Source organism: Blastococcus sp. SYSU DS0539 (assembly GCF_054050855.1).
In genome coordinates this window covers 1-56,328 of sequence record NZ_JBJHAF010000013.1, presented here as the reverse complement: position 1 = coordinate 56,328, position 56,328 = coordinate 1, and the positions used below count along the sequence as shown (strand labels likewise).

The following is a 56,328-nucleotide window of genomic DNA, read 5'->3' as shown; positions in this document are numbered from 1 at the left end:
CTCGGCGACCTGGTCCACGGTGTCTGCGGACGCGACCTGCACGTAGACGTCGGTCACCTGGTCGTCGAGACCAGCCAATCCCTGGGCCATGTCGAGCGGCAGGTAGACATCGGAGAGCGTGCCGGCGAAACTGTCCGACGTCAGCACCCCGACGATCTCCACCTCGGTTCCCGAGATCGTCAGCGCGTCACCGACCGCGAGCGCCTCGCTGTCGGCGTAGGCCTGCGAGACGAGTGCCACGGCCTGCCCCCGGTCGTCGGTGGCGAATCCTCGCCCGTCGGCCACCTCGGCGGACGACAGCGGCCCGAGCGCGGCGGCACCGGGCTCCACCCCTTCGATGGAGAACGTGCTGACCCCGAAGTTGCCGCCACGGAATCCCCCGGCGCCCGGCGGGCCGCCGGCCGGCGGCTCGGCGGGTTGCGCGCTCTCGTCGGGGAGCTCTCCCGTGAGGGACGTGCTCGTCAGGGAGAGGGTCGCCACCGCGGCGTCCACGCCGCCGAGGTCCTCGATCGTGCCGAGTACGGTCGCGTCCATCGCCGCCGTGCCCGCCGCGACCCGGAGGTTCTGCTGCTCGATGCGTGTGGTGTCGCCCCCGTCGGCGCCGTCCTCGGCGCCGAACTGGAACCCTTGACGGCCGCCCTGCCCCGGTTCCGCGGCCTGCGTCACGGTGACGTCCGTGCCGACACCGTAGATCGACTCCAGCACCCCAGATTGTGCGTCGCGCACCCCGGTGGACGCGGAGTTGACCACCAGCACCAGCGCCACTGCGAGGGCGAGTCCCGCGGCCACGATGATCGTCTGGCGTCGACGCCGAGTCAGTTCACGTCGGGCGTACCTCAGCAGCATCGTCATCCTTCTGTTCAGGCCCTCTTCCAGGGCGCGCCGAGGAAGACTGGCGGCCCCGACTGTGGATGCGGATGCATGACACCTGTGAATCCCCTGGCAGCAGTGGTGATGGCGTCGGGCCGCCGCTGCCTGTGCTGCTGGTGCGGTGGCAGTTCGCCGTCCCGCTGCTGCTCGTGCTGATCGTCGCCCAGAACCGCGGCTGGGTGTTCGCCATGAACGTGCTGCTCGGCAGCGACGTGGTCGGTTCAGCCCGTCGGAGAATGGCGATTGGTTTCAACGAAGCACTATCCGGTTGAACGAAGCACTATCCGGTTGTACGAGACGCACGGACGTTCATCGACCCCCGCCCGACATGGCCTTGCATCCCGAGGCCTCGTGGCGACGGACGAAGTGTCCGGGCCGTGTCACGTTCGTGTCAGTAAGCAGCGCCCAACCGTGCAGTCTCTTGCCAGTCACGGCCATCAGAGCAGGTCGATGGCGCAGGCTGCATGCTGATGGCGAGTCCTCCATCGGTTTCCTGAGCCGTGTGTCGCAGGTTCGAATCCTGCCGGGGGCACTCAGGCATCCGCTGGTCACGACGGCGGCCGCCGTGTGCTGCAGCCCGTGCGCGGCCGGCATGCGGAGCGACGAGCGCGGGCGGTCACCCGAGCAGGGCGGCGGTGACCTGGACGAGGATGCCGCCGGCGACGACGAGCACCAGGTAGGCGAACCAGCGGCGCAGTCGTGCGGTGTCCAGCCGGGTGGCGAGCCGGCCGGCGGCCAGCGCGGTGACCACGGCGGCCGCGGTGAACCCGACGGTGACCGGCACGTCCAGGGGCGCCTCGCCGGCGTGTGCGGCGAACCCGGCGGCGGAGTTGACCGCGACGACCAGCAGGGAGGTGCCGATCGCGACCTCCATCGACAGGCCCAGGACGACGACCAGCACCGGGATGATCAGGAAGCCGCCGCCGACGCCCAGCAAGCCGGTGAGGAAACCGACGACGAGCCCGCCGGCCAGGGTGCGCGGCAGGCAGCGGCGCCAGTTGACGCGGCCGCCGTCGGCGGCGCAGGCGGCGCCGGTGCTGGGTCTCCCCGACAGCATCCGCACCCCGGCGCCGATCATCAGGACGGCGAACAGGCCGAGGACGACCTCGGGTGGGAGCAGCCGGTTGACCGCGGCGCCGGCGAACGCGGTGGCGATGCCGGCCGCGCCGAACAGCACCGCGATCCGCCAGGCGATCTGACCCTTGCCGAGCCGCGGGAGCAGCGCCACCACCGCGGTGATGCCGACGACGAGCAGCGACGTCGCGACCGCCTGCGGCAGGTCCTGCCCGGCGGCGTAGACCAGCGCGGGGACGGCGAGGATCGACCCGCCGCCACCGAGCAGGCCGACCAGCGCCCCGATGACCAGACCGAGGACGATCGCGAGAGTCATGACGCGGTGCTGCCGGCCGTCCGGAGCGCGTGCACCGCGTCGCGCAGGGACACCGCGCGGCCGCCGCGGCTGTAGGGCAGCCGGGACAGCGCCGCGCTCATCGCGCAGGTGTCGGTGACCGCGGCGGTGACCAGCCCGGCGCCGACGCCTCCGGCGAGGAAGCGGGCCCTGGGGAAGCGGAGGCTGGTCAGGATGCTGGCCGCGACCAGGCCGCCGGCGACGAGGCGGACCTGGCGTTCCACTGCCCAGCGGGCCCGGCCGCGGCGCACCTGCTGTCCGGTGGCGGTGTGGGCGGTGACGCCGCCGTCCAGCACCGACAGCTGCTCGGCGCCGGCCGCGGCCAGTGCGGTGTGGGCGGTCCGGGCGCGGGTGCCGGCCTGGCAGACCAGCACCACCGGGCCGTCGAGCTCGGCGGCCAGCGCGGTGGCGTGCTCGGTCACCAGCGGCAGCGGGATGTTGATCGAGCCGGGGATGTGCGCGGTCTCGTACTCGGCCGGGGTGCGCACGTCGACCACGGTGGGTGCGGCGTCGCCGGGAAGCCGGCCGGTCAGCTCGGCCGGGGTGATCAGGGCGGTGGTGCGGGAGTTCACGGGGGACGTCGTCCTCGGGATCGGCGGTGCGGGGTTGCGGGCAGGGGGGAGCCGGCGGCCACCGGGGACGTGGTCTCCCGGTGGCCACCGGGTCTGGGTGGGCCGGTCAGCCGGCGGCGGGCCGGGCGTGCAGGCCGGCGGCGGCCGCGCCGGTGTCCGGGTCGCCGTAGCCGCCGTCGACCAGCACCGGGCGGCGGCCGGCTCGGGCGAGCATCGAGGCGGCGATGGAGGCGCGGTAGCCCGAGCCGCAGTAGACCCACACGTCGCCGGCGGGGACCTCGTCGAGGCGGCCGGGGAGGTCGTGGATCGGGACGTGCAGCGAGCCGCACACCCCGCCTCCGGAGCGCTCGTCGTCGCGGCGGGCGTCGAGCACCACCAGGTCGGGGTCGGCGGCCATCGCCGCGGCGAGGCCGGTGAAGTCGCTGACCGGGTAGGCGTCGAGCTCCCGGCCGGCGGCGAGTGCCTCCGGGCTGCCGACGGCGGCGCCGGCGAGCCGGTCGATGCCGATGCGGACCAGCTCGCGGCGGGCATCGGCCACCTGCTCCTCGGTCTCGCCGATCAGGGTGAGCGGCGCGCCCCACGGGACCAGCCAGCCGACGTAGGTGACGAAGTTGGCGATGGCCAGCTCGAAGTTGAGCGCGCCGGGCAGGTGGCCGGCGGCGAACGCGGTGCGGCTGCGCAGGTCGATCACCCACTCACCGGCGGCCAGCCGGCCGGCCAGCTCCTCGGGGTCGACCAGGCGCGGCATCGACAGGTCCACCGGCGCCGGGCCGGCGGCGTTGGCCGGGCCCATGTGCGCGTACCAGGCCGGGATCGCGGTGAGGCCGGCGATCAGCTGGTCGACGAAGGTCTGCTCGTCCTGGGTCAGGGCCGGGTTCACCCGCGCCTGCTCGCCGACGGTGGACGAGTCGCCGCTGGTCGGCGTCGCCGCGCAGAACGAGCCGAACCCGTGGCTCGGGAACACCGGGGTGCCGGCCGGCAGCTCGGCGACCAGCCGGCGCACCGAGTGGTACTGGGCGTGGGTGAGCTCGTCGGTGTGCTCGGGGCCGACCAGGTCGGTGCGACCGGTGGCGCCGTAGAGCATGGACCCGCCGGTGAACACCGCCTGCACCGTGCCGTCGGCGTCGGCGAGCACATAGCTGACGTGGTGGTGGGTGTGCCCGGGGGTGTGCAGCACCCGCAACCGCATCGGGCCGGCCTCGAGCACGTCGCCGTCGGCGGCCGGCACCCGCTCGTACCGGACGGTGTCCCCGGCGGGGACGGCGTACTCGGCGCCCACCGTGCGGGCCAGCTCGAGCCCACCGGTCAGGTAGTCGTTGTGGACGTGGCTCTCGGCCACGAGCGCGACGCGGACGCCGCGCTTCTCGGCGAGCGCGAGCACCCGGTCGATGTCGCGCTGCGGGTCGATGACCACGCCGACGCCGTCGGCGCTGATCAGGTAGCTGCGGTCGCCGAGGCCGGTGGTCTCGATGATGTCGATCTGCACGAAGGCTCCTTTATACGGTACGGGGCAGGGGTACCCCGTAGGGAAATGGAAGTCGCTCAGGCGGTCGGGCGGCCCTCGGCGGTCCAGGCGGTCATCCCGCCGGCGAGGTCGGCCACGTCGTAGCCCTGGGCGGCAGGAACTGAGCGGCCTGCGAGCTGCGCCCGCCACTGCGGCAGACGGTGATGACCGGCCGGTTGCGGTCTAGCTCGACGGCGCGGGCGGGCAGCTGACCCAGGGGGATGTGGGTGCTGCCGGCGATGCGGCCCTCGGCGAGCTCGGCGGCCTCGCGGACGTCGAGCAGGACGGCCTCTGTGCGGTCGGCGGCCTGGGCGGGGGTGAGCTGGGGGATCTGCGGGTTCACGGTGTGCTCCGAGCGTCGGGGTCAGGCCAAGGAGAGGAAGAGGCGTTCGAGTTCGCGCAGGTCGACCTCGCGGGTCTCGCCGTCCTCGTTGGTAGAGCAGTGGCGCATCCCGGTGGAGACGACGGCGAACCCGGCCTTGCTCAGCGCCTTCGACGCCGCGGCCAACTGGGTGACCACGGCCGAGCAGTCCCGGCCGTCCTCGATCATCTTCACGATGCCGCCGATCTGGCCCTCGATGCGCTTGAGGCGCTTGACGACGTCGGCGAGCTCGCCCTGGGGGATGTCCACGACTCGAGTATGGATACCCCCTGGGGTATCTGCAACCACGGTGTCGGTGACTGCTCGCACACCCGCCGGTGCGGTCGCCGCCTGCGCCGGACCACCGGGTCCCGGACGTCACGCAGCGGAGCCCGGGGGAGGCCGGTGGGAATCCCGGGAAACTGCTGCTCAAGGACTCGGTTCACCCGGTCGATGGAATGCAGGTCAGGTCGTCACCGAACGTGAGCGGAGCAACCAGCGTGTCCATCTCCAGCACCGGCGTCACCCGAGTCCTCGTCCTCGCGGACGCCCCGGTCCTGCGTCGCGGCCTCGTCGGCATGATCGACGAGACCGCAGGCATGCAGGCCGTCGGTGCTCCCGGGGAGACCCGGCGCGCGGTCCAGCTGGCCGAGTCGGCCCGCCCGGACGCCGTGGTGGTGGAGCTGGGCTCCGGCCGCAGCGCCACGCTGAACGCCGTCCGCGACGTGCGCCGCCGCTTCCCGCGCACGGCCATCGTGGCGGTCGCGACTTCGGAGGACGCCGCCGTGGTCAACGAGGCGCTGGCCGCCGGCATCCGCGGCTACCTGCTGATGAACACCTCCGCGACGCTGCTGGGCTGGGCGATCCTCGCCGCCCGCGCCGGGCGCACCGTCGTCGACCCGCAGATCCGCCGGGTCGAGGGCGGGGCCGCGCCGGTGGGCCGCGAGCTGACCCCCGAGGTGCCGCTGACCCGCCGCGAGTCCGACGTGCTCGACGAGCTGATCCAGGGCCAGTCGAACCGGAAGATCGGCGAGAACCTCTTCATCTCCGAGGACACCGTGAAGTCCCACGTCAAGGCGATCCTGCGCAAGCTCGGCGCCCGCGACCGGGCGCACGCGGTCTCCATGGTCCTGTCGGCCCGCAACGGCTGCACCTGCGGCGCGCACACGCTGACCGCCACCCCCCTCGAGGTCTGACCCGAGGCCCCCACCGATCACACCTGGCGGGGTTACCGTGCTGGGCATGGTCGGCGTCCTGACGGCGGTGCTGCTGCTCCTGCTGCTGGCCGGGATCATCGTCTGGGTCGTCTCGGGGCCGCCGACGCTGCGGCCCGCGGCCGGCCGGCCGCTGCCGGCACGTGAACGGGTGTGGCGGGAGCGGGCGGTCCAGGCCGCCCGCTGGAGCGCCGGGCACGACGAGGTCGGCGGGGTGACCCGGGTGCTGCTGCGCCGCAGCTGCCCCGGGCTCGACGGGCACCCGGAGGTGCTCGAGGAGCGGGTGTTCGACACCTTCCCGTCGGACGACCCGTTGTGGGAGGCGCGCTTCACCGAGGCCATGGCCGGCGCCCGGTTCCGCTGCTCCTACCTCAACACCGAGGAGGGGCAGGCGTGACCGGTCCGACGGCGGGCAGGATGGGTGGCATGGGTCAGGTCGTCGCCACCACCGAACGAGTTCTGCGCGCACCGGCGGACGTCGTCCGTGCCGCGCTCGCCGACTACGCCGTCACCCGGCCGCAGGTGCTCCCCGAGCAGTACAGCGAGTACCGCGTGGACGCCGGCGGGCAGGGCGCCGGCACGAGGGTGCACTGGCGGCTGCAGGCGACGTCCAAGCGGGTGCGCGAGCAGGACGTCGTCGTCACCGAGACGCCGGCCGGGGCCCTCGTGGAGACCGACACCAACTCCAGCATGGTGACCACCTGGACCGTCACCGCCGCCGACGCCGGAGCGAGCACGGTGCGGGCCCGCACCACGTGGACCGGTGCCACCGGCATCGGCGGGTTCTTCGAGCGCACCTTCGCCCCCAAGGGCCTGGTCCGCATCCACGACGCGATGCTGACCCGGCTCGAGCAGGCGGTCACCGCCGGCTGAGCGGCCGCTCCCGACCGGCCGTCAGGACGACGAACTGCCGACGCCCGGCCAGCGGTAGCCGGCCGCCCCGAGCCGCCGGGACAGCTCGCCGCGCAGCTCGGCGACATCCCCGGTCCGGGCGGCGAGCTCCGCCGGGTCGACCTGCAGCCCCGCCCGGCCGATCTCCGCGGGTTCCAGGGTGGGCGCCTCCGGGGCCGACTCGCCCCCGGTCGTGGGGGCGTGCGTGACGTACTGCTGCACCGCGGAGACGATCGACCGGCGCAGCCCGGCCGGGAGCCGGTCGGCCGGGTCGGCCGACGACGACAGCACCAGGGTCGCGTCGAGCAGCACCGCGACCGCCGGGGCGGTGCCGAGCTCCGCCGCCCGCGGGCGGTAGGCGTGCAGCAGGGGATAGGCGCGGTGCTGCTGGGCCAGCGTCGACAGGGTCGAGGACAGCGACGACAGGGCCACCACCGCCGGGACCGCCGTGCCGGGCACGGCCAGGCCGGCCGCCACCTCCGCGCCGGTGCTCCCGAACCCGGTGATCTCCGAGGCGAAGCTCCGCTTGCCGACCACCGCGGAGATCACCGAGGTCAGGTACGAGACGCCGAGGGTGATGAGCAGCATCCCGGTCAGCGCGGCGCCCAGGGTGGCCAGCTGGGACCCCGCACCGGAAGGCTGGTAGCCGCCGTTGCCCAGGGTGACGATGTTGTACCCGGCGAAGTAGAAGCGCTCCCAGACCGTGGCCGAGGCTCCGCTCGAGGCGCCGACCACCGCGTCGTCGCCACCGAGGAAGACCAGCGCCCAGCCCAGCCAGAGCAGGGAGAACCACGCCCCGACGGTCACCGCGATCACGATGACGCCGGGGCCGCCCACGAAGCGCACCGGGGCGGCCTCGGCCACGGCGGGCCGCCGGGCCAGCCGCCACACCGCGTCGGTGATCCGCCGGGTCAGCGGGCCGGGGCCGCTGGCCACCGCCAGCGTCGTCCGCACCTCGTCGACCACCGCGAACACCACGATCGCCAGACCGAGGACGTCCCACCACCACCCGGTCACGCGGTGCCCCGGCGGCGGGCACGATCGCGGTGGTCGGTGGTCCGGGCGGGCGACGTGCGGACGACGGCCTCCTCGATCGGGCCCGGACGTACGGGGCGGACGGATGTCCTCGGCACGGTGACCGGGAAGGCCGCCGGTTACACACGGCCGGCGGCGCATCCGCCGCTCGGCAGGGACCATGGCGGGGTGACCGCAGCGCCATCCACCGTCGAGGGTCTCTCCGAGCTCACCGGCCTGCTCGCCGACGGCGGGGCGGTCGTCCTCTCCGGGGCCGGGCTCTCCACCGACTCCGGCATCCCCGACTACCGGGGCGCCACCGGGTCCCTGCGCCGGCACACCCCGATGACCTACCAGACCTTCACCCGCGACCCCCGCGGCCGGCACCGGTACTGGGCCCGGAGCTTCGTCGGCTGGCGGCAGATCGCCGGGGCCCGGCCGAACGCCGGCCACCGGGCCGTCGCCGCGCTGCAGCAGGCCGGGGCGGTGGCCGAGGTGATCACCCAGAACGTCGACGGGCTGCACCAGGCCGGCGGGGCGCGCGACGTCCTGGAGCTGCACGGCGGGCTGGACCGCACCGTCTGCCTGGCCTGCGGGGACGTCGCCTCGCGCGCCGACCTGGACGTGCGGCTGCGGGCGGCCAACCCGGGGTTCCGGCCCGAGCCGGTCGACGAGGTCAACCCCGACGGTGACGTCGAGCTGCCCGACGAGGAGCTCGACGGGTTCGTCATGGTCGACTGCCTGGCCTGCGGCGGCGGCCCGCTCAAGCCCGACGTCGTCTTCTTCGGGGAGACCGTGCCGCGGGACCGGGTCGATGCCTGCTTCGCGCTGGTCGACGACGCCCGGGCGCTGCTGGTGCTCGGCTCGTCGTTGACCGTGATGAGCGGCTACCGCTTCGTCATCCACGCCGCCAAGCGCGGCATCCCGATCGCGATCGTCAACTCCGGGCCGACCCGCGGCGACGCGAAGGCGCAGCTCCGGGTCGACGCCCCGCTGGGCGTCGTCCTGCCCGAGCTGGCCCGCCGGCTGGCATGACCCGGGAGGTCGGGCGCACCGCCGACGGCCGGTGGATCGTCGTCGACGGCCGCCGGTGGCGGACCGCCGACCCGGCGCTGCCGGACGACGTCCTGGCCAGGCTGCTGCACCACCTCGGGGTGGCCCGCTCCGCCGTCCGCGCGAACCGGGGCGACGACGACGCGGTGGCCGAGGCCCGGGCGCGCGTGCAGCTGGCCAAGACCGGCCTGGGCGAGCGCGGCCCGGCCTGGGGGGACCAGGACGACGCCGCCCGGCGCGCCCGCTGGGAGTCCGCCCTCCGCGCGCTCGAGAGCTGATCCGGCGCAGCCGCCCCTCCTGACCGAGACTGGACCGCGATGCAGACCTTCGTGCCGGTGGCCGACTTCGAGGAGAGCGCGCGGCTGCTCGACTCCCCGCGCCTGGGCAAGCAGCGGGTGGAGACCCTCCAGATCCTCCGGGCGCTGGAGCTGCCCGACTACGGCTGGGCCAGCCACCCCGTCGTCGCGATGTGGCGTGGCCGGACGCCGGCCCTGGTCGCGTACGGGCTCGCCATGGTGCGGATCTGGCGCGAGCGCGGCTTCGCCGACAGCACCGAGACGCTGATCGGCGAGTTCGCGCCCGACGTCGTCGGGGTGCCGCAGGCCGAGTTGGCCGCGGCCGGCCTGCTCCCGTCCTGGATCGGCGACGAGGCGCTGCACCGCTCGCACCGCTCCAACCTGATCGCCAAGGACCCCGAGTTCTACCGCGGTCGGTTCACCGCGCGGTTCGGCCCCGAGCCCGACGACCTGCCCTACATCTGGCCCGGCCCGGACGAGCTGCCGCCGGCGCCCGCGCCCGAGGGCGTGCGGGTGTGGGTGGTGCGGCCCCGCGCGCACAACGAGCTGGGCGCCTGCCTGGCGGCCGGGGTCGTCGGGCTCGGCACCCAGTCGGGCATCGACGTCGACGCGACCGGGCTGGACCCCGCCGAGCTCCGCACGCTGTCCAAGGAGATCTCCGGCCGCCGCCCGGCCAAGGACCTGCGCCAGCTGTCGGCCTTCCTCGACGAGATGAAGCCCGGTGACCCGGTGGGGCTGCCGATCGAGCACGGCGCCGGGCTGCTGGTCGGTGAGGTGGTGGGGGACTACCTGTTCCAGGGCCGGGAGCTGCTGCCGCACCGGCGGCCCGCGCGCTGGGACCGGGTGGTGCCGCGGGCGGCCGCCCGGCCGCCCGCGACCCTCCAGGACCCGCGCGCGCTGTTCCAGGTCGTGCTCGACCCGGCGGTGCTCGGCTAACCCGGCAGCGGGACGTTCTGCAGCCGCACCTGCCCGCGGGCGACGAGCTTTCCGTCCTCGCGGGTGAGCAGCACCTGCCACAGCTGCTGGGTGCGCCCCTGCTGGACCGGCTCGGCGACGACGTCGACTCGGCCGCTGGTGGTGGAGCGGAGGAAGTCGGTGTTGTTGTTGACGCCGACGGCGAACCGGCCGGAGTCCCGCACCGCCGCGCTGGCGCCGATGCTGGCGGCGGACTCGACGACCGAGCAGTAGACGCCGCCGTGCACCACGCCCCACGGCGTGTGCTGGTCCGGGCCCAGGTCCACGTGCCCGGCGACGCGGGCGCCGGTGGCCTCGGTGACGGAGAACTTCATCGCCGCGACGAACGGGCTCGCGACGGTGACGTCGACCGGCGGGCGCTCGCTCACGCGTTCCACACCAGGCAGAACGGGTGGCCCACCGGGTCGGCGTAGACGCGGAAGTCGCCACCGCCACCCGGCAGCGCCCGGGCGCCCAGCGCGAGCACCTTCGGCTCGGCCTCCGCGATGTCGGCGACCCGGATGTCGAGGTGGAACTGCTGGGGCCGCTCGGGGTCCGGCCACGCCGGCGGCTGCAGGTCCGGCGCCTGCTGGAAGGCGATCCGGTACCCGGCGCCGGTGACGACGACCCAGTCGTCGCCGGGGCCGCCCTTGCTCACCTCCATGCCGAGGAGGTCGGCGTAGAAGGTGGCGAGCGCGTGCGGGTCGGGCGCGTCGATCACGACGGAGTGCAGCTGACCGATCATGGGCCCATCCTGGCGGTCCCAGCCGGCGGCGGACAGCCGGAGCCCGGCCGGCCGCCGCCGCGATGCCGCCACCCCGCGCTGCGCCGGTGCACTCCCGTGGCAGAGGATCGACCCGTGCCGTCCCTCTCCGCCGCCCGATGACCGCCCCCGCCCTCGGCTCGCTCCGCTGGCTCCCGGCCGCCGAGCGGACCGACCTGCTGGCCCCGCCGGTCGCCGCCGCACTGCCGGGGCTGCCCGGCGGCGCGTGGGTGGCCGAGATCGCCGAGGACCTGGCCGACACCGCGGCCTTCTCGCAGGCCTACGACGTGCCGCTCGCCGCCTCCGCCAACTGCGTCGTCGTCGCGTCGCGGCGCGCCGGGGAGACCACGCTGGCCGCCTGCCTGGTGCTGGCGACCACCCGCGCCGACGTCAACGGGCTGGTGCGCCGCCACCTGGGTGCGCGGAAGGCGTCGTTCGCCCCGCAGGACGTCGCCGTCGCGGAGAGCGGCATGGCCTACGGCGGCATCACCCCGGTCGGGCTGCCCGCGGCCTGGCCGGTGCTCGTCGACGCCGCGGTCGCCGCGGCGGAGCTGGTGGTCATCGGCTCGGGCACCCGGGGCAGCAAGCTGGCGGTGCCGGGCGCCCTGCTGGCCGCGCTGCCCGGTGCGGTGGTGCTCGACGGGCTCGGCCGGCCCCTGCCCGAGTCCCCGCCGGCCGCGGCGCCGGCTCCCGCGCTGCCGCCGCGCGACCGGGCGCGCGACGACAGCGACGTCGGCTGGGGCGAGCGGCCCGCGGACCTCTCCGACGACGACCGGCGCTACCTGGAGGACCGGCCGCCGCACTGGGGGAGCGACTGAGCTCGGCGCCGGGCGGCTGCTGGACCCCGCTCAGAGCTGCCCGGGGAGCGACGTGGTGCCGGGGCCGGACGGATCGGCTAGCGGGCGCCGCCCCTGCTGCGCGCGGAGCAGGTCGCGGATCTCCACGAGAAGCTCGACCTGGGTCGGTGCGACCGGGCCGGGCTCCTCGCCCCTCGCGCGCCGCTCCGTGAGCTTCTTCATCGGGGTGACGATCGCGAAGTAGACGACCGCCGCGGTCAGCACGAAGGTGATCAGCGCGTTGACGAAGCTGCCCCAGGTGAACCGCTGCCCGTCCACGGTGACGGTGCCGCCGTCCACCCCGCCGCCGCCGACCAGGCCGATGAGCGGCTCCAGGAACGACGTGGTGAACGAGGTGACCACCGCGGTGAAGGCGGCGCCGATGACGACCGCCACCGCGAGTTCGATGACGTTGCCGCGGAGCAGGAAGTCCTTGAATCCCTTGAGCATGGGCGTCATCCAACCGCCCGGGGGTTCCGGTGGCGAGGATCCCGGCCGGTCACGGCGGCGGCAGGCTGACCGTCAGCGTCGCGCCGGCCGCGGCGGCCGCGAGCCGGGCGGCGGTGGCCTCGTCGACGGCCAGCACCAGCAGCCCGGCGCCGGGGTCGCCGGCGTCCGGCGCGGGCGCGGCCAGGACCCGTGCGCCGTCGGCCACCCGCTCGGCCACGGCGGCACCGGTGCCGGTCGCGAGGACGTCGACCCGGTCGCCCGCGCGGACCAGCGCGGCGACCGTCAGGTCCGCCAGCCGCACCGGGGCCGCCACCTGCCCCGGCGGCAGCAGGCGGCTCAGCCCGGCGCCGACCAGCCGGGCGTCGCTGAGCGGTTCACCGCGCCGGACGTGCCCGGCGAGCACCCGGTGGACCAGCAGGTCGGGGGTGTCGACGATGCCGTCGGGCACCGTCCCCGGTGGCAGCCGGACGACCGCGAGCTGGCCCCGGGCGAGGGTGGTGCCGGCGGGCAGGTCGGCCGCGGCGACCACCACGGGGACGCCGGCCGGGCCGGGGCCCGCCGCCGGCGCCGCACCCGGCCGCAGCGCGAGGACGAGCGCCAGGACGGCCAGCAGTGCGGCAGCCGCCCGCCGGGCGGCCAGCAGCGGGGACCGGGGACGGCGCAGGCGCGGCATGACCCGACCCTGCGCGCCGGAGCTCCCGGCCGGGCCGGCCCGCGGCGATCTGTGGAGGAGCGCGTCCCTGTGGACGGCGGGCCGGGGCCCGCCGCCGTCAGTTGGCGGCCTTGGCCCCGCTGCCGGACGTCGACGGCGTGGTCGAGGTGCCGGCGGAGGAACTCGAGGAGCCCTCCTTGGCCGGCGCCGGCGTCGAGGTGCCGGTGGACGACCCGGAGCTCGCGGTCTCCGACGCCGTGCTGCTCTTCCGGCTGTCGGTGCGGTAGAAGCCCGACCCCTTGAAGACGACGCCGACCGAGCCGTAGACCTTGCGCACCGGGGCGCCGCACTCGGGGCACTCGCTCACCGCCGCGTCGGTGAAGGACTGCACGACCTCGAACTCGTGCTTGCCCTCGGAGTTGGTGCAGGCGTACTGGTACGTGGGCACGGTCGTGCTCTCCCTGGTGGTGCGACGGTGGGGTGCCGAGTTGGCACTCCTCCCCGGCGACTGCCAATGATGCGCCATCCCGCCGCCGGACGTCCACGCACGTGGTGGAGTGTCACCCCCGCCCGTCGTCGCGGGGCGGCCCCGGACCTCGTGCGCGGGCACCCGAAGGTGGCACGATCCCGGTCGTGACCAGCGGATCGGCCGCGGATCAGCGCCTGCGCGACCTGGCGCGGCTGCGTCGCGTCCGGGACCGGATCGACCGGGAGTACGCCCAGCCGCTGGACGTCGAGGCGCTCGCGCGCGGGGCGCACATGTCGGCCGGTCACCTGAGCCGTGAGTTCCGCGCCGCGTTCGGCGAGTCGCCCTACGCCTACCTGATGACGCGCCGCATCGAACGCGCGATGGCGCTGCTGCGACGCGGCGACCTCAGCGTCACCGAGGTCTGCTTCGCCGTCGGCTGCTCGTCGCTGGGCACCTTCAGCACCCGCTTCACGGAGCTGGTCGGCATGCCGCCCAGCGTCTACCGGCGCCAGGAGGGGCGCGCGACGGAGGGGATGCCCTCCTGCGTGGCCAGGCAGGTGACCAGACCGGTCAGGAATCGAGAAGCGCCGGCCGCGGAGCCGTCCCTAGCGTGACCGCCATGGACATCACCATCCACTCGAGCTTCCTCCCGCACAGCGATCCGGAGGCCTCGGTGGCCTTCTACCGCGACGTCCTCGGCTTCGAGGTCCGCCTCGACGTCGGGTACGAGGGGATGCGCTGGATCACGGTCGGTCCTCCCGGGCAGCCCGACACCGCCATCGTGCTGCACCCGCCGACGGCCGGCCCCGGCCTCACCGACGACGACAAGCGCACCGTCCTCGAGCTGATGGCCAAGGGCAGCTTCTTCGGCGTCAACCTGGCCACGCCGGACCTCGACGCCACCTTCGCGAAGCTGGAGGCCGGTGGCGCCGAGGTCGTCCAGGAGCCGACCGACCAGCCCTACGGCCTCCGTGACTGCGCCGTCCGCGACCCGGCGGGCAACATGATCCGCATCCAGCAGCAGGGCTGAGCAGCACGGAGGCACGATGAGCACGGGCACGAGGACGGCGCACCGGTCGTCCGCGCCGCACGTCGCCGACGGCCACGACCTGATCCGCGTGCAGGGCGCGCGGGTGAACAACCTGAAGGACGTCAGCGTCGAGCTCCCGAAGCGCAGGCTCACGGTGTTCACCGGGGTCTCCGGCTCGGGCAAGAGCTCACTGGTGTTCGGCACCATCGCCGCGGAGTCCCAGCGGCTGATCAACGAGACCTACAGCACCTTCGTGCAGGGCTTCATGCCGACGCTGGCGCGGCCCGAGGTCGACCTGCTCGACGGCCTGACGACGGCGATCATCGTCGACCAGGAGCGGATGGGCGCCAACCCGCGCTCCACCGTGGGCACGGCGACCGACGCGAACGCGATGCTGCGCATCCTGTTCAGCCGGCTGGGGAAGCCGCACATCGGCTCGCCCAACGCCTACTCCTTCAACATGCCGTCGGTCAGCGCCAGCGGTGCGATCACCGTCGAGCGCGGCGCGGGGAAGACCAAGGCGGAGAAGGTGACCTTCACCCGGCTCGGCGGCATGTGCCCCCGGTGCGAGGGCATGGGCTCGGTCAACGACTTCGACCTGTCGGCGCTCTACGACGAGTCGAAGTCCCTGAACGAGGGCGGCCTGATGGTCCCCGGCTACAGCATGGAGGGGTGGTACGGCCGGCTCTTCCAGGGCATCGGCCTGGACCTCGACAAGCCGATCGGCAGGTACACCAAGAAGGAGCTGCGCACCCTCCTCCACGAGGAGCCGACCAAGATCAACGTGGGGGGCGTCAACCTCACCTACGAGGGCGTGATCCCGAAGGTCCAGAAGTCGATGCTGTCCAAGGACGTCGACGCGCTGCAGCCGCACGTGCGGCGCTTCGTGGAGCGGGTGGTGACGTTCCAGACGTGCCCGGACTGCGGCGGCACCCGCCTGACGCAGGAGGCCCTCGCGTCGAAGATCCGCGGCAAGAACATCGCCGACCTCTGCGCGATGCAGATCAGCGACCTCGCGGCCTGGGTCCGGGACCTCGACGAGCCATCGGTGGCCCCGCTGGTCGCCGGACTGCAGCACCTGCTCGACTCGTTCGCGGAGATCGGCCTGGGCTACCTCTCGCTCGACCGCCCGGCCGGCACCCTGTCCGGCGGCGAGGCGCAGCGCACCAAGATGATCCGCCACCTCGGGTCCTCGCTGACCGACGTCACCTACGTCTTCGACGAGCCGACCATCGGCCTGCACCCGCACGACATCGAGCGGATGAACGACCTGCTGCTCCGCCTGCGCGACAAGGGCAACACGGTGCTGGTCGTGGAGCACAAGCCGGAGACCATCGCGATCGCCGACCACGTCGTCGACCTCGGCCCCGGCGCCGGTTCCGGCGGTGGCGAGGTGGTGTTCGAGGGCGCCGTCGACGAGCTGCGGAGCAGCGGCACGCTGACCGGCCGGCACCTCGACGACCGGGTCTCGGTGAAGCCGTCGGTGCGCACGCCGTCGGGCGCGCTGGAGGTGCGCGGCGCCGCCACCCACAACCTGCGCGACGTCGACGTCGACATCCCCCTCGGCGTGCTCGTCGTCCTCACCGGGGTGGCCGGGTCCGGGAAGAGCTCGCTGGTCCAGGGGTCGGTCGCCGGCCGGGACGGCGTCGTGGTGGTCGACCAGGGCGCGATCCGCGGCTCGCGCCGGAGCAACCCGGCCACCTACACCGGGCTGCTCGACCCGATCCGCAAGGCGTTCGCCAAGGCCAACGGGGTGAAGCCGGCGCTGTTCAGCGCCAACTCCGAGGGCGCCTGCCCCACCTGCAACGGCGCCGGCGTGATCTACACCGACCTCGGGGTCATGGCGACCGTCGAGTCACCCTGCGAGGAGTGCGAGGGGAAGCGCTTCCAGGCGGCGGTGCTGGAGTACACGCTCGGCGGCCGGGACATCGCCGAGGTGCTGGCGATGCCGGTGGCCGAGGCGGCGGAGTTCTTCGGCGACGGCGAGGCGCGCACGCCGGCCGCGCACACGATCCTGGAGCGGCTCGCCGACGTGGGCCTGGGCTACCTCACCCTCGGCCAGCCGCTCACCACGCTGTCCGGCGGGGAGCGTCAGCGGCTCAAGCTGGCCACCCAGATGGCGGAGAAGGGCACCGTCTACGTCCTCGACGAGCCGACCACCGGCCTGCACCTGGCCGACGTCGCGAACCTGCTGGGCCTGCTCGACCGGCTGGTCGACGCCGGCCGGTCGGTGATCGTCATCGAGCACCACCAGGCGGTCATGGCGCACGCCGACTGGATCATCGACCTGGGCCCCGGTGCCGGCAACGACGGCGGCCGGGTCGTCTTCGAGGGCACGCCCGCCGACCTGGTGGCCGCCCGGTCCACGCTCACCGGCGAGCACCTCGCGGCCTACGTCGGCGGCTGACGCGGGTTCAGCGACCCGTGCGTTCCCGGTAACGCGCGGCGCGCTTCGCCGCCGCCGCGCGCTTCCGCTCGGTCTCCCGCTGCTGGCGGCCGAGCCCGGCCTGGTCCCGGAGCGCGGTGGCGGTGCCCGCGGGGTAGCCCGCCTTGACCACCCGGTTCTCGGTGGTCTCCGGCATGTAGGCCAGGGAGAAGATCAGCCCCAGGAAGATCCCACCGCCCGCGACCGCCAGGCGCAGCGCCAGCGGGGCGGGCAGCAGGGTCACGACCAGCGCGATCGGCACCGCCAGCTGGACCAGCATCCGGACGACGTGCCGGACCCACCAGGTGCTCGTGGTGGTGTCGTGCAGGACCCAGCCGCGGTGCCGCGCGGGGAGCCCGCCGCCGAGGGCGTACCAGAGCCACCGGTGCGGCGCCGGGCGGACGATCGGCTCGGTGCTGCCAGGGCCTGCGGGGTGCGCCATGTCGGCTCGGTGCTCCAGCTCGGTGCGGATCGCACCTCGCGGTGCGCTGACGTCGATGGTGCCAGCCGTGCGGGCGCGGCGGGGTGGCCCCGGCTCAGAGTGGGCGTCCTGCCGCACCGTCGGGCGTCCTGCCGCACCGTCGGCGGTGCGTCAGGACGCCCGATGATCAGGTGAGCTGATCGTCGCCGCGGTCAGCGGCCGAGGTGGCGGTAGCGGTGCAGCCGGGTGCGGAAGCGCTCGGTGTCGTCCCGGCCGAGCAGGCCCGCCAGCTCCTCGCCCAGCACCCGGCCGAGCCGCCGGCAGAACTCGGCCGGCTCGTCGGCGGCGTCGGGCCGCTCGGGCACCACCCGGTCGACGATCCCGGCGCGCCACAGCTCCGTGGCGCGCACGCCCTGGTCCGCGGCCATCTCGTCGGCCCGGTCGACGGTGCGGTGCACGATCGCCGAGGCGCCCTCCGGCGGCAGCGGGCCCAGCCAGCCGTTGGCGGCGGCCAGCACCCGGTCGGCCGGGACCAGCGCCAGCGCCCCGCCGCCGGTGCCCTGGCCGAGCAGCACCGCCAGCGTCGGGGCCTTGAGCACGACGAGGTCGTGCAGGCAGCGGGCGATCTCCCCGGCCAGCCCGCCCTCCTCGGCCTCGCGGGACAGCGCGGCGCCGGGGGTGTCGATCAGGGTGACCAGCGGCAGCCGCAGCTGCTCGGCCAGGTGCATGCCGCGGCGGGCCTCCCGCAGCGCGGCCGGGCCCAGCGGCGCCGACATCGACTGCCCGCGCCGGTCCTGCCCCAGCACCACGCACGGCGCCCCGCCGAAGCGGGCCAGCGCCAGCAGCAGGCCCGGGTCCTTCTCTCCGGCCCCGGTCCCGGACAGGCCGACGACGTCGGTCGCCGCGGTGCGCAGCAGCCGCCGCACCCCCGGCCGGTCCTCCCGCCGCGACGCCGTCACGACGTCCCAGGCGGTGCGCCCGTCCTCCGGGTCGTCGGCGTCGGTGCCGTCCTCGGGGGTGGGGCGCTCGGCGTCCCGGACGTCGAGGTGCCAGGTCTGCCGCGCGGACAGCACGCGCAGCGCGCGGTCGGCGACCTCGGCGATCTCCTCGTGCGGGACGACGGCGTCGATCAGGCCGTGCTCGGCCAGGTTCTCGGCGGTCTGCACGTCCGCGGGGAACGGCTCGCCGTAGAGCGCCTCGAACACCCGCGGGCCGAGGAAGCCGATCGAGGCGCCGGGCTCGGCGATGGTGACGTGCCCGAGCGATCCCCAGGAGGCGAGCACGCCGCCGAAGGTGGGGTGGCGCAGGTAGACCAGGTACGGGAGCCCGGCCTCCTTGTGCCGGGCGATGGCGGCGGTGATGCCGATCATCTGGAGGAAGGCGACGGTGCCCTCCTGCATCCGGGTGCCGCCGGACACCGGCGCGGCCAGCAGCGGCAGCCCCTCGTCGGTGGCCCGCTCCACGGCGGCGATCAGCCGCTCGGCGGCGGCCACCCCGATCGAGCCGGCCAGGAAGCCGAACTCCCCGGCGACGACGGCGACCCGGCGGCCGCGCAGCGTCCCTTCGCCGGTGATGACCGATTCGTCCTGCCGGGACTTCTCCGCCGCGCGGGCCAGCTCGGCGGCGTAGCTCGCGGTGACGTCGCGGGGCGGGACGGGGGAGTCCCACGACCGCCACGACCCGGCGTCGAGGACCAGGTCGCGCAGGGCCCGGGCGTCGAGCCGGGCGGGCTTCCCGCTCACGTGGCGGGCCCGTTCAGCCAGGCGCGGATCGCCTCGCCGTCGGCGCCCAGCACCGGGGGAGCGAGGTGCTCCCGGCGGGTGGTCTCGGTCTCGCCGTCGGCGTCCGCCGCGAAGAAGCGCAGCGGCGGCCCGGGCAGCTGCAGCGCGCCCAGCGTGGCGTGCTCGACGTCGACGAGCAGGCCCTGGGACAGCGCCTGGTCCCAGGTGTAGACCTCGTCGATCGTGCGGACCTTGCCCGACGGGATGCCCACCTTCGCCAGCCGGGCCAGCAGGTCCTCGGCGGAGATGTCGGCGAACGCTCCCTCGAGCAGCGCGATCACCTCGGCGCGGTGCTCCACGCGGTCGCCGTTGGTGGCCATCCCGGGTGCCTCGGGGTCGAAGCCGAACTCGGCGCACAGCTTCCGCCACAGCGACTCGTTGGCACAGGCGACCTGGACGCTGCCGCCGCGGCAGTGGAACAGCCCGTAGGGGGCGATCGAGGGGTGGTGGTTGCCCTGCGCGGCGCCGACCTTCCCGGCCACCGTCCACGCCGTCCCCTGGAAGGCGTGCACGCCCACGATCGCGGCCAGCAGCGAGGTCCGCACGACCTGCCCCCGGCCGGTGCGCTCGCGCTCCATCAGCGCGGCGACCACGCCGTAGGCGCCGTACATCCCGGCCAGCAGGTCACCGATCGGGACGCCGACCCGCTGCGGGTCCTCCGGCCCGGAGCCGGTGAGCGACATGAGCCCGCCCTCGCCCTGGGCGATCTGGTCGTAGCCGGCGCGGCCGCCTTCGGGGCCGTCGTGGCCGAACCCGCTGATCGCGAGGGTGACCAGCCGCGGGTTCAGCCCGGCCAGCACCTCGGTGCCGAAGCCGAGCCGGGCGAGCGTCCCCGGCCGGAAGTTCTCCATGAGCACGTCGGCGCGGCGGATCAGCTCGGTGAGCAGCGCCTTGTCGCCGTCGTCCTTGAGGTCGAGGGTGATCGACTCCTTGTTCCGGTTCGTCGACAGGAAGTACGTGGACTCCCGCTCGCCGGTGTCGGGCTGGACGAACGGCGGGCCCCACCCGCGGGTGTCGTCCCCGCTGCCGGGGCTCTCCACCTTGATCACCCGGGCGCCGAGATCGCCCAGCATCATCGCGGCGTGCGGCCCCGCCAGGGCGCGGGTCAGGTCGACGACGAGGACGCCGTCCAGTGGTCCGGGCATGGTGGTCTCCCTCGCTCGGTGGTCGCCGGTTCCGGCGGAGCACTCGAAAAGTCTCTCAGCGCTGAGATATCGGGCGTCAGGTGGGTCACAGCCAGCCGGGCACGACGAAGACCAGCCACGACAGCAGCGGTCCGACGGCCACGACGATCGCGGCGTACGCCAGGATCTGCTTGTAGAAGCGGTCGCGGTCGATGTCCTGCGCGTTCGCCAGCACCAGCGCGCCGTTCGTGGAGAACGGGCTCACGTCGACGATGGTCGAGGCCACGGACAGGGCGACCACCACACCGACGGCGCTGATGGCGCCGGCCTCCAGGAACGGCACCGCGAGCAGGATGGCGACGCCGATGATCGCCGTCGACGAGGCGAAGGCCGACACCACCCCGCCGATGTAGGCCAGCAGCAGGGCGATGAGCAGCGGCACGCCGAGCCCGATGACCGCGTCGCCGACGTAGTCGATCGTGCCGGCCTCCTGCAGGACGAACACGAAGGTCAGCACGCCGGCGATGAGCAGGATCGTCGACCAGCTGATCTGGGTCACCGCCCCCTTGTGCTGCTGCGCGGAGAACAGCGCCAGGACGACGGCGACGGTGATCGCGACGAACCCGATGTCCAGGTCGAACGCCAGCGCCAGGACGGCGACGACGACCAGCCCGATCAGCGTGAGGACCTGCTCGAAGCGGACCGGTTCCGGGCGGTCGGGGTGGATGTGCTCGTCGTCGTCCCCGCCGACGCCCGGGCCGGGCGCCGCACCGTGGCCGCGGACCAGCGTGCCGTGGGCGTGCTCGGTGTGCGGGACCGGCGCCGCGGCGACCTTGCGGCCGATCAGCTTCCGGCCGCCCAGGGCGAAGAACAGGACGACGGCGATGGCGATGTTGAAGACGAGCGCACCGAGGAAGACCGCGAGCGGGTTGCTGGGCAGGCCCTCGCCCTCGACGATCGTGTTCACCGTGACGCCGTAGACGCTGATCGGGGAGAAACCGCCGCCCTGGGCGCCGTGGATGACCATCATGCCCATCAGCAGGGGGCTGATCCCGTGCCGCGCGGCGAAGGTCAGCGCGATCGGCGCGATGATCGCCACCGCCGCCGGGGACAGCGCGCCGATGGCGGTGAGCACGGCGGTGACGAAGAACATGATCCAGGGAATGGCCGCGACGTGGCCGCCGACCAGCTTGACCGCGCCCCTGACCAGCAGGTCGACGGTGCCGTTGTTCTGCGCGATCGCGAACAGGTACGTGACACCGATCAGCGTCAGCACGAGCCCGGCGGGGAAGCCGGTGATGATGTCGTCGGTGCTCAGCCCCACCGACAGGGTGCCGACCACGAAGGCGGCGACGAATGCCAGCGCCCCCATGTTGATCGGCAGGAACGTGGCGATGGCGAAGATGACCACCAGGGCCAGGATGGTGACGATCTCGGCGGACACGGCCCCTCCCGCGGCGTGGGGTGATGAAGTCGCCCCACTGTGTCAGTGACCGGCCGGTAGCGCCTGCCATCCGCCGGACGGCGTGACCACGGCCGTCACCCGCACGTCGTGCGGCCCGGTGGGGAGTCGGTCGACCAGTTCGTCGTCGAAGACGACGGCGACCAGCACCGCGCCGGGGCGGGCGTGCCGCAGGGCGCGGTCGTAGTACCCGCCGCCGCGGCCCAGCCGCGCGCCGTCGCGGGCCACGGCCACCGCCGGGACGACCACGGCGCCGGCCGCGCCGATCGCCGCCGGGCCCAGCCGCGGGCCGGGGGGCTCCAGCAGGCCGAACCGGCCGGGCACCAGCTCCCCGGAGTTCTCCGCCCAGTCCAGCTCCCGGCCCCGGGCGGGCACGACCGGCAGGAGCACCCGCGCGCCGCCCCCGCCGAGGACCCGGGGGAGGTGCCCGTGCCCGGCCTCGGTCCCGTCGGGCACGAACGCGGCGACCACCGGCGTGCCCGCCAGGCGCGCGGCGAGCGTCGCGGCGACCGCGGCCGAGCCCGCCGCCCGCTCCGCGCCCGGCCGGTCGGCCCGGCGGCGCAGCAGCGCGGCGCGGACCGCCGCCTTGGCGGTGCCGACCTCGGGGGAGGTGCTCATCGGCGCAGGCTAGCTAGGCTGCCCGCATGTCGACGCCCAACACCCGTCCGGCCCGGAAGGCGGTCATCCCCGTCGCAGGAATGGGCACCCGTTTCCTGCCCGCCACCAAGGCCGTGCCCAAGGAACTGCTCCCGGTGGTGGACCGGCCGGCGCTGCAGTACATCGTCGAGGAGGCCGCCCGCGCCGGCCTGCCGGAGGTGCTCATGGTCACCGGCCGCAACAAGGCCGCCATCGAGGACTTCTTCGACCGCACACCCGAGCTCGAGGCGGCGTTGGAGAAGAAGGGCGACGCCGCGCGGCTGGCCGCCGTGCACGAGTCCACCGAGGTCGCCCAGGTGCACTTCGTCCGCCAGGGCGAGGCCCAGGGGCTGGGCCACGCGGTGCTCCAGGCGGCCGCCTTCGTCGGCGACGAGCCGTTCGCGGTGCTGCTGGGCGACGACCTGATCGACGCCCGCGACCACCTGCTCGAGCAGATGCTCGCCGTCCAGGCGGAGCACGGCGGCTCGGTGATCGCGCTGCTCGACGTCGGCCGGGAGAACATCGACAAGTACGGCGCCGTGGCGGTCGAGCCCACGGCCGACGGCGGCGACGTCGTCGCGGTCACCGGCCTGGTGGAGAAGCCGCCCGTCGACGAGGCCCCCAGCAGCCTGGCGATCATCGGGCGCTACGTGCTGGGCCCGGAGATCTTCGAGGTGCTCCGGGAGACCCCGCCCGGCCGCGGTGGGGAGATCCAGCTGACCGACGCGCTGGCCACCCTCGTGGAGCGCGGGGCGCCGGTCCACGGCGTGGTCTTCAGCGGCCGGCGCTACGACACCGGCGACAAGCTGGACTACCTCAAGGCCGTCATCCGGCTGGCCGTCGAGCGCGACGACCTCGGCCCGTCGCTGCGCGGCTGGCTGCGCGACTTCGTCACCGAGCTGCCCGCCGAGGGCGCGTCGTCGTCCTGACCGGCGTCCGCGAGGGCACGATCGGACCGCGGCGCGACGCCGGCCCCCTCCGGGCCGGTGCCGCCGCACGTGCGGTGTCGGCGGACGGCGCCGCGGGACGACGGTGGTGAGGATGTCCGGGCACAGCGACGACGGCAGCATCGGCGGCGGAGGGTTCCGGGCGCACCGGGACACCGCCCAGGTCGACATGCCCATGGCACCACCCCGGGTCACCGGTCCGGTCGGGCTGCGCGACACCCGGGCAGTGTCCGTGCCGCCCGGCGAGCAGGCCCCCGCGGCGCGGGGGGTCACCGGCCCGGTGCCCCTGCCGGCCGACGGCCGCTCGGACGCCTCGCCGCAGGTGCGCACCGTCGAGCGGCACCTCGACGAGATCCTCGCCGCGGTCCCGCAGCCGGACCCGATCGAGCTGGCCGTGCTGGACGCCCAGGGGCTGCTGTGCGCCGAGGACGTCGTCAGCCAGCGGGCGCTGCCGGCCTTCGACCAGGCGGCGCTGGACGGCTACGCCGCCCGCGCGGAGGACGTCGTCGCCGCCACCGTGACCGACCCGGTGGAGCTCCCCGTCGTGGGGGAGAGCGTGGCGGGGGCGGGCGCGCCGTCGTCGATCGGACCCGGCCTGGCGCTGAAGGTCGCCGCCGGCGCGATGCTCCCCACCGGCGCGGACGTCGTCGTCCCGGCGGTGTGGACCGACAACGGCGCGGCCCGGGTCGCCGTCCAGGCCGCACCGCCGGCCGGCAGCTACGTCCGCCGCACCGGTGACGACGTCGCGCCGGGGGACCCCGCGGTGCACGTCGGCACCCCGATCGGCCCCGCCCAGATCAGCCTGCTCGCCGCCGTCGGGCGGGAGCGGGTGCTCGTCCGCCCGCGGCCGCGGGTCGTCGTGCTCAGCGCCGGCAGCGAGCTGGTGGACGTGAGCGCCACCCCCGCGCCCGGCCAGGTGGTCGACGTCAACAGCTACGCGCTGGCCGCGGCGGCCCGGGACGCCGGCGCCGACGCCTACCGCTCGGGGATCCTGCCCAGCGACCAGCGGCGCCTGACCGAGGTGCTGGAGAGCCAGCTGCTGCGCAGCGACCTGGTGCTCCTCTCCGGGACCTTCGCCAGCGGCGGGTTCGACATGGTGCAGGAGGCGCTGGCCGGGCTCGGGCGGATGCGGTTCCGCCAGGTCGCCATGCACCCCGGCCCCGCGCAGGGCTTCGGCCGGCTGGGCCGCGACGAGGTGCCGGTCATCTGCGTGCCCGGGGAGCCGGTCGCCGCGCTGGTCGCCTTCGAGGTGTTCGTCCGGCCCGCCATCCGGCTGATGCTCGGCAAGCGCCAGCTGTTCCGCCGCACCGTGCAGGCGATCGCCGGGCAGCAGCTGCTCTCCCCGCTGGGGTACCGCCAGTACCTGCACGGCACGGTGATGCGGCACCCCGACGGCGGCTACGTCGTCGAGCCGGTGGGGGAGGCGACCGACGCCCTCCTGGCGCGGATGGCCCGCGCGAACTGCCTGATCGTCATCGACGAGGACGTCACCGAGGTGGCCGCCGGCGGTCTGGTCACCGTCATGCCGCTGCTGCTCGGCGGCTGACGCTGGCCCTCGTGACCGACCCCCTCCTGCACCCCGGCTGGCCGGCGATCCTCGCCTGGGGTCCGGTGGAGCTGCACCCGCTCCGCCGGCGCGACGCGGTCGAGTGGAGCCGCGTCCGGCTGGCCAACGAGGACTGGCTGCGGCCCTGGGAGCCGACCGCCGGCGTGGCGTGGGAGGCCCGGCACACCCCGCCGGCGTACCGGGCGATGCGGCGGATGATGGCCCGCCGGGCGCGGCTGGGCACCTCGCTGCCGTTCGCCGTCCGGGTCGAGGGCCGGCTGGTCGGCCAGGTGACGGTGGACAACATCGTCCGGGGCGCGCTGCGCGCCGGGTTCCTCGGGTACTGGATCGACCGCTCGGTCGCCGGGCGGGGCATCGCCTCCCTGGCCGTGGCCCTGGTGTGCGACCACGCCTTCGGCCCCGCGGGCCTGCACCGGCTGCAGGCCGACATCCGACCGGAGAACCTGCCCAGCCAGCGGCTGGTGGAGCGGCTGGGGTTCCAGCGGGAGGGCCTGCTGCGGCGGTACCTGGACATCGACGGCGCCTGGCGCGACCACCTGGCGTACGCGCTGCTCGCCGAGGACCTGCCCCGCGGCGTCCTGGACCGCTGGCAGGGGATGACCCCGGGTCGACCAGTCGACTGATCGGCTCGCCGACATAGCACGCACGGTGACCGCGGCCCGGGTGGGCGCGGGGGACACGCCGTCCTCCGTCACACCGGTCTCACAACACATCAGCGACACGCCCGCGCGCCTCCCGGATCCCGCCCCCTCCGCTGCATAACCTCGCCCGGCGAGTGACGGATGTGACAGGTGGTGTTCCTATGGGTTCGGGCGTGCTCTTGGCCGCGCTGGTCGTGCTGTGGTTCGTCGTGCTGGTGCCCATGGTGGTGACCCGCGGTGACGCACAGGACGGCCGGGCGGAGTCTGCCGACTCGGGTCGGACGTTGCAGCGGCGGCGGTCCGTGGACCCGGCGCGGCATGCCGAGACCGAGCGGGTGTCGATCGACCGCGAGGTCCTGCGCACCACCGGTGAGCTGAAGGTGGACGTGCACGCGCTCCGCCGCCGCGCCCTGGGGAGCCTGGCGGCCCTCACGCTGGCGTCGCTGGCCGGGGCGCTGCTCCTCACACCGTGGCTGTGGATCGCGCAGGTGTTCTTCACCGTCGCGACGGTCGCTTACGTGCTGGTGCTCCGGAAGGTCGCCCGGCGCGAGCGGCTCGCCGCCCGCCGTGCCGCCCGGGCCGCGGCGCGGGCGGCCGTGCGCACCTCGGTGCGCCCCGCCGCCCGTCCGGCGCCGGCCGCGGCACCGGCGCCCGTCCAGCGCACGGCGTCGGCCGAGGTGCACGAGACGGTCGCGCAGGAGGCCCTGCCCCGTCCGGTGCACCCCAGCCTCCCGCTCGCCCCGGTCCACACGCTCCGTCCGGGACGGGTCGTGGCCGCCCGCACCCCGGCGCCCGCCGGGTGGCAGAACAGCGCCGTCGTGGGCCTCGACGACGACGACATCGGCTTCGCCGACATCGACGAGTACCAGCCGCCGCGCGTGGTCAACGCCTGAGCGGTCGCTGCGGGCCTCCGGCCCTGCCCCGGTGGCAGGGCCGGAGGAGTCGGGCGGTAGTCTTGCTCCGGCACTTGGGGGCTGTGGCGCAGACCGGTAGCGCACCTCGTTCGCATCGAGGGGGTCAGGGGTTCGAATCCCCTCAGCTCCACCCACGTACATCGACCGGCGCCGCCGGGGGCCTGCACCCCCTGCGGCGCCGTCGTCGCGTCGGACGGCGGATCGCGCCGCCGCGACCACTAGGCTGCCCGGCGACACGGGGCAGGGCGTTGCGCGAGAGGCGGTTCCATGACTGAGACACCGGTCGGCGCCTCGACTCCTGCGCGGCGGGCGCGCGGGCGGGCGAGCGACAGCGCCGCCACCCGCCAGCTGATCATCGACGTCGCCGCCCGGGAGTTCGGCGAGCGCGGGTACGCCGCCACGTCCCTGAGCGACATCGTCGCCGGCACCGGGATGACCAAGGGCGCGCTCTACTGGCACTTCGAGTCCAAGGAGAGCGTGGCGATCGCGGTCGTCCACCAGATGTTCGAGACCTGGCCGGTGATGCTGCGCAGGGTGATGGACGCCCACGACGACGCGCTCTCGGCCCTGGTCGCCGTCACCTACGTGGCGGGGGAGCAGTTCGCGCGGGAGCCGGTCGTCCGCGCCTCCAAGCGGCTGATGTCCGAGCTCCCGCCCGAGGCCCTGGCCAAGCTGCCGCAGCCCTACGTCGGCTGGCAGCACGCGCTCACCCAGCTGATCACCGCGGGGCAGCAGCGGGGGCAGATCAACGCCACGGCCGACCCGGTGGGCACCGCCCAGGTCATCGTGGCCAGCTTCTTCGGCATGCAGCAGGTCTCGCAGGAGCTGAGCGCGCGGCGTGACCTCACCGGCCGGCTGGACTCCTTCTGGGCGCTGGTCCGCCCGCAGCTGCAGCCCGCCCCCCGCGACTGACCCACTCCTCGGCGCGGACGTCCCGGAGCGACCCGGGCCGGTCGCCCCTGCGCGCGCGAGGGCTCGCCGTCGCCGGGGATCAGCCGCGCCCGGGACGCTTTCTGCGCTCGGGGTTGGCGCTGCGCGCCGCGGTGGGGGTGGCCCTGACGGCCGACACCGTCTCCATCCTGGTGATGGAGGTGGTGGACAACGGCATCATGCTGCTCATCCCGGGGGCGATGGACGCCGGCCTCGCCTCACCGCTGTTCTGGGGCTCGCTCGCCGTCGCGCTGGCGATCGCCTTCGTGGTGACGGTGCCGGTCAACCGCGCGCTCATCGGCCGCGGCAAGGGGCACGCCGTCGTCCACCGGTACCACTGAGCCCGCGACGTCCGCGACGCCCGCTGCGCTCAGCGGGCGTTGCGGAAGTCGGGCAGCCGCTTCTCCACGAAGGCGCGCACGCCCTCCCGCCCCTCCGGGTCGGCGGCGGACTCGGTGATCAGCCGGGCCTCGTCGTCCAGCTGCTCCTCGAACGAGCGACTGGCGGCCCGGCGGACCAGCGCCCGGGTGCGCACCATCGCGCGGACCGGGCCGGCGGCGACGGCGTGTGCCACGGCGGTCGTGACCTCGTGCAGCTCCGAGTCCTCCACCAGCCGGGCGACGAGCCCGGTCAGGTGGGCCTCCGCCGCGGTCAGTGATCCGTTGGTGAGCATCAGGTCCAGCGCCCGGGGTGCGCCGAGCGCCCGGGTCAACGCCCACGAGGTGCCGCCGTCGGGCGAGAAGCCCAGCGCACCGTAGGCGGGCCGGATCTTGGTCGAACGGGCGCAGATGACGATGTCGCAGGCGCCGACCAGTCCGATGCCGGCGCCGGCCACCGCGCCGTGCACCCCGGTCACCACCGGGACGGGGCAGTGCAGCACCCGCCGGACGACCTCGTGCCAGTCGTGCGCCAGCGCGCCGACGACGGCGCCCGGGTCCTCGGCGCCGGCGAACGTCTGGACGTCCCCGCCGACGCAGAAGCGCGGTCCGTTGGCCAGGATCAGCACCGCCCGCGACTGCTCGGGGCGCGCCGCGAGGGCCGCCGCCAGCTGCACGACCAGCTCGGGCGTGAGCGCGTTGCCCGTCTCCGGTCGGTCCAGCGTGATGCGCCAGACCTCCCCGTCCAGCCGGGTGAGCACGTGCGGCCGGTCCTGCGCCTCGGTCATCGTCGTCCTTCCCTGGGGTTCCCCGACACCGTAGGTGCCGGCGGCCGGCCCCGGATCAGAACCAGGACGGGAACCACATCCGCTGCAGCCACTCGCCGTGCGAGAGGGGCGCCCCGGTGAGCACCGGCCAGAAGAACACGAAGGTGGCCGCCACGACGGCGACGTACCCGCAGGCGACGGCCAGCCCGGTGCGCCGGCGCCACCGCCCGCTGCCGGGCCGGCCGACCACGTCCTGCAGCACCAGGGCGACGGCGAGCACGAAGAACGGCAGCGCCGGCGCCATGTAGAAGAGGAACATCGTCCGGTCGGGGTTCACGAACCAGGTCAGCCAGCCCGCCGCGATCCCGACGGCCACGGTGAGGGCGGCCGGATCCCGCCGCGCGACGATCCGCCAGAGCAGCCACAGCATCGCGGGCGCGAAGGCCAGCCAGAGGACCGGCGTCCCGACCATGAGGATGTAGCGCACCACCTGCTCGCCCTGGGGGTCGACGAGGCCCTGCGGGTTCCACAGCAGGATCGGCCGGCCGTTGACCAGCCAGGACCAGGGCCCGGACTCCCACGGGTGCGGGCTGGACAGCCCGCTGTGGAAGCGGAGCCACTCGGCGTGCTGGTGCCACAGCGACCGCAGCGCGTCCGGGATCCACGGGAACGCGGTCTCCGGGTTCTGCTGCGCCCACGCCTTGCCCTGCGAGGTCTCGCCCAGGAACCAGCCGGTGAAGCTCGCCAGGTAGGTGAGCACCGGGACGGCGGCCAGCGCCCAGAGCGCGCCGGGCAGCCCGCGGCGGGCCGCCGTCACGGTGGGGCGCGGCACCCCGGACGCCCGCCAGGCCGCCCGGTCCCAGAACAGCGACAGGACGGCGAAGAAGGCCAGGAACCAGACGCCGCTCCACTTGACCGCGCAGGCGCAGCCGAACAGGAAGCCGGCCGCGATCCGCCAGCCGCGCGGACCGAGCCGGAACCCGCCGGTCGCGACCGCGCCCGCCGCCCGCACCCGGGCCCGCACGAGGTCGCGGTCGACCACCAGGCAGGCGACCGCGCCGAGGACGAACGCCTGCAGGAAGACGTCGAGCAGGCCGATGCGGGAGATCGTGAACGCGAAGCCGTCGACGAGCAGGAGCACCCCGGCGAACAGGCCGACCAGGGTCGACCCGGTCAGCCGGCGGCCCAGCCGGAACAGCAGCACGACGGCGATCGAGCCCGCCACCGCGGAGGGGAAGCGCCAGCCGAAGGAGTTGTAGCCGAACACCTGCTCGCCGGCCGCGATCAGCCACTTGCCCAGCGGCGGGTGGACGATGAAGGAGTAGCCGCGGTTGTACTCGTGCCCCCAGGTGAGCAGCTCGCGCGCCTCGGGTGGGTAGTACGCCTCGTCGAAGAGCAGTTCGCGCGGGTAGCCGATGCCCCAGAGCCGGGTGGTCAGGGCCAGCGCTCCGAGGACGGCGGCGACGATCCACGCCGTCCGGCGGTCGTCCGGCGGCAGGACGACGTCCCTGCGGGGTCGGGGCGCCGACAGCCGGCGCGCCCGTGGAGCCGCCGGCCCCGGTGGCCCGTGCGGGTCCTCGTCCGCCCGCTCGGGTGCCAGCACCGCCATGCGGCCAGGGTAGGTGGCGCGCCCGGCCGTCCCGGCGTGACAGGCTCGTCGGTGTGAGCGGACGGCTGGTGCTCGGTGGGGCGCCCCTCGGGCAGCCCGGTGACGTCGGGCCGCGGCTGCGGGCGGCGATGGCCACGGCCGACGTCCTCGCGTGCGAGGACACCCGGCGGCTGCACCGGCTGGCCGCCGACCTCGAGGTCACGCTGACCGGCCGGGTGGTCACCTTCCACGAGTCGGTGGAGCGCGCCCGGCTGCCCGGGCTCCTGGCGGCCCTGGCCGAGGGCCGGACGGTCCTGCTGCTGACCGACGCCGGGATGCCCTCGGTCTCCGACCCCGGCTACACGCTGGTGCGGGGCGCGATCGACGCCGGCGTCGAGGTGACCTCGGTGCCGGGGCCCTCGGCGGTGACCACCGCGCTGGCGGTCTCGGGCCTGCCGGTGGACCGCTTCTGCTTCGAGGGCTTCCTGCCGCGGAAGGCGGGGGAGCGGCGTTCGACGTTCGCCGCGCTGGCCGGCGAGCGGCGGACGATGGTCTTCTTCGAGTCGCCGCACCGGCTGGCCGACGCGCTCGCGGACGCCGCGTCCGTGCTGGGCGACGACCGGCCGGCCGCGGTGTGCCGCGAACTCACCAAGACCTACGAGGAGATCCGGCGCGGCGGGCTGGCGGAGCTGGCCGCGTGGGCGGCCGACGGCGTGAAGGGCGAGATCACGATCGTCGTCGCCGGGGCGCCGGAGCGGGTCGTGGAGCTGACCCCCGCCGAGGTCGCGGCCGAGGTCGCGGCGGAGGAGGCGGCCGGGGCCACCCGCAAGGACGCGATCCGCGCGGTGATGGAGCGCACCGGCCTCCCGCGCCGCACCGTCTACGACGCCGTCGTCGCCGCCAAGTCCTCCTGACCTGCCACGGCGGCGGCGCCCCGCTCGTGCACGCGCGGCGCTCGGATGGGGCTCGAGCCAGCATCCTGTGCACGAACAGCGCCCTGTGGACGACGGAGCGGGCGTGCCGCCCCCCGCCGGGCAGCCTGTCGCGGTGCCCACCCCGTCGCGCGTCCCGGACCGTCTCCGCGGCACGTTCTTCCGCGGTAGCTCCGTGGTCCGGGCAGGGCTGCTCACCCGGCCGCAGCTGCGGGGTCCGGCGTGGCGGCGTCTGTTCCGGGACGTCTACGTCGATGCCGGCGTGCCGGAGACGTACCAGCTCCGCGCCCGGGCCGCTGCCGCGGTCCTCCTGCCGGGTGCCGTCGTGACCGGCGCGAGCGCGGCGGTGCTCTGGGGCGTCGACCTGGCCGACGTCCGGGACGACGTCGAACTGACCCTGCCGGCGGGAGCGCATCCGCGACGGCACCCGGGCCTGGTCGTCCGCCGCACGTCCCTGGACGAGTCGGACGTCTGCCTGCGCGCCGGCGTGCGCGTGACCACGCCGCTGGCGACGGCGCTGCGGCTGGCGGGCGTGCTGCCGCGGGACGAGGCCGTCGTGGCGATCGACCGGATGGTCGCGGCGACGGATCTGCACCTCGGCGAACTGAGGGCGCGCGCCGCCTCGCCCGGTGCCGCGCCGACGCGGGTCAGGACGGCGTGCGCGCTGGCGGACGGCCTCGCGGAGTCACCCCAGGAGACGCGGCTGCGACTGCTCCTGCACCGTGCCCGGCTGCCCGCTCCGGTGGCGCAGCACGTCGTCCGGCACGACGGCGGGTTCGTGGCCCGCGTCGACTTCGCCTGGCCGGAGCTGAAGGTCGCCGTCGAGTACGACGGTGCCTGGCACGGCGGGAAGGGCCAGTTCGCTCGCGACCGGCGTCGGCTCAACCGGCTGCAGGAGGCGGGGTGGCGCGTCGTCTTCGTGACCGCCGCCGACCTGCACGACCCGGCGAGACTGCTGGCCACGATCCGGGCCGCGCTGGCGCGGTGAGCCCGCCGTTCGTGCACGAAGGGTCGTGACGAACCCCCGGAGACAGCCGTTCGTGCACGGACGGCCGGGGCGGGACCGGGAGGGAGGGCGTCAGAGCCAGCCGTTGCGCTTGAAGCCTCGGTAGAGCAGCACGATGGCGGTGAGGATGACCAGCAGCACCGCGGGATAGCCCCACGGCTCGTCGAGCTCCGGCATGTACTCGAAATTCATGCCGTAGATCCCGGCGATGGCGGTGGGGACGGCGATGATGCCGGCGTAGGCCGAGATCTTCCGCATGTCTTCGTTGTCCGCCATCTGCGTCCGGGCCAGCGACGCCTGCAGGATCGAGGTGAGCAGCTCGTCCTGGCCGGTCACCTGGTCGCGCACCCGGATGGCGTGGTCGAAGACGTCCCGGAAGTAGGAGCGCATCGCCTCGGGGACGACGTCGACCGGCCGCTCGGCCAGCTTCTGCAGCGGCACCTCCAGCGGGGAGACCGCCCGCCGCAGCGACATCAGCTCCCGCTTCAGCTGGTACAGCCGGCCGACGTCGTCGGTGCGCTGGGGGCTGAACACGGAGGCCTCGAGCTCCTCGACGTCCTCCTCCACCGCGGCCGCGACGTCGACGAAGGAGTCGACGACCAGGTCGGCGACGGCGTATAGCACCGCGGCCGGCCCCAGGCACAGCAGCTCCCGCTGCTCCTCCAGCCGCTGCCGCAGCTCCGCCAGGCCGCTGTGCTCGCCGTGCCGGACGGTGATCACGTAGTTCGGCCCGAGGAAGACCATCACCTCGCCGGTGTCCACGACCTCGCTGGTCGCGGTCAGCTCCTCGTGCTCGATGTAGGTGGCGGTCTTGAGCACCATGAACAGGGCGTCGTCGTAGCGCTCGAGCTTCGGCCGCTGGTGGGCGTAGACGGCGTCCTCGACCGCGAGCGGGTGCAGCTCGTACTCCTCGGCGATCGTCCCGAGCTCGTCCTCGTCCGGGGCGTACAGGCCCAGCCACACGAAGCCACCGCGCTCCTGGGCCACCCGCAGCGCGTCCGCCTGGGGCACCGCTTCCTGGCGCCGGCCGTCCACGTAGACGGCGCAGTCGATGACGGCGGCGGTCTCGGGGCGGCGGGTGGGCACCCGGTGCTGCCGGCCGGCCGGCCGGGGGCGCAGCGTCGGGGGCGATCCCGGCGGCACCTCGGAGGGCAGCTCGAGCGGGGCGGCCGGTGGGTCGTTCGTCGTGCTCACGCGGGGTCCCCTCCTCCCGGTTCGTCGTCGCCGGCGGTGTGCAGCGTAGGCGTGCGGGCCGCACCGACCCGAAGGAGTGAACCCGCCCGGCGGGGCGTCCAGCGGCCCGCCCCCCGCGCCGACCTCACCGGGGACAGCCTCCACCGGTCAGGGAGAGAACTTCGTGGCGAGCACCGTCCTCGACGTCCGCGACACCATCGGGTCGCCGTTCGCCCGTCCGGCGCGGCCCGCGCCGCGCGCGACGGCAACCGGGGCCCCGGGCGTCGCGCCGCGCCGGGTGTCGGTTCCCGCGCTCGCGGCCGGGGTGCTCGCCGTGCTCGAGGCCGTCGGCCTGCTCGCTGCGGGCCTGACCCGGGCCGACGCCGTCCTGGCCGCACCGGTGCGGCCGGCCGGCTGGCTGATCGCCTCGGGGCTGTTCCTGCTGGCCGGCTGGATCGTCCTGGCCGCCGGAGCGGGCGCCGCGCTGATCGACGGCTCCAGCCGCACGCTGCTGGTGGTCACCTCCGGGGTCGAGCTCGTCGCGGCCTCGTTCCTGGGGGTGCTCGCGATGCTGATGCCGCTGCCGGAGGCCCTCACCGGGGGCGTCCCGCTGCCGCTGCTGGTCGCAGCCGCGCTCGCGCTGCCGATCGGCAAGCTGCTCCTCGTCGACACGCCGTCGGCCCGGGAGTGGGTGCTGCAGGGACCGCGGGTGCGGTTCCGCCGGCCCGACCCGGTGACCGTGCACCGGTCGCTGTGCACGCTCACCCTCGGCCTGATCGCCTTGGCGCTGGGCGGGCTCGCCGTCCTCGGCCCGGTCGGCGCCGACCCGTCCGGCCCGGCCACGAGCGTCGTCTCGCAGCACTGAGACCCGTCTCGCCCGCCCGCCCGGGCGACCGGCTGGACCGCGCCGCCTAGTCTCGTCCGCGTGAGTGATCGGCACATCCTGACCGCCGTCGCATGGCCCTACGCCAACGGCCCGCGGCACATCGGACACGTCTCCGGCTTCGGCGTCCCCTCGGACGTCTTCAGCCGCTACCACCGGATGGCCGGTGACCGGGTGCTGATGGTGAGCGGCACCGACGAGCACGGGACGCCGATCACGGTCGCCGCCGACGCCGAGGGGATCACGCCCCGGGAGATCGCCGACCGGAACAACCGGATCATCGTGGGCGACCTGCAGTCCCTCGGGCTCAGCTACGACCTGTTCACCCGGACGACGACGGCCAACCATGCCGCCGTCAGCCAGGAGATCTTCCTCGGGCTGCTCAAGAACGGCTACGTCTTCCCCCGGACGACGCTCGGCGCGATCAGCCCCTCGACCGGCCGCACGCTGCCCGACCGCTACATCGAGGGCACCTGCCCGATCTGCCAGTACGACGGCGCGCGCGGCGACCAGTGCGACAACTGCGGCAACCAGCTTGACCCGATCGAGCTGATCAACCCGGTCAGCAAGATCAACGGGGAGACCCCGAAGTTCGTCGAGGAGGAGCACTACTTCCTCGACCTGCCGGCGTTCACCCGGGCGCTGGGGGACTGGCTGGGCACCCGGAAGAGCTGGCGCCCCAACGTCCTGAACTTCAGCGTCAACCTGCTCGAGGACCTCAAGCCCCGCAGCTACACCCGCGACATCGACTGGGGCGTGCCGGTGCCGCTGGACGGCTGGCGGGACCGGCCCGACAAGCGGATCTACGTCTGGTTCGACGCCGTCGTCGGCTACCTGTCGGCGTCGATCGAGTGGGCCCGCCGCTCCGGCGAGCCGGACGCCTGGCGGCAGTGGTGGCAGACGCCGGAGTCCGACGCCTACTACTTCATGGGCAAGGACAACATCGTCTTCCACTCCGAGATCTGGCCCGCCCAGCTGCTCGGCTACAACGGCGAGGGCGACAAGGGCGGCAGCGCGGGATCGCTGGGCCGGCTGAACCTGCCCACCGAGGTGGTCTCCAGCGAGTTTCTGACCATGGAGGGCCGGAAGTTCTCCTCCTCGCGCAACGTCGTCATCTACGTGCGGGACTTCCTGGCCCGGTACGACGCCGACGCGCTGCGCTACTTCATCGCCGTCGCCGGCCCGGAGAACCAGGACACCGACTTCACCTGGGCCGAGTTCCGCCGGCGCAACAACGACGAGTTGGTCGCCGGCTGGGGGAACCTGGTCAACCGCAGCGTCTCGATGGCGGCGAAGAACGTGGGCGCCGTCCCGACCCCGGGCGAGCTGACCGACGACGACCGGGCCCTGCTCGCCACGACGGCCGGCGCGTTCGGCCCGGTCGGCGACCTGCTCTCGCGGAACCGGCAGAAGGCCGCGATCGGCGAGGCCATGCGGGTGGTGTCGGAGGCGAACAAGTACCTGTCGGACCAGGCGCCGTGGAAGCTCAAGGAGGACCCGGCCCGCCGGGACACCGTGCTGCACACCGCCTTGCAGGCGATCAAGGACTGCAACGCCCTGCTGACGCCGTTCCTCCCGCACTCCTCCCAGCAGGTGCACGAGCTGCTCGGGGGCACCGGCACCTGGTCGGTCGCGCCGCGGATCGAGGAGGTCACCGACCTCGACGACGGTTCCCCGTACCCGGTCATCACCGGCGACTACGAGCAGGGCCAGGCGGTCTGGGCCTCCACGCCGCTGGCGCCGCCCGGCACGCCGCTGGCCCCGCCGAAGCCGATCTTCACCAAGCTCGACGAGTCGGTCGTCGCCGACGAGCTCCGGCGCCTGGAGGAGGGCGGGGAGTGAGCGAGCTCGCGAGCGAACCGATGAGCACACTGCTCCGGCGAGAGACCGCCCCGAGCGCCTGCGAGGGGTTGGATTGAGTCGGTCGGCGTCCGCCCGCGCGAACCGGCGGGGCGAGCCGCCGCCGTCCCCGGAGCCGCTCCCGGCGCCGACGCTGGACAGCCACACCCACCTGGACATCGTCCTGGGGGAGCGGCCGGCCGGGGACGAGCACGGCGAGTGGGCGGCCGACGCCGACGTCGACGCGGAGATCGCCGCGGCGGAGGCGGTCGGGGTCCCGCGGCTGGTGCAGGTCGGTGTCGACGTCGCCTCGTCGCGCTGGTCCGCGGCGCTGGCGGCCCGGCACCCGAACGTGCTCGCCGCCGTCGCGCTGCACCCCAACGAGGCCGGCGACGGCCGGGCGACCGACGAGGCGCTGGCCGAGATCGACCGGCTGGCGGCCCTGCCGCGGGTGCGCGCGGTGGGGGAGACCGGCCTGGACCGGTACCGCACCGGCCCGGAGGGCTGGGCCGCCCAGGAGGCGTCGTTCCGCGCGCACATCCGGATCGCCAAGGAGCACGGCGTCGCGCTGGTGATCCACGACCGGGACGCGCACGAGGAGATCCTCCGGGTCGTCGACGACGAGGGCGCTCCCGAGCACGTCGTCATGCACTGCTTCTCCGGCGACGCCGCCTTCGCCGAGGCCTGCGTCCAGCGCGGTTACGTGCTCTCGTTCGCCGGGACGCTGACGTTCGGCAACGCCGCCTACCTCCGAGAGGCCGCGGCGCGCACGCCGGTGGACCAGCTGCTGGTGGAGACCGACTCGCCGTTCCTCACCCCGGTGCCCTTCCGCGGCCGCCCGAACGCCTCGCGCCTGGTGCCGCACACCGTCCGGGCCCTCGCCGAGGTCACCGGCACCGACCTGGCCGAGCTGTGCCACACCCTCACCGGCACCGCCGAGCGGGTCTTCGGCAGCTGGGCGGACGACGCTCACCGGTAGTCGACGAGGGCCGGCTCCGCGAAGCGCATCCTGCGGAGCGGGGGACCGGAGGCTCCTCCGACACGGGGTATGTGGCGCTCAACAGAAATAGCGGACGGCACGTGGCCGCGGTGTCGTCCGGAGGACGACAATGTTGTCGTGGGTCGTCTCATCGCGGTCGTGGTCTTCGTCGCTCTGCTGGTGCCGGGCGTGCTGCTGGCCCGCGCCTGGAAGCTGGCGGCGGACCGCCGGGCGGTCGCCGGCGGAGGGGTGGAGCTGGCCGAGCCGACCCCCGAGGGGGCGGCGACGCTGCGGCGCCAGGCGGTGCACGGTCGCCGGTGGCGCTGGCTGGGTCTGCTCCTGGGCCTGGCCGGGATCGTGGCCAGCGTGGTGGTGCTCGCGGAGGCCTCGGTGTTCCTCTGGATCCCCGTGCTCGCGGTGGGCCTGCTGGCCGGTGTCCTGCTGGCCGAGGTGACGCGTCCCCGGCCGCGCTGGGCCCTGAGCGCACCGCCGCGTCGCCCGCGGCAGGGTGAGCAGATCTCCGCCTGGCTGGTCTGGACGATGCGTGCGGTGGTCGCCGCGGAGCTGGGCACGGCCGCGTGGCTGTGGTCCACCGGTGACCTGGACGGCGCTGCGGCGTGGGCGGTCGTCGTCGTCCCGCTGGCGGCCTGGCTGCTGGCGGAGGCGGCGCTGCTCCGGGCGCTGGTCCGGCCGATGCCCGCCGCGGGCGCCGACGTGCCGATCGACGAGGCACTGCGGACGTGGACGGCGCACCTGGTGACCGCCGCCGCGAGCGTCACCGCGCTGCTCCCGTTCGGCACCCTGCTGCTGCGCGCCGGCCTGGACCTGGGCGAGCGGGTCAGCGAGGGCTTCGACGTGCTGCCCGTGGCCCTCGTCGCGGGCGGCTTCTCCGCACTGGCGGCGGGGCTGGCGGTGACCGGCTTCCTGCTCAGCTGGCTGCGGCCGGTGCGCTCCACCGCGCCGGCGCTGGCCGGCTGAACCGCGCGTCGGTGCCCCGGGCGCCGACCACGCCGTGTGCTTGGTCACGGTCGCGAGCCAGTGCCCGTGGTCGCGCAGCCCCCTGACCCCAGCGTTCCCTGACTCGACGTGTCGGCGAGTCGACACTGCGCAGCCGGCCGGCCCTGCTTCACTCCTGGTGCACCGTTGCCACGCTCAGAGTGTTCGTTATCGTGTCGTGATCGACAGCCGGGGTGGAGCGCGACCCGGGTGGCGTCCATGGTCCGGGTCCCCGGGCGGCCGCCGCTCGGATCCGCACCGCGGACGGGCCGCCCCGGGTGGTCCGGCCGTTCTCCTGCCCGGATTCTGTGACCCCTGGAAGTGTCGTGCGCCGCTCCCTGCAGTTCAGCCTCTTCGCTCTCGTCCTCCTCGGACTGGTGGGCGGGACGCTGGCCTTCTTCCTCGCCCAGAAGTCCGTCGCGCTCACCGTCGACGGGCAGACCCGTGACGTCGGCACCTACGCCGGCACGGTGGGCGACCTGCTGGAGGAGGAGGGCCTGGCCCTCGCCGCTCAGGACGTCGTCCTGCCGGCGGCCGACCAGGCGGTGACCGACGGCGACACCGTCGTCCTCAACCGGGCCCGGCCGCTCGAGCTGACCATCGACGGTGTCTCCCGCGAGGTGCACGTGACCGCGCTGTCGGTCGAGGAGGCGCTCGACCAGCTCGGCCTCCGAGCCGAGGGCCTGGTGATGTCCGCGAGCCGCAGCGACCGCCTGCCGCTCGAGGGCATGCAGCTGACGATCACCACGCCCAAGGACGTCGTGCTGGTGGTCGACGGCGCCGAGCGCGTGGTCACCACGACCGCCGCGACGGCCGGCGACCTGCTCACCGAGCAGGGCATCGGGCTCAGCGAGACCGACCGCACGAGCCTCAAGCTGTCGCAGGCGCTGCTCGACCGCATGCGGCTGCAGGTGTACCGGGTCGAGGTCTCCGAGATCACCGAGGTCACCCCGGTCGCGCACGGACGGGTGGAGACCAAGGACGCCGACGCGTTCCAGGGCGACGAGACGGTGACCCAGCAGGGCGTCGACGGCGAGCAGACGACCACCTACCGCGTGACCGTCGTCGACGGCCAGGAGACCGGCCGGGAGCAGCTGTCCAGCACCGTCACCCGGGCGCCGGTCGACGAGCTGGTGTCGGTCGGCACCAAGGCGCGCCCGACGAACAGCCCCACCGCCGACGGCCTCAACTGGGGTGCCCTGGCGGCGTGCGAGTCCGGCGGCCGGGTGAACGCGGTCAGCGGGACCGGCAAGTACCACGGCCTGTACCAGTTCTCCACGGCCACCTGGCAGTCCGTGGGCGGGTCGGGGCTGCCGTCGGCCGCGTCGGCCGACGAGCAGACCTACCGCGCCCAGCTGCTCTACCAGCGCTCCGGTGCCGGCCAGTGGCCGCACTGCGGGCCCCGCCTGTTCAACTGATCCCCTGAGCACCGAACCCGAGCAGGGCGACGGGCTGCTGGGCCCGGCCGCGATCCGCGAGCTGGCCCAGCAGCTCGACCTGCGTCCCACGAAGTCGCTGGGGCAGAACTTCCTGCACGACGCGAACACGATCCGGCGGATCGTGCGCACCGCGGGCGTGCGGCCCGACGACGTCGTCCTCGAGGTGGGTCCGGGCCTCGGCTCGCTGACCCTGGGTCTGCTCCCCGCGGCGGCGCACGTGACGGCGGTGGAGATCGACCCCCGGCTGGCCACGCTGCTGCCGCGGACCGTCGCCGCCCGCCGTCCCGATCTCGCCGACCGGCTCGTCGTCGTCGAGGCCGACGCCCTGCGCGTCACCGAGCTGCCCGGGCCGCCGCCGACCGCGCTCGTGGCGAACCTGCCCTACAACGTCGCCGTCCCGGTGCTGCTCACCCTGCTGGAGCTGCTGCCCACCCTGGACCGGGCGATGATCCTGGTGCAGGCCGAGGTGGCCGAGCGGCTCGCCGCGGCTCCCGGTACGCCGGCCTACGGCGTCCCCTCGGTCAAGGCCGCCTGGTACGGCGAGGTGCGCCGCGCCGGCAACGTGGGGCGGCGGGTCTTCTGGCCGGAGCCCAACGTCGACTCCGGCCTCGTCGGTCTGGTCCGGCGTCCGCCGCCGCCGGGGGACCGGCAGGCGACCTTCGCCGTGGTGGACGCCGCCTTCGGCATGCGCCGCAAGGGGCTGCGGGCGGCGCTCGCGCGCTGGGCGGGCAGCCCGGCCGCGGCCGAGGTGCGGCTGCGGGCGGCCGGCATCGATCCCTCGGCCCGGGGCGAGCAGCTGTCGGTCACCGACTTCGCGCGCCTGGCCGCCACCGAACCGGTGCAGCCGTGAGCGGCGGCGGGTCCGGGGCCGCCCGGGACGCCGTGGTCGTCCGGGCACCGGCGAAGCTGAACGTGCACCTCGGCGTGGGCCCTTTGCGCGAGGACGGGTTCCACGGCCTGGTCACCGTGTACTTCGCCGTCTCGCTGTACGACACGGTCACGGCCCGGCCGGGGGAGGGCCTCTCCCTGCGGCTGACCGGCGAGGGCACCGGCGCGGCGAGCGGCCCCGGTCAGGTGCCCGGCGACCGCACCAACCTGGTCTGGCGGGCCGCCGAGCTGCTGGCCGACTCCGCCGGCGTCCGGCCCGACGCCGACCTGCACGTCGCGAAGAGCATCCCGGTCGCCGCCGGCCTGGCCGGCGGCAGCGCGGACGCGGCCGCGACCCTGGTCGCCCTGGACGCGCTGTGGGGCACCCGCGCCGCCCGCGAGGACCTGCTCCGGCTGGCCGCCCAGCTGGGCAGCGACGTGCCGTTCGGCCTGGTCGGCGGGGTCGCCCTGGGCACCGGCCGCGGCGAGCAGGTGGCGCCGGTGCTGGCCGGTGGCCGGTGGCACTGGGTGCTCGGCATCGCCGGGGAAGGGCTGTCGACGCCGGCGGTCTACGGCCAGCTGGACCGGCTGCGCGCCGAGGGCCGGGTGCCCGACGTGACCGAGCCGACGCCGGCCGCCCCCGCCCTCGCCGCGCTGCGCTCGGGCACGGTCGCCGAGCTCGCCGCGGCGCTGTCCAACGACCTGCAGCCCGCCGCGCTGCACCTGCGGCCGGACCTGCGCCGGGCCCTGCGCGCCGCGGAGGACGCCGGCGCGCCGGCCGCGCTGGTGAGCGGGTCCGGGCCGACCGTGGCGGCGCTGGCGGCCGACGAGCAGGGCGCCGTCCGGCTGGCCGCCGAGCTCGCCGGTGCGGGCGTCTTCCGCACGGTGCGTGCCGTCAGCGGGCCGGTGCCGGGGGCCCGCCCGGCCCTTTAGGCGGGGTGCCGGCCGGGCACCGGGGTCACGGGGTGCGGTTCGAGGTGGGCCAGGCCGTTGTAGGCCAGGTTCACCAGCTGGGCGGCCACCTCGGGCTTGCCGGGGGAGCGGGTGCCCAGCCACCACTGGCCGGCCAGCGTCACCATGCCCACCAGCGCCTGGCTGTAGAGGGGAGCCAGATCCGGCCGGTAGCCGCGGGCGGCGAACTCGCGGGCCAGGACGTGCTCCACCTGGCCGGCGAGGTCGCCGATCAACGACCCGAACGGCCCCGGCCCGCTGGTCACCGGGGCGTCGCGGGTGAGCACCCGGAACCCGTCGGGGATCTCCTCGACGTAGTCGAGGACGACCAGCGCGGCGCGCTCCAGCAGCTCCCGGGGGTTGCCGGGCGCGGACAGCGCCGTGCCGAACCGGTCGAGCAGGTGGTGCATCTCCCGGTCGACGACGACGGCGTGCAGCCCCTCCTTGCCGCCGAAGTGCTCGTAGACGACCGGCTTGCTCACCTCGGCGTGCGCGGCGATCTCCTCGACCGAGGTGGCCTCGAACCCCTTGCGGGCGAACAGCTCGCGCCCCACGTCGAGCAGCTGGCTGCGCCGCTCGGGACCGGTCATGCGCACCCGTCGCCTGCGCGGGCGGGAGCCGGCCGGCGGCGCCGTGCCTGGGGCGCTCACCGGGCCACCGTGCCCGGAGGACGGCTCCGCCCGGGCACCCGGCGGACTGCGGGTGGCCCGGGCGGAGGAGGCGCCGGGGAGGTGGCCGTCAGCTGCCGGCCGCAGCGGGGACGCGGCGCTTGGCGGCGAGCCGCACCGGGTCCGGCCACTTCACGTTCCAGGCCCAGCCGAGCTTCTCGAAGATCCAGATGGTGCGGGCGCTGATGTCGATCTGACCGCGCAGCACACCGTGCCGGGCGCAGGTGGGGTCGGCGTGGTGGAGGTTGTGCCACGACTCGCCCGCGCTCAGGATCGCCAGCGGCCAGAAGTTCGTCGCCCGGTCGCGGCCGGGGGAGACGAAGGGCCGGTCACCGACGACGTGGCAGACCGAGTTGATCGACCAGGTGACGTGGTGCAGCAGGCCGATGCGCACCAGCCCCGCCCAGAAGAACGCCGTCCAGGCGCCGGCCCAGCTCATCGTCACCAGGCCGCCGATGACGGCCGGCAGGAAGACGCTGATCGCCGCCCACACCACGAACAGCCGGTCGGTGGTGACCAGCGCGGAGTCCTTCATCAGGTCGGGTGCGTAGCGCTCCTGGCTGGTCTTGCGCCGCTCGAACAGCCAGCCCAGGTGGGCGTGGAACATGCCCTTGGCCAGCGCGCGGGCGTCGGTGCCGTAGCGCCACGGCGAGTGCGGGTCACCGTCGCGGTCGGAGAACGCGTGGTGCCGCCGGTGGTCGGCCACCCACTGCACGACCGGGCCCTGCACGGCCATGGAGCCGGCGACGGCCAGCAGCAGCCGCAGGGGGCGCTTGGCCTTGAAGGAGCCGTGCGTGAAGTAGCGGTGGTAGCCCACGGTCACGCCGAGCAGCGTGAAGAAGTAGAAGCCGACGGCGAGGCCGACGTCGAGCCAGGAGAGCCCCCAGCCCCAGACGGCGGGGACGACCGCCGCGATGGCGAGGAACGGCACGATCACGAAGACGTAGAGCGTCACGATCTCGAGGACGCTCTTGCGCCGGCCGATCGCGTTGGCCGGCAACCCGGCGTGCGGTTCTGCGGGGCGCGGCGGCGCCATGGGCCGGGTACGGGCAGGAGCGGACAAGGGGCCTCCGGGGCGACCGAGGTGGGAAACGGCCGGCGCGGCTCTGGCCCGGCTCCGTGGCCGTAACCTACGCCACCGTAGGGAAGCCGGCGACCCGAGCGCGGGACGGCGCCCTCCCGGGGCAGGTGCCCGCCACCCCCGCGGGGCCCTAGGCTCGCTCCGGGCGCCGGGCACCGGCGCTCCCTGGGCCGGCACCGGCGCGGGGATGGGGGATGGGGTAATCGGCAGCCCGCCGGCCTTTGGAGCCGGGAAGTCTCGGTTCGAGTCCGAGTCCCCCAGCCAGCCGTCCGTCGTCGCCGACCTAGGAGATCCGTGACCCACGTGCCGCCCGCCGCCTCCGCACCCACCCCACCCGTGGCCGCCGTCGTGGTCCTGGCCGCCGGGCAGGGGACGCGCATGCGATCGTCCCGCCCCAAGGTGCTGCACGCCCTCGGCGGCCGCAGCATGCTCGGCCACGTCCTCGCCGCCACCGAGCCGCTGTCGGCCGGGGCCACCGTCGTGGTCGTCGGCGCCGGGCGGGAGGCGGTGCGCGAGCACCTCGCGCAGGTCGCCCCCGCGGCCCTGGCGGTCGTGCAGGAGGAGCAGCGCGGCTCAGGCCACGCCGCCGCGGTCGCCCTGGCGGCGGTCCCGGACCTCGAGGGGCCGGTGCTGCTGGTCAACGGCGACGCGCCGCTGCTGCGCGCCGGGACGGTGCGCCGGCTGGTCGACGAGCACCAGCGGGCGGGCAACGCGCTCACCGTGCTGACCGCGGAGGTGGCCGAGCCCACCGGGCTCGGGCGCATCGTGCGGGACGCCGACGGGCGGGTGCGCGCGATCGTCGAGGAGCGGGACGCGACCCCGGAGCAGCGGGCCGTCCGCGAGATCAACGCCGGCGTCTACATCGGTGAGGCCGCCGCGGTGCGCGCCGCGCTGGGCCGCATCGGGCAGGACAACGACCAGGGCGAGCAGTACTTCACCGACGTTCTGGGCCTGCTCGTCGCCGACGGCGCGCCGGTCGGCGGCGTCGTCGCCGAGGACCCCGACGACGTCCTCGGCTGCAACGACCGCCGGGAGCTCGCCGCCCGCCGGCGGACGCTCAACGACCGCGTGCTCGACGGGCTGATGCGCAGCGGGGTCACCGTCGTGGACCCGGCGACCACGTGGGTCGACGTCACCGTCTCGGTCGGCCCCGACGCCGTCCTCAAGCCGGGCACCCAGCTCGAGGGGGCCACCTCGATCGGGGCAGGCGCGGAGGTGGGGCCGGACACGACGCTGGTGGACACCGAGGTGGGGGAGTCGGCGACCGTCGTCCGCACCCACGCCGTCGGGGCGCGGATCGGCCCGGAGGTGTCGGTCGGCCCGTTCGCCTACCTCCGGCCGGGCACGGTGCTCGGCGCGCGGGCGAAGGTGGGCACCTTCGTCGAGACGAAGAACGCGCAGGTCGGGGAGGGCTCCAAGATCCCGCACCTGTCCTACGTCGGTGACGCCACCATCGGCCGCGGCACGAACATCGGGGCCGCCACGGTGTTCGTCAACTACGACGGCGTCGCCAAGCACCACACGACGATCGGCGACCACGCCCGCACCGGGGCCGACAACATGTTCGTGGCGCCGGTCACGGTGGGCGACGGCGCCTACACCGCCGCCGGTTCGGTGATCATCTCCGACGTCCCCCCCGGGGCGATGGCCGTCGCTCGGGCCCCCCAGCGGAATGTGGCAGGCTGGGTGCGTCGCCGACGGTCCGGAACGCCCGCTGCGGACGCCGCGGCAGCGGCCGAGAACCGGACCGAGGCACCCCGGGAGGACCGGTCCGAGACCTCCCGTGCGGACTCCGACAGCTAGGGACAGCGAGCCGATGAGTGCCATCCGGCAGGCGAACAGCAAGAGCATGATGCTCTTCTCCGGTCGGGCCTACCCGGCGCTGACCGACGAGATCGCCGGTCACCTGGGCGTGACGCCCACCCCCACGGCCTCCTACGAGTTCGCCAACGGCGAGCTCTTCGTGCGGTTCGAGGAGTCGGTGCGGGGCTGCGACGCCTTCGTGGTGCAGAGCCACACCGCCCCGATCAACACCTGGCTCATGGAGCAGCTGATCATGGTCGACGCGCTCAAGCGCGCGTCGGCCAAGCGGATCACCGTCGTGGCGCCGTTCTTCCCCTACGCCCGGCAGGACAAGAAGCACCGCGGCCGCGAGCCCATCTCCGCCCGCCTGGTCGCCGACATGTTCAAGACCGCGGGCGCCGACCGGCTGATGACCGTGGACCTGCACACCGCTCAGATCCAGGGCTTCTTCGACGGCCCGGTCGACCACCTCTTCGCCCTCGACCTGCTGGTCAACCACGTCTGCGAGCGCTGGGGCGACCGCGACATCACCGTCGTCTCGCCCGACTCGGGCCGGGTCCGGGTCTCCGAGCGGTGGAGCGACAAGCTCGGCGGCACCCCGCTGGCCTTCATCCACAAGACCCGCGACCCGATGGTCGCCAACGAGGTCGTCGCCAACCGCGTCGTCGGCGAGGTCGAAGGCCGGGTCTGCATCCTGGTCGACGACATGATCGACACCGGCGGCACGATCGTGAAGGCCGCCGAGACGCTCTTCGACGCCGGTGCGGCGGACGTCATCGTCACCGCGACGCACGGGGTGCTGTCGGGCGCCGCCGTCGAGCGGCTGTCCAACAGCAAGATCAGCGAGGTCATCGTGACCAACACGCTGCCGATCGAGCCGGAGCGCCAGTTCGACAAGCTCACCGTCCTCTCGATCGCCCCGCTGCTGGCGCGCGCGATCAAGGAGGTCTTCGAGGACGGGTCGGTCACCAGCCTGTTCGACGGGGCCAGCTGAGCCGTCGACCCGCCGCCGGGCACGGGGCGGGACCGGCGCCCTGGGAGGATGGCCGCGTGCCCGCTCGCACCCGACTCAGTGACGCCCACGTCGCCGCGCTCGCCCGCTACTCCTTCGGCCTGACCGCTGCGGTGCCCGACCTCCCGCCGGGCGACGCCTTCGAGGACGCCCAGGGCGTGCCGGTGGCCGTTCGCGAGGGAGACGGGCTGGCGGTGGCCGGCATCCCGCGCTGGCGCTCGCCCGAGGCCGTCGCGCAGCGGCTGGCCGAGCGCGGGTGGACGGCGCCGGCCGCCTGGGTCGGCCGGCCTCCCGCCGATGCGGCGGATCTGCCGGCCCGCGTCCTCGCGCTGCTGCCCGTGGCCGGGACGCCGGCGGATTCCGCCTCGGTCTCGACCACCGCCGCCGCCTGGGCGGACGTCCGCGCGACCGGGCGCGACGTCGAGCTGGTGCTCGTGCCGGTCACCGCCGCCTCTCCGGAGGTGTCCTGGGCGGAGCTGGCCGCGCGGTACGGCGCGACGCTGCTCGGCGAGCGGGCCGAGCCAAAGCCGGCCCGGACGGGCGGCAGGGTGCTGTTCTTCACCGGCCTGTCCGGCGCGGGCAAGTCGACCATCGCCGGACGGGTGGTCGAGCTGCTGCTCGAGGCCGGCTCCGCCGTCACGCTGCTGGACGGCGACGAGGTGCGCCACCACCTGTCGGCGGGGCTCGGCTTCTCCCCGCAGGACCGCGACACCAACGTGCGGCGGATCGGCTGGGTCGCCGCGCAGGTCGCCAAGCACGGCGGGATCGCCGTCTGCGCCCCCATCGCCCCCTACGCGGCCGTGCGGGCCGACGTCCGGCGCGAGGTCGAGTCCCAGGCCGGGCGGGGCAGCTTCGTGCTCGTGCACGTCGCCACCCCGCTGGCCGAGTGCGAGGCCCGGGACCGCAAGGGGCTCTACGCGAAGGCGCGCCGGGGGGAGATCCCGCAGTTCACCGGGATCAGCGACCCCTACGAGGCGCCCACCGACGCGGAGGTCACCGTCGACACCACCGGCAAGGACGTCGAGGCGTGCGCGCGCCTGGTCCTGGACGCGGTCCTCGGCGGCCGCTGACGGTCCCCGGCACAGGCGCCCCGGCGGCTGGGGTAGCCTGGCTCCCGTTGCCCGGCGAGGGAGACGGTCCGTCCGTACTCCGTGATCGACGTGCGTGTGCCCCGTGGGGTGTGCTGCGTCCGGTCGCCGGACCGCAGACCGATCCACCCTTCTGAGGAGCACACCACCGTGGCTGACTTCCGCCTCGTCGCCGAGTCCCGCACCGAGTTCGGCAAGGGCAGCGCCCGTCGCACCCGCCGTGCCGGCCGCGTCCCGGCCGTTCTCTACGGGCACGGCCAGGACGTCGTCCACCTGTCCCTGCCGGCCCGCGAGTTCGCCGCGGCCCTGCGCAACGGCGGCACCAACGTCCTGCTGACCGTCGTCCTGGACGGCCAGGAGCAGCTGGCGCTGACCAAGGCCGTGCAGCGCGACCCGCTGACCCGCGTCCACGAGCACGTCGACCTGCTGCTCGTCCGCCGCGGCGAGAAGACCACCGTCGACGTGCCGATCATCATCGTGGGCGAGCCGGCCCCGGACTCCATCCCGAACCACCAGCTGAACACCGTCTCGATCGAGGCCGACGCGACCCGCCTCCCGGAGAGCATCGAGGTCGACGTCACCGGCCGCGCCGCCGGTCAGAACATCGCCGCCGGCGACCTGGTCCTGCCGGCCGGCTCGACGCTGATCACCGACCCCGAGGCCCTGGTCGTCGGCTTCCTGGGTGCGCCCACGGCCGAGGCCCTCGAGGCCGAGCTCGCCGAGGCCGAGGCCGAGGCCGGCATCGAGCGCGAGGAGTCCGACGAGGCCGCCGAGGGCGTCGGCGAGGGCGACGTCGTGCCCGAGCCGCTCGACCAGGGCAGCGGCGAGTCGATGGACGCCGCCGAGAACAGCAAGAACGACTGAGGCATCCGCTGACCGAGAGCGTGGATCGCAGGGGCGCCGGCACCGCCGGCGCCCCTGCGGCGTCCTCCCCGGTCCCGGAGGGGCCGTTCCTGGTGGTCGGGCTGGGCAACCCCGGTCCGGCCTATGCCGGGAACCGGCACAACGTCGGCGCCATGGTCGTCGAGGAGCTGGCCCGGCGCGCCGGGATCCGGCTCGCCCCGGGCAAGGGCGCCCGTGCCCGGGCGGCCTCCGGTGAGGGGCGGCTGGCCGGACGCCGGGTGGTGCTGGCCGTGCCGTCGACCTACATGAACGAGTCCGGCAGCCCGGTCCGCGGCCTGCTCGACTACCACAAGCTGCCGCCGGAACAGCTCGTCGTCGTCCACGACGAGCTGGACATCCCCTTCGCCGCGGTCCGGCTCAAGCGCGGTGGCGGGGAGGGCGGCCACAACGGCCTGCGGTCGATCACCCGCTCGGCCGGCACCAGGGACTACCTCCGCGTCCGGGTCGGCATCGGCCGTCCGCCCGGCCGGCAGGACCCCGCGGACTTCGTCCTGAAGGACTTCTCGGGCACCGAGCGCAAGGAGCTGGACCTGCTGCTCGTCGAGGCCGCCGACGCCGCGGAGGCGCTCGTCGCCGCGGGTCTCGAGGCCGCGCAGAACCAGTTCCACCCCCGCGGCTGACCACGGCCCGCCGCCGGTCGCGGCAGGTGCGCGCCGCCCGGCCCGATCGGGTGAAGCGCCGCGCTCCCCGTTGACCGTCCCATGACTCTCGGTGAGTGTTGAGCGCAATCGACATCCGCACGGACGGAAAGTGGCTGTTCAGCCGCGTGTAGTTCGCCGTCGAGTACGGGTGTGACTACGTTGCGTGAGATCGTCCGGGGGGACGCAATGCTGCTGGAACGCCGCCAGGTGAGCACCGGGGCCGACATCCTGTCGGGTCCCTCCGGAGGGTCGACCACCGCGGCCCGACCGCTCGCCCGCCGTCCGGCGCCGGCCTGGGTGCGGTCCTACAGCATCGCCCTGATCGTGACCGAGACCGTGCTCGCCGGGGTCGCCGGAGCCGCCGTCCTCCTGCCCCGGGCGGACCAGATCGTCCCAGCGGCCCCGCTGCCGTGGGCCGCGCTGATCCTCCTGGTCGCCTGGCCGGCCCTGCTCGCCGCCACCGGCGCCTACTCCGAGCGCGTGTACGGGACCGGCAGCGACGAGTACCGGCGCGTGGGCCGGGCCGGTTTCGTGCTCCTCGCCACCGCCAGCTTCATCTCCTACGTCACCGCGCTGGAGCTCAGCCGGGCACTGGTCCTGGTCGCGATCCCGGCGCTGACCGGCGTCACCCTGCTCGTCCGGTACCTGGCGCGTACCCGCCTGTGCCGGCTGCGGGCGGCCGGGCGCTGCACCAAGAGGGTCGTGGTGGTGGGTCGCGGCGGAGCCGTCCTCGAGCTGGCGACCCGCCTGGAGCGCGAGCGGTACGCCGGTCTGGAGGTCGTGGCGGTCGCCGTGACCCCGGGCGACCGCGGCCGCGTGGCCGGCCAGGCCGGCGTGCCGGTCGGTGGCCTCGACGACGTGCTCGCCCTCGCGGTGGAGCATGACGCGGACACCATCGCGGTCACCTCGGCCAGCGAGACCGCTGCGCAGTACCTGCGGCAGCTGTCCTGGCAGCTCGAGGGCACCGGGATCGAACTCCTGGTGGCCCCCGGTCTGATCGAGGTGGCCGGCCCCCGGCTGCACATCCGCCCCTTCGAAGGGCTGCCCCTGCTCTCGGTCGAGCAGCCCTGCTTCGAGGGCTGGCGCCGGATGGTCAAGGGCGGGGTGGACCGGGTCGTCGCCGGGGTCGCGCTGCTGCTGCTGGCGCCGGTGCTCGCGATCGTCGCCGCCGCCGTCGCTCTCACCAGCCCGGGGCCCGTGCTGTACCGGCAGGAGCGCGTCGGCCTCGGGGGAAGGTCGTTCACGATGCTGAAGTTCCGCAGCATGGTGGTCGACGCCGACCGCCAGCTGGAGAGGCTGCGCGAGGAGAACATCTCCGACGGTCTGCTGTTCAAGATGCGGACCGATCCCCGGGTGACCCCGGTCGGCCGGCTGCTGCGCCGCCTGTCGCTGGACGAGCTGCCCCAGCTGCTCAACGTGCTCGGTGGCTCGATGTCGCTGGTCGGGCCGCGGCCGCCGCTGCCCGGCGAGGTGGCGCGGTACGACACGTCGGTCAGCCGCCGGCTGCTCGTCAAGCCCGGCCTCACCGGGTTGTGGCAGATCTCCGGCCGCAGCGACCTGTCGTGGGAGGAGTCCGTCCGCCTCGACCTGCGCTACGTGGAGAACTGGTCGCTCGCGCTCGACCTGCTCATCCTCTGGAAGACCGGACGCGCCGTGCTCTCTAGCTCCGGGGCCTACTGACCCCCCTCCTCCGGGTGTCACCCGCAGGGGTCAGGGGCTCCCGCGGAACGGTCCCGCCGGCCGCGTGCTCGGTAAGGCTGCTGGTGACGCAGGCGTCGAGACGGCACCCACCACGTGGAGCCGGGGGCGCGCCGGGACACGGACGGGGGAGTGATCATGCGGATCGCCATGGTCGGCACGCGCGGCGTGCCCGCTCGGTACGGCGGTTTCGAGACCGCCGTCGAGGAGGTCGGCCGCCGGCTGGTCGACCGCGGGCACGAGGTGGTGGTCTACTGCCGGACCACCCCCGGCCGGCACGAGCGCCCGGCGCGGCATCTCGGCATGGAACTGGTGCACCTCCCCGCGGCGCGCAAGCGGGCCCTGGAGACGCTGAGCCACTCGGCGCTGTCGGTGGCCCACCTGGTGGCCCACCGCACCGACGCGGCGTTCGTGTTCAACGCGGCGAACTCCCCGCTGCTCCCGGCGCTGCGCACGTTCGGCATCCCGGTCGCCACGCACGTCGACGGGCTGGAGTGGAAGCGGGCCAAGTGGGGCGCCGTCGGGCAGCGCTACTACCGGTTCGCCGAGGCGCTGGCGGTGCGCTGGTCGGACGCCCTGATCGCCGACGCGCAGGGCATCGCCGACTACTACCGGTCGCAGTTCGACGCACCGACGACGCTGCTCACCTACGGGGCGCCGCTCATCGCGCCCGGGACGGACCGGCTGGCCGAACTGGGCCTCGAGCCGGGGGGTTTCCACCTCGTGGTCGCCCGCTTCGAGCCGGAGAACCACGTGGACGTGATCGTCGACGGCTACCGGCGCAGCGCGGCGCGCAAGCCGCTGGTCGTCGTGGGCTCGGCGCCGTACTCGGACGCCTACACCAGCCGCGTGCGGGAGCTCGCCGACGACCGGGTGCGCTTCCTCGGCGGGGTCTGGGACCAGGAGCAGCTCGACCAGCTCTACGCCCACGCCTTCACCTACCTGCACGGCCACTCGGTGGGCGGGACCAACCCCTCCCTGCTCCGGGCGATCGGGGCCGGCGCCGCCGTCCTGGCCTACGACGTCGACTTCAACCGCGAGGTGGTCGAGGACTCCGGACGGTTCTTCGTCGGACCGGACGACGTCGCCGCGCTGGTCGGTGCGGCCGAGGCCGATCCCGAGCAGGTGCGGCGGGACGGCGCCCGGGCGCGCGAGCTGGCGAAGGGCTACGACTGGGACGTCGTCGCCGCCGGTTACGAGCAGCTCGCCCACCGGCTGGCCGGCCGGCAGGTGCCGAGCCGGCGCCCGTCGGGCGGGCGGATCGCGCCTCCGCGCACGGTGCGGATGCCCGTGCCGCTGCCGCGCAGCGCGGTGCTGGGCAACGCCCGGGGCACCGGACCCGACGCCGTCGCCTTCCCGGGAGCCCAGCAGTGACCCTCCTGGACGACGTGCCGGCGCGGCCTGCCGCGGCCGACTCTTTCCGCACGGTCCTGCGGCGGCTGGGTGCCGCGCAGAAGGGCGCCGTCGGGGCACCGGCGTACTCCCGGTTCGTCAACCGGCGGCTCGGCCGGGTGCTCGCTGCGCTCGCCTACCGGATCGGCCTCGGCCCGAACGCGGTGACCGGGATCAGCGCCGTCTTCACCTTCACGGGGATCGCGCTGCTGGCGCTGCTCCCGCCGTCGGTCCCGCTGGGCGCGGCGGTGGCCGCCTGCCTGGTGCTCGGCTACGCGCTCGACTCCGCCGACGGCCAGGTGGCCCGGTTGCGCGGGGGCGGATCACCGGCGGGGGAGTGGCTCGACCACATGGTCGACGCCGTGAAGGCGTCCGGCCTGCACCTGGGGCTGATCGTCGGCCTCTACCGGTTCGAGGTCGTCGATCCGGCGCTGCTGCTGGTGCCGCTGGGCTACTGCCTGGTCGATGCGGTCACCTACTTCGGCACCATGCTCAACGAGGCGTTGCGCGCCCAGCACGGGGCGCCCACCCGCGCGCATCCGACCGCGCGACCAGCGGGCGTGGCCCGCTCACTGCTGACGCTCCCCACCGACTACGGGCTGCTGGCCTTGGCCTTCGTCCTCTACGGCGTGCCCTCGCTGTTCGTGCCCGTGTACACCGTCCTGTTCCTGGCCGCGGCGGGCTTCCTCGCGCTGGCCTCCGTCAAGTGGTTCCGCGAGATGGGCAGGTTGCCGCGATGAGCACCGACGTCCCCACCGACACCCGACCCCGCCGGTGGCTGCTGCCGGTCGGACTCGGCCTGGCGGCCGTCCTCCTCGGGATCGCCGTCCTCCTCCTCGGCGGGGGGAACGGCGCGCGTCCCGGATCAGCCGGCGCGGCGGCATCTGCTCCGGCCGTCCCGACCGGTGCGGAGCCGGCGCCGTCTGCCGCGCCGGAGCCGACGGCGCGGGTGTCCGATCCGCCGACCGGGCCGGCTTCCGAGCCGACCGGACTGGTCGCCGACGAACTGCCGGCCAGCCATCCGCCGGTGCCGCTGGACGCGACGGCCGAGGTGGACGGCCGGATCGCGGCCACGGTGGAGTCGCTCGAGGCCATCCGGGGCACCGCGGTCGGGCCGGGCAACGTGGCCGGTCCGGCGCTGCGGGTCACGGTCCGCCTGCTGAACCGGTCCGCCGACCCGGTCCTCCTGGACGGCGTCGCGGTGAGCCTGACCTCCGGGGAGCAGCAGACGCCGGCCCCACCTCTCGCCGACCCCTCGGCCGCGCCCTTCAGTGGCATGGTCGGGCCCGGGGACAGCGCGGAAGGGGTCTACGTCTTCACCCTTCCCGAGGACGCCCGCGACCTGGTGACCGTCTCGGTGGGGTACGACGCCGGCGAGCCGTACATGGTGTTCACCGGCTCCGCGCGCTGACCTCGCGCCACGCACACGACTGCAGGGCCCCGGCTGAGCCGGGGCCCTGCAGTCGTGTGCGGGCACTCACCCGCAGTGGTCGGACGACGGTGCCCGGCGCCCCGCCGACCACGAAGTGTCACCGATCGGGGGATATGGGGCGTCCCATCGTCACGCTTAGTGTTCGACGGCTGGTCCATCTCGTGGACCACGTCGTCGTGTTCGGCAAGCGGGGGGAAGCAACGGATGTCTGCTGTCTACAGCGCCTGGAGGAAGTCGCTCCTGGCCGGGCTGGTGAGCCTGCTCCTGGGGGTCGGCTCCGTCGCGCTGCCCGCCACCGCGTTCGCCGACTCGGCGCCCACGGACCCGGCCGATCCGGCCACGCCGCCCACGGTCACCGCCGACCCCCTGCCCACGGCGCAGATCAACGGGGTGGCCTGGGCACAGGAGGTCGTGGGGAACACCGTGTACGTCGCGGGCAAGTTCACCCGCGTCCGGCCGGCCGGCGCCGCCCCGGGCACGCAGGAGACGGTGCGCAACAACCTGCTGGCCTACGACATCCGCACCGGCGAGCTGATCACCTCCTTCGCCCCGAGCCTGAACGCCCAGGCGCTGACGATCGAGGCGTCGCCGGACGGCTCGCGGATCTACGTCGGTGGTGACTTCACCTTCGCCGACGGGCAGCCGCGCAACCGCATCGCCGCCTACGACACCGCGACCGGCCAGCTGGTCAGCACGTTCCGCCCCTCGGTCAACGCCACCGTCCGGACCATCGCCGCGACCGACAGCACCGTCTACCTGGGGGGCGAGTTCAGCGCCGTCGGGTCGAGCGCCCGGAACCGCTTGGCCGCCGTCTCGGCGACCAGCGGCGCCCTGCTGCCGTGGGCTCCGACGCCCGGCGCGGGGCCGACGGACGGCAACTTCCTGGCCGACAGCCCGCAGCACAACGCCACGCCCAGCAACTCCGTGCTCGCGATGGTGCTCGCCGGCGACAACCAGGTCGTCGTGGCCGGCCGGTTCTACTACCTGAACGGGGTCAGGGCCACCGGTGTCGGTGCGCTCGACGCCTCCAGCGGCGCCACCCGGCCCTTCGCGGCGAACCGGCTGATCACCAACCACGGCATCAACTCCGCGGTCTGGAGCCTGAGCACCGACGGCACGACCGTGTACGGCACCGGCTACAACTACTTCGGCCCCGGCAACCTGGAGGGCTCCTTCGCCGCCGCGGCGAACGGCGGGGCGGTCCGCTGGATCAACGACTGCCACGGCGACACCTACAGCACCTACGCGGTCGCAGGCGTCGTGTACCAGGCCACCCACGCCCACGTGTGCAGCAACATCGGGAGCTTCCCGGAGCAGAACCCGCAGCTCAACCTCTTCGCCACGGCGGTCTCGCAGGTCCCGACCGGTTCGGTCGGGCCGGCGACGCTGCAGAACATCGCCAACTTCCGCGGTCAGCCGGCGCCGTCCGTGCTGCCCTGGTTCCCGACCTTCTACGCCGGGGGCTACACCGGCCAGTACCAGGCGGGCTGGAGCGTGACGGGGAACGAGGACTACGTCGTCTACGGCGGGGAGTTCCCGGGCGTCAACGGCACCGAGCAGCAGGGCCTGGTCCGTTTCGCCGTCTCCGCCGTCGCGCCCGACGCGGTCGGCCCGCGCGCCACCGGCGACTTCGCGCCCACCGCGACCCTCGTTCCCGGCGCCGTCCGCATCAGCTGGCGCGCCGTGCACGACCGGGACAACGAGAACCTGACCTACCGCGTGCACCGGGGGAGCGAGAGGACCGCACCGGTCTGCGAGTTCACCCGCCCGTCGCAGTGGTGGAACCTGCCGAGCTACGGCTGCGTGGACACCACGGCCCCGGTGGGCACCCACGGCTGGGTCGTGGTCGCGAGCGATCCCGCCGGCAACCGGCTGTCCTCGTCGTGGGTCACGGCGAACGTCGGGGCGGCCAACAGCGGCCCTGCCCGCGTGTACTCGCAGCTCGTGGCCAACGACGGCGCCGACGGCCACTGGCCGCTCGGGGAGACCGCCGGATCGACGGCCTACGACCGGGCCGGATCGCAGGGCATGGGGATCAACTGGGGCGTCACGAAGGGCCGGGCCGGCGCCATCGCGGAGGACACCGACGGGGCCTTCGCGTTCAACGGGACCTGGACCGGCTTCACGGCCACGAACACCGCGGCACCGTCGCCGAAGGAGTTCTCCGTGGAGGCCTGGTTCAACACGACCACGACGGCCGGCGGGAAGATCGTCGGCTTCGGCAACAGCCGGATCGGCCTGAGCACCCGGTACGACCGGCACCTGTACATGGACACCGCGGGGCGGCTGCACTTCGGGGTCTGGAACTCGGGCCAGCGGGTCCTCAGCACGACGGGTGCCCTCAACGACGGCCGGTGGCACCACGTGGTGGGCACGTTGAGTTCCGCCGGCATGGCCTTCTACGTCGACGGCGAGCTGGTCGGAACCCGTCCCGCGGTGACCGTCGCCGACGCCTACACCGGCTACTGGCGGGTCGGCGGGGACTCCCCGTGGTCGGGGAGGGCGTGGTTCGACGGCCGGGTCGACGAGGTCGCCGTCTACCCGCAGGCGATCACGGCGCGGCAGGTGGCCACCCACACCACGGCCGGGCGCACCGGGCAGGCACCGAACATCCTGCCCACCGCGTCCTTCACCGCGGCCGCGACCGACCTGGAGGTCGCCTTCGACGCCTCCGCGTCGGCCGACCCCGACGGCGCGGTCACCGGCTACGCGTGGGACTTCGGTGACGGCGCCACCGGCGACGGCGCCACGGCGACCCACGTCTACGCCGCCCCGGGCAGCTACCCCGTCCGCCTCACCGTCACCGACGACCGGGACGGGAGGGCCACGACCACCCGGGAGGTCACCGTGCGCGTGGCCCCGGTCGGGCCGGGCTCCATCGCCGCGGACACCTTCGGGCGCGAGCTGGCATCCGGATGGGGCGAGGCGGAGACCGGCGGTGCGTGGACGGCGATCGGCCCCTCGTCCGGTCTGGCGGTCACCGGGGGGACGGGTCGGCTGACCGCGGCCCCGGGCACGACCGGCGGGGCGCTGCTCGACGTCTCCGCGGAGGACGTGGCCGTGCAGGCCGACGTCGTCCTCGACCACGCGGCGACCGGCGGCGGCAGCTGGGTGACGCTGGGCAGCCGCATGGTCGGTGGCACCCGCTACACCGCGCAGCTGTTCTTCGCGGCGGACGGCAGCGTCCGGCTCAACCTGGTCCGCACCGTGAGCTGGAGCGAGACCTGGCTGGCCGGCACCACCCTGCCGGGCTCGTACACGCCGGGCACCGCGCTGACCGTCCGCTTCGAGGTCGACGGCACGGCGCCGGCGACGATCAAGGCCAAGGCGTGGACCGCCGGGACGGCGGCACCGGCGGACTGGCAGGTCCAGGCCACCGACGCGACGGCGGCGCTGCAGCGCCCCGGCACCGTCGCGGTGGACGTCTACACCGCCCGGTCGGCGGCAGCCGCCACGGCGGTGCGGATCGACAACCTCCGCGCCGAGCCGGCCGGAACCGTCGCCGAGGAGCCGGAGCCGGTGCCGAACGCGGCTCCGACGGCGGCGTTCACCGCGGCGCCGGCCGACCTGACCGTCGCCGTCGACGCCTCGGGGTCGGCCGACAGCGACGGCCGGGTGGCCGGGTACG

General features: G+C 74.6%; 58 protein-coding genes and 2 tRNA genes (1 of these 60 only partly in view). 38 read left to right on the top strand and 22 right to left on the bottom strand.

Annotation, left to right across the window (positions count from 1 at the left end; translation table 11 throughout):
- A protein-coding gene (locus ACI790_RS15905; RefSeq protein ID WP_456570756.1) for an ABC transporter permease crosses the window boundary here: on the bottom strand, positions 1–852 show its 5' portion. 639 nt of this gene lie to the left of the window's left edge; only the first 852 of its 1,491 coding nucleotides appear in the window; the start codon lies at positions 850–852; its stop codon lies beyond the left edge, outside the window.
- 59 nt (positions 853–911) lie between these two features.
- Between ACI790_RS15905 and ACI790_RS15900 the strand changes: the two genes are divergently transcribed.
- Entirely contained in the window at positions 912–1,142 is a 231-nt protein-coding gene (locus ACI790_RS15900) for a hypothetical protein (protein WP_456570755.1), read from the top strand.
- Between the two features lie 344 nt (positions 1,143–1,486).
- Here ACI790_RS15900 and ACI790_RS15895 read toward each other — a convergent pair whose 3' ends face one another.
- The 5 genes from ACI790_RS15895 to ACI790_RS15875 all read right to left on the bottom strand — a co-directional run bounded on the left by ACI790_RS15895 (position 1,487) and on the right by ACI790_RS15875 (position 4,985).
- Positions 1,487–2,260: a sulfite exporter TauE/SafE family protein gene (locus tag ACI790_RS15895; RefSeq protein WP_456570754.1), complete on the bottom strand. Its 774-nt coding sequence runs from the start codon at positions 2,258–2,260 to the stop codon at positions 1,487–1,489.
- Positions 2,257–2,850, bottom strand: a complete 594-nt coding sequence (locus ACI790_RS15890) for a rhodanese-like domain-containing protein (RefSeq protein WP_456570753.1) — start codon at positions 2,848–2,850, stop codon at positions 2,257–2,259. Before ACI790_RS15890 ends, ACI790_RS15895 begins: the two co-directional genes overlap by 4 nt.
- A gap of 106 nt (positions 2,851–2,956) precedes the next feature.
- Positions 2,957–4,336: an MBL fold metallo-hydrolase gene (locus ACI790_RS15885; RefSeq protein WP_456570752.1), complete on the bottom strand. Its 1,380-nt coding sequence runs from the start codon at positions 4,334–4,336 to the stop codon at positions 2,957–2,959.
- A 91-nt stretch (positions 4,337–4,427) separates the two neighbouring features.
- Entirely contained in the window at positions 4,428–4,697 is a 270-nt protein-coding gene (locus ACI790_RS15880) for a rhodanese-like domain-containing protein (protein ID WP_456570751.1), read from the bottom strand.
- Positions 4,698–4,718: 21 nt separating this feature from the next.
- Positions 4,719–4,985, bottom strand: coding sequence for a metal-sensitive transcriptional regulator (locus tag ACI790_RS15875; RefSeq protein ID WP_456570750.1), 267 nt, complete (start codon positions 4,983–4,985; stop codon positions 4,719–4,721).
- Positions 4,986–5,215: 230 nt separating this feature from the next.
- On the opposite strand from ACI790_RS15875, the gene ACI790_RS15870 reads away from it, so the two are divergent.
- From ACI790_RS15870 to ACI790_RS15860, 3 genes are read left to right on the top strand one after another with little or no spacing between them, the layout of a single operon-like run.
- On the top strand, positions 5,216–5,911 hold the full coding sequence (locus ACI790_RS15870; protein WP_456570749.1) for a LuxR C-terminal-related transcriptional regulator: 696 nt from the start codon (positions 5,216–5,218) through the stop codon (positions 5,909–5,911).
- A 46-nt stretch (positions 5,912–5,957) separates the two neighbouring features.
- Positions 5,958–6,326, top strand: coding sequence for a hypothetical protein (locus tag ACI790_RS15865; protein WP_456570748.1), 369 nt, complete (start codon positions 5,958–5,960; stop codon positions 6,324–6,326).
- Positions 6,323–6,802: an SRPBCC family protein gene (locus ACI790_RS15860; protein WP_456570747.1), complete on the top strand. Its 480-nt coding sequence runs from the start codon at positions 6,323–6,325 to the stop codon at positions 6,800–6,802. The genes ACI790_RS15865 and ACI790_RS15860 overlap by 4 nt, the downstream gene beginning before the upstream one ends.
- Before the next feature lie 21 nt (positions 6,803–6,823).
- On the opposite strand, the gene ACI790_RS15855 is transcribed toward ACI790_RS15860, so the two are convergent.
- On the bottom strand, positions 6,824–7,837 hold the full coding sequence (locus tag ACI790_RS15855; protein WP_456570746.1) for a hypothetical protein: 1,014 nt from the start codon (positions 7,835–7,837) through the stop codon (positions 6,824–6,826).
- Between the two features lie 186 nt (positions 7,838–8,023).
- Here ACI790_RS15855 and ACI790_RS15850 point away from each other — a divergent pair, with 186 nt between their 5' ends.
- From ACI790_RS15850 to ACI790_RS15840, 3 genes are read left to right on the top strand one after another with little or no spacing between them, the layout of a single operon-like run.
- Positions 8,024–8,869, top strand: a complete 846-nt coding sequence (locus tag ACI790_RS15850) for an NAD-dependent protein deacetylase (RefSeq protein WP_456570745.1) — start codon at positions 8,024–8,026, stop codon at positions 8,867–8,869.
- The gene (locus ACI790_RS15845) at positions 8,866–9,165 is read left to right on the top strand and encodes a biopolymer transporter Tol (RefSeq protein ID WP_456570744.1); all 300 of its coding nucleotides are present in this window, start codon (positions 8,866–8,868) and stop codon (positions 9,163–9,165) included. The genes ACI790_RS15850 and ACI790_RS15845 overlap by 4 nt, the downstream gene beginning before the upstream one ends.
- A 39-nt stretch (positions 9,166–9,204) precedes the next feature.
- Positions 9,205–10,119: an MSMEG_6728 family protein gene (locus tag ACI790_RS15840; protein ID WP_456570743.1), complete on the top strand. Its 915-nt coding sequence runs from the start codon at positions 9,205–9,207 to the stop codon at positions 10,117–10,119.
- On the opposite strand, the gene ACI790_RS15835 is transcribed toward ACI790_RS15840, so the two are convergent.
- Both ACI790_RS15835 and ACI790_RS15830 read right to left on the bottom strand, forming a co-directional pair.
- Positions 10,116–10,526, bottom strand: coding sequence for a PaaI family thioesterase (locus ACI790_RS15835; protein WP_456570742.1), 411 nt, complete (start codon positions 10,524–10,526; stop codon positions 10,116–10,118). The two genes, ACI790_RS15840 and ACI790_RS15835, sit on opposite strands and share 4 nt — an antisense overlap.
- Positions 10,523–10,882: a VOC family protein gene (locus ACI790_RS15830; protein ID WP_456570741.1), complete on the bottom strand. Its 360-nt coding sequence runs from the start codon at positions 10,880–10,882 to the stop codon at positions 10,523–10,525. The genes ACI790_RS15835 and ACI790_RS15830 overlap by 4 nt, the downstream gene beginning before the upstream one ends.
- Positions 10,883–11,019: 137 nt before the next feature.
- On the opposite strand from ACI790_RS15830, the gene ACI790_RS15825 reads away from it, so the two are divergent.
- Positions 11,020–11,718 carry a YbaK/EbsC family protein gene (locus ACI790_RS15825; protein ID WP_456570740.1) on the top strand — a complete coding sequence of 233 codons (699 nt, stop codon included), beginning with the start codon at positions 11,020–11,022 and terminating at the stop codon, positions 11,716–11,718.
- Positions 11,719–11,748: 30 nt separating this feature from the next.
- On the opposite strand, the gene mscL is transcribed toward ACI790_RS15825, so the two are convergent.
- From mscL to ACI790_RS15810, 3 genes are all read right to left on the bottom strand, one after another.
- The gene (gene mscL / locus ACI790_RS15820; RefSeq protein WP_456570739.1) at positions 11,749–12,186 is read right to left on the bottom strand and encodes a large conductance mechanosensitive channel protein MscL; all 438 of its coding nucleotides are present in this window, start codon (positions 12,184–12,186) and stop codon (positions 11,749–11,751) included.
- 49 nt (positions 12,187–12,235) lie between these two features.
- Positions 12,236–12,859, bottom strand: coding sequence for a Flp pilus assembly protein CpaB (gene cpaB / locus ACI790_RS15815; protein WP_456570738.1), 624 nt, complete (start codon positions 12,857–12,859; stop codon positions 12,236–12,238).
- Between the two features lie 97 nt (positions 12,860–12,956).
- Positions 12,957–13,286 (bottom strand): FmdB family zinc ribbon protein, encoded by a 330-nt coding sequence (locus tag ACI790_RS15810; RefSeq protein WP_456570737.1) that lies wholly within the window; start codon positions 13,284–13,286, stop codon positions 12,957–12,959.
- 185 nt (positions 13,287–13,471) lie between these two features.
- On the opposite strand from ACI790_RS15810, the gene ACI790_RS15805 reads away from it, so the two are divergent.
- The 3 genes from ACI790_RS15805 to ACI790_RS15795 are packed head-to-tail and all read left to right on the top strand — an operon-like array spanning position 13,472 to position 16,744.
- On the top strand, positions 13,472–13,921 hold the full coding sequence (locus ACI790_RS15805) for a helix-turn-helix transcriptional regulator (protein ID WP_456570736.1): 450 nt from the start codon (positions 13,472–13,474) through the stop codon (positions 13,919–13,921).
- A gap of 5 nt (positions 13,922–13,926) precedes the next feature.
- Positions 13,927–14,337 (top strand): VOC family protein, encoded by a 411-nt coding sequence (locus ACI790_RS15800; protein WP_456570735.1) that lies wholly within the window; start codon positions 13,927–13,929, stop codon positions 14,335–14,337.
- A gap of 16 nt (positions 14,338–14,353) precedes the next feature.
- Complete coding sequence (locus tag ACI790_RS15795) at positions 14,354–16,744, top strand: ATP-binding cassette domain-containing protein (protein ID WP_456570734.1); 2,391 nt, start codon at positions 14,354–14,356, stop codon at positions 16,742–16,744.
- A gap of 7 nt (positions 16,745–16,751) precedes the next feature.
- Here the strand turns inward: ACI790_RS15795 and ACI790_RS15790 are convergent, their stop codons facing one another.
- From ACI790_RS15790 to ACI790_RS15770, 5 genes are all read right to left on the bottom strand, one after another.
- Complete coding sequence (locus ACI790_RS15790) at positions 16,752–17,204, bottom strand: DUF5313 family protein (protein ID WP_456570733.1); 453 nt, start codon at positions 17,202–17,204, stop codon at positions 16,752–16,754.
- A 191-nt stretch (positions 17,205–17,395) separates the two neighbouring features.
- Positions 17,396–18,925, bottom strand: coding sequence for a carboxyl transferase domain-containing protein (locus ACI790_RS15785; RefSeq protein ID WP_456570732.1), 1,530 nt, complete (start codon positions 18,923–18,925; stop codon positions 17,396–17,398).
- On the bottom strand, positions 18,922–20,109 hold the full coding sequence (locus ACI790_RS15780) for a CaiB/BaiF CoA transferase family protein (protein ID WP_456570731.1): 1,188 nt from the start codon (positions 20,107–20,109) through the stop codon (positions 18,922–18,924). Before ACI790_RS15780 ends, ACI790_RS15785 begins: the two co-directional genes overlap by 4 nt.
- An 85-nt stretch (positions 20,110–20,194) precedes the next feature.
- A complete protein-coding gene (locus tag ACI790_RS15775; protein WP_456570730.1) occupies positions 20,195–21,532 on the bottom strand; it encodes an SLC13 family permease in 1,338 nt (445 codons plus the stop codon).
- A 42-nt stretch (positions 21,533–21,574) separates the two neighbouring features.
- Positions 21,575–22,168: a 5-formyltetrahydrofolate cyclo-ligase gene (locus tag ACI790_RS15770; protein ID WP_456570729.1), complete on the bottom strand. Its 594-nt coding sequence runs from the start codon at positions 22,166–22,168 to the stop codon at positions 21,575–21,577.
- Positions 22,169–22,194: 26 nt separating this feature from the next.
- Here ACI790_RS15770 and galU point away from each other — a divergent pair, with 26 nt between their 5' ends.
- From galU to ACI790_RS15735, 7 genes are all read left to right on the top strand, one after another.
- The gene (gene galU / locus ACI790_RS15765; protein WP_456570728.1) at positions 22,195–23,115 is read left to right on the top strand and encodes a UTP--glucose-1-phosphate uridylyltransferase GalU; all 921 of its coding nucleotides are present in this window, start codon (positions 22,195–22,197) and stop codon (positions 23,113–23,115) included.
- A 112-nt stretch (positions 23,116–23,227) separates the two neighbouring features.
- Complete coding sequence (glp, locus tag ACI790_RS15760; protein ID WP_456570727.1) at positions 23,228–24,679, top strand: molybdotransferase-like divisome protein Glp; 1,452 nt, start codon at positions 23,228–23,230, stop codon at positions 24,677–24,679.
- An 11-nt stretch (positions 24,680–24,690) separates the two neighbouring features.
- On the top strand, positions 24,691–25,323 hold the full coding sequence (locus ACI790_RS15755; RefSeq protein WP_456570726.1) for a GNAT family N-acetyltransferase: 633 nt from the start codon (positions 24,691–24,693) through the stop codon (positions 25,321–25,323).
- Between the two features lie 179 nt (positions 25,324–25,502).
- Complete coding sequence (locus tag ACI790_RS15750) at positions 25,503–26,234, top strand: hypothetical protein (RefSeq protein ID WP_456570725.1); 732 nt, start codon at positions 25,503–25,505, stop codon at positions 26,232–26,234.
- A gap of 77 nt (positions 26,235–26,311) precedes the next feature.
- A tRNA-Ala gene (locus ACI790_RS15745) sits at positions 26,312–26,385 on the top strand.
- A 137-nt stretch (positions 26,386–26,522) separates the two neighbouring features.
- On the top strand, positions 26,523–27,167 hold the full coding sequence (locus tag ACI790_RS15740) for a ScbR family autoregulator-binding transcription factor (RefSeq protein ID WP_456570724.1): 645 nt from the start codon (positions 26,523–26,525) through the stop codon (positions 27,165–27,167).
- Positions 27,168–27,280: 113 nt separating this feature from the next.
- Positions 27,281–27,526 carry a DUF4396 domain-containing protein gene (locus ACI790_RS15735; RefSeq protein WP_456570723.1) on the top strand — a complete coding sequence of 82 codons (246 nt, stop codon included), beginning with the start codon at positions 27,281–27,283 and terminating at the stop codon, positions 27,524–27,526.
- A 29-nt stretch (positions 27,527–27,555) separates the two neighbouring features.
- Here ACI790_RS15735 and ACI790_RS15730 read toward each other — a convergent pair whose 3' ends face one another.
- A complete protein-coding gene (locus tag ACI790_RS15730) occupies positions 27,556–28,350 on the bottom strand; it encodes an enoyl-CoA hydratase/isomerase family protein (RefSeq protein ID WP_456570722.1) in 795 nt (264 codons plus the stop codon).
- Positions 28,351–28,405: 55 nt separating this feature from the next.
- On the bottom strand, positions 28,406–29,938 hold the full coding sequence (locus tag ACI790_RS15725) for a dolichyl-phosphate-mannose--protein mannosyltransferase (protein WP_456570721.1): 1,533 nt from the start codon (positions 29,936–29,938) through the stop codon (positions 28,406–28,408).
- Positions 29,939–29,991: 53 nt separating this feature from the next.
- Between ACI790_RS15725 and rsmI the strand changes: the two genes are divergently transcribed.
- The gene (rsmI, locus tag ACI790_RS15720) at positions 29,992–30,831 is read left to right on the top strand and encodes a 16S rRNA (cytidine(1402)-2'-O)-methyltransferase (protein ID WP_456570720.1); all 840 of its coding nucleotides are present in this window, start codon (positions 29,992–29,994) and stop codon (positions 30,829–30,831) included.
- A gap of 133 nt (positions 30,832–30,964) precedes the next feature.
- Positions 30,965–31,837, top strand: coding sequence for an endonuclease domain-containing protein (locus ACI790_RS15715; protein ID WP_456570719.1), 873 nt, complete (start codon positions 30,965–30,967; stop codon positions 31,835–31,837).
- A 90-nt stretch (positions 31,838–31,927) separates the two neighbouring features.
- Here ACI790_RS15715 and corA read toward each other — a convergent pair whose 3' ends face one another.
- On the bottom strand, positions 31,928–33,049 hold the full coding sequence (gene corA, locus ACI790_RS15710; protein ID WP_456570718.1) for a magnesium/cobalt transporter CorA: 1,122 nt from the start codon (positions 33,047–33,049) through the stop codon (positions 31,928–31,930).
- A gap of 163 nt (positions 33,050–33,212) precedes the next feature.
- Between corA and ACI790_RS15705 the strand changes: the two genes are divergently transcribed.
- The 7 genes from ACI790_RS15705 to ACI790_RS15675 all read left to right on the top strand — a co-directional run bounded on the left by ACI790_RS15705 (position 33,213) and on the right by ACI790_RS15675 (position 40,964).
- Positions 33,213–33,893: a hypothetical protein gene (locus tag ACI790_RS15705; protein ID WP_456570717.1), complete on the top strand. Its 681-nt coding sequence runs from the start codon at positions 33,213–33,215 to the stop codon at positions 33,891–33,893.
- Between the two features lie 60 nt (positions 33,894–33,953).
- The gene (metG, locus tag ACI790_RS15700) at positions 33,954–35,753 is read left to right on the top strand and encodes a methionine--tRNA ligase (RefSeq protein ID WP_456570716.1); all 1,800 of its coding nucleotides are present in this window, start codon (positions 33,954–33,956) and stop codon (positions 35,751–35,753) included.
- 73 nt (positions 35,754–35,826) lie between these two features.
- On the top strand, positions 35,827–36,729 hold the full coding sequence (locus tag ACI790_RS15695) for a TatD family hydrolase (protein WP_456570715.1): 903 nt from the start codon (positions 35,827–35,829) through the stop codon (positions 36,727–36,729).
- A 138-nt stretch (positions 36,730–36,867) separates the two neighbouring features.
- Entirely contained in the window at positions 36,868–37,707 is an 840-nt protein-coding gene (locus ACI790_RS15690) for a hypothetical protein (RefSeq protein ID WP_456570714.1), read from the top strand.
- 344 nt (positions 37,708–38,051) lie between these two features.
- Positions 38,052–39,143, top strand: coding sequence for a ubiquitin-like domain-containing protein (locus ACI790_RS15685; RefSeq protein WP_456570713.1), 1,092 nt, complete (start codon positions 38,052–38,054; stop codon positions 39,141–39,143).
- Positions 39,100–40,014, top strand: a complete 915-nt coding sequence (rsmA, locus tag ACI790_RS15680) for a 16S rRNA (adenine(1518)-N(6)/adenine(1519)-N(6))-dimethyltransferase RsmA (RefSeq protein ID WP_456570712.1) — start codon at positions 39,100–39,102, stop codon at positions 40,012–40,014. The genes ACI790_RS15685 and rsmA overlap by 44 nt, the downstream gene beginning before the upstream one ends.
- Positions 40,011–40,964, top strand: a complete 954-nt coding sequence (locus tag ACI790_RS15675; RefSeq protein ID WP_456570711.1) for a 4-(cytidine 5'-diphospho)-2-C-methyl-D-erythritol kinase — start codon at positions 40,011–40,013, stop codon at positions 40,962–40,964. The genes rsmA and ACI790_RS15675 overlap by 4 nt, the downstream gene beginning before the upstream one ends.
- Here the strand turns inward: ACI790_RS15675 and ACI790_RS15670 are convergent.
- Together ACI790_RS15670 and ACI790_RS15665 are read right to left on the bottom strand one after the other, a co-directional pair.
- Positions 40,961–41,632 (bottom strand): TetR/AcrR family transcriptional regulator, encoded by a 672-nt coding sequence (locus tag ACI790_RS15670; RefSeq protein ID WP_456570710.1) that lies wholly within the window; start codon positions 41,630–41,632, stop codon positions 40,961–40,963. The two genes, ACI790_RS15675 and ACI790_RS15670, sit on opposite strands and share 4 nt — an antisense overlap.
- A gap of 88 nt (positions 41,633–41,720) precedes the next feature.
- Positions 41,721–42,713 carry an acyl-CoA desaturase gene (locus tag ACI790_RS15665; RefSeq protein ID WP_456570709.1) on the bottom strand — a complete coding sequence of 331 codons (993 nt, stop codon included), beginning with the start codon at positions 42,711–42,713 and terminating at the stop codon, positions 41,721–41,723.
- A 206-nt stretch (positions 42,714–42,919) separates the two neighbouring features.
- Here ACI790_RS15665 and ACI790_RS15660 point away from each other — a divergent pair.
- The 11 genes from ACI790_RS15660 to ACI790_RS15610 form a co-directional block, all read left to right on the top strand.
- A tRNA-Gln gene (locus ACI790_RS15660) sits at positions 42,920–42,995 on the top strand.
- A 30-nt stretch (positions 42,996–43,025) separates the two neighbouring features.
- A complete protein-coding gene (gene glmU, locus ACI790_RS15655) occupies positions 43,026–44,534 on the top strand; it encodes a bifunctional UDP-N-acetylglucosamine diphosphorylase/glucosamine-1-phosphate N-acetyltransferase GlmU (protein WP_456570708.1) in 1,509 nt (502 codons plus the stop codon).
- Between the two features lie 13 nt (positions 44,535–44,547).
- The gene (locus tag ACI790_RS15650; protein WP_456570707.1) at positions 44,548–45,528 is read left to right on the top strand and encodes a ribose-phosphate diphosphokinase; all 981 of its coding nucleotides are present in this window, start codon (positions 44,548–44,550) and stop codon (positions 45,526–45,528) included.
- Between the two features lie 56 nt (positions 45,529–45,584).
- Positions 45,585–46,616, top strand: coding sequence for an adenylyl-sulfate kinase (gene cysC, locus ACI790_RS15645; protein ID WP_456570706.1), 1,032 nt, complete (start codon positions 45,585–45,587; stop codon positions 46,614–46,616).
- Between the two features lie 168 nt (positions 46,617–46,784).
- Complete coding sequence (locus tag ACI790_RS15640) at positions 46,785–47,498, top strand: 50S ribosomal protein L25/general stress protein Ctc (protein WP_456570705.1); 714 nt, start codon at positions 46,785–46,787, stop codon at positions 47,496–47,498.
- 20 nt (positions 47,499–47,518) lie between these two features.
- Positions 47,519–48,157 (top strand): aminoacyl-tRNA hydrolase, encoded by a 639-nt coding sequence (gene pth, locus ACI790_RS15635; RefSeq protein WP_456570704.1) that lies wholly within the window; start codon positions 47,519–47,521, stop codon positions 48,155–48,157.
- Between the two features lie 171 nt (positions 48,158–48,328).
- Positions 48,329–49,858 (top strand): sugar transferase, encoded by a 1,530-nt coding sequence (locus tag ACI790_RS15630; protein ID WP_456570703.1) that lies wholly within the window; start codon positions 48,329–48,331, stop codon positions 49,856–49,858.
- A 156-nt stretch (positions 49,859–50,014) separates the two neighbouring features.
- Positions 50,015–51,250: a DUF1972 domain-containing protein gene (locus tag ACI790_RS15625; protein ID WP_456570702.1), complete on the top strand. Its 1,236-nt coding sequence runs from the start codon at positions 50,015–50,017 to the stop codon at positions 51,248–51,250.
- A complete protein-coding gene (locus tag ACI790_RS15620) occupies positions 51,247–52,008 on the top strand; it encodes a CDP-alcohol phosphatidyltransferase family protein (protein WP_456570701.1) in 762 nt (253 codons plus the stop codon). Before ACI790_RS15625 ends, ACI790_RS15620 begins: the two co-directional genes overlap by 4 nt.
- Complete coding sequence (locus ACI790_RS15615) at positions 52,005–52,679, top strand: hypothetical protein (RefSeq protein WP_456570700.1); 675 nt, start codon at positions 52,005–52,007, stop codon at positions 52,677–52,679. The genes ACI790_RS15620 and ACI790_RS15615 overlap by 4 nt, the downstream gene beginning before the upstream one ends.
- A 225-nt stretch (positions 52,680–52,904) precedes the next feature.
- The coding region (locus ACI790_RS15610) for a LamG-like jellyroll fold domain-containing protein (RefSeq protein WP_456570699.1) at positions 52,905–56,328 on the top strand (3,424 nt) is incomplete at its 3' end.

Excerpts from the sequence above, each read along its gene's own strand:
- ACI790_RS15740 (WP_456570724.1), top strand. The coding sequence starts at position 26,523 with ATGACTGAGACACCGGTCGGCGCCTCGACTCCTGCGCGGCGGGCGCGC.
- ACI790_RS15770 (WP_456570729.1), bottom strand. The coding sequence starts at position 22,168 with ATGAGCACCTCCCCCGAGGTCGGCACCGCCAAGGCGGCGGTCCGCGCC.
- ACI790_RS15730 (WP_456570722.1), bottom strand. The coding sequence starts at position 28,350 with ATGACCGAGGCGCAGGACCGGCCGCACGTGCTCACCCGGCTGGACGGG.
- ACI790_RS15825 (WP_456570740.1), top strand. The coding sequence starts at position 11,020 with ATGACCGCCCCCGCCCTCGGCTCGCTCCGCTGGCTCCCGGCCGCCGAG.
- ACI790_RS15830 (WP_456570741.1), bottom strand. The coding sequence starts at position 10,882 with ATGATCGGTCAGCTGCACTCCGTCGTGATCGACGCGCCCGACCCGCAC.
- ACI790_RS15840 (WP_456570743.1), top strand. The coding sequence starts at position 9,205 with ATGCAGACCTTCGTGCCGGTGGCCGACTTCGAGGAGAGCGCGCGGCTG.
- ACI790_RS15615 (WP_456570700.1), top strand. The coding sequence starts at position 52,005 with ATGAGCACCGACGTCCCCACCGACACCCGACCCCGCCGGTGGCTGCTG.
- ACI790_RS15625 (WP_456570702.1), top strand. The coding sequence starts at position 50,015 with ATGCGGATCGCCATGGTCGGCACGCGCGGCGTGCCCGCTCGGTACGGC.
- ACI790_RS15650 (WP_456570707.1), top strand. The coding sequence starts at position 44,548 with ATGAGTGCCATCCGGCAGGCGAACAGCAAGAGCATGATGCTCTTCTCC.
- cpaB (WP_456570738.1), bottom strand. The coding sequence starts at position 12,859 with ATGCCGCGCCTGCGCCGTCCCCGGTCCCCGCTGCTGGCCGCCCGGCGG.
- ACI790_RS15845 (WP_456570744.1), top strand. The coding sequence starts at position 8,866 with ATGACCCGGGAGGTCGGGCGCACCGCCGACGGCCGGTGGATCGTCGTC.
- ACI790_RS15800 (WP_456570735.1), top strand. The coding sequence starts at position 13,927 with ATGGACATCACCATCCACTCGAGCTTCCTCCCGCACAGCGATCCGGAG.
- ACI790_RS15780 (WP_456570731.1), bottom strand. The coding sequence starts at position 20,109 with ATGCCCGGACCACTGGACGGCGTCCTCGTCGTCGACCTGACCCGCGCC.
- ACI790_RS15865 (WP_456570748.1), top strand. The coding sequence starts at position 5,958 with ATGGTCGGCGTCCTGACGGCGGTGCTGCTGCTCCTGCTGCTGGCCGGG.
- mscL (WP_456570739.1), bottom strand. The coding sequence starts at position 12,186 with ATGCTCAAGGGATTCAAGGACTTCCTGCTCCGCGGCAACGTCATCGAA.
- ACI790_RS15900 (WP_456570755.1), top strand. The coding sequence starts at position 912 with ATGCGGATGCATGACACCTGTGAATCCCCTGGCAGCAGTGGTGATGGC.
- ACI790_RS15795 (WP_456570734.1), top strand. The coding sequence starts at position 14,354 with ATGAGCACGGGCACGAGGACGGCGCACCGGTCGTCCGCGCCGCACGTC.
- ACI790_RS15725 (WP_456570721.1), bottom strand. The coding sequence starts at position 29,938 with ATGGCGGTGCTGGCACCCGAGCGGGCGGACGAGGACCCGCACGGGCCA.
- ACI790_RS15895 (WP_456570754.1), bottom strand. The coding sequence starts at position 2,260 with ATGACTCTCGCGATCGTCCTCGGTCTGGTCATCGGGGCGCTGGTCGGC.
- ACI790_RS15790 (WP_456570733.1), bottom strand. The coding sequence starts at position 17,204 with ATGGCGCACCCCGCAGGCCCTGGCAGCACCGAGCCGATCGTCCGCCCG.
- ACI790_RS15750 (WP_456570725.1), top strand. The coding sequence starts at position 25,503 with ATGGGTTCGGGCGTGCTCTTGGCCGCGCTGGTCGTGCTGTGGTTCGTC.
- glp (WP_456570727.1), top strand. The coding sequence starts at position 23,228 with ATGTCCGGGCACAGCGACGACGGCAGCATCGGCGGCGGAGGGTTCCGG.
- galU (WP_456570728.1), top strand. The coding sequence starts at position 22,195 with ATGTCGACGCCCAACACCCGTCCGGCCCGGAAGGCGGTCATCCCCGTC.